This window comes from Thalassospira sp. MBR-102, assembly GCF_040549275.1.
In the GTDB taxonomy this organism is placed as follows: domain Bacteria; phylum Pseudomonadota; class Alphaproteobacteria; order Rhodospirillales; family Thalassospiraceae; genus Thalassospira; species Thalassospira xiamenensis.
The window spans coordinates 288358-346028 of the sequence record NZ_JBEPTC010000002.1; the positions used below are offsets into that span (position 1 = coordinate 288358).

Consider the following 57671-nt stretch of genomic DNA (forward strand, 5'->3'; position numbering starts at 1 on the left):
CCATGGCAAGCTCTTCCTTGACGATGCCAACCTGCTGCTCGGATGCGGTTTTCTGTTCCTGCGTGCCGATGATTTCGCGGCGCAGTTCCTTGATCCGTTCGTCATAAAGTTCAAGTTCGCCACGAAACGCGTTTATCCGGCTTTGAAACAGGGTTTCCTGCGATTCAACAATCCCGACATATTTCGGATCATAAAGCGGCGCGGGAAACTGGATTCTGTCCTTGCCGCCACGTTCGGCAATCAGGCGGGCCTGTGTCGCCAGCGCATTGAGGTATCGGTTGTTCAGCAGGTCATAACTGGCCCGCGCACGCGTATCGTCAAGCCGGATCAGGACGTCGCCACCCTGCACACGCGCACCATTGCGCACCAGAATGTCACGAATGATCCCGCCTTCAAGATGCTGAACACTCTGCCTGCCCGAAAACGGTGCGACCACGCCGCTTGCCGTTGCGGCGGAATTGATGCGCGCCGTTGCCGCCCACAAGAACACCGATCCGACACCCAGGATCAGGATCAGAAGGCCGATCCGCACCAGCGGTCTGACATCGGTTTCAAGTTCACGCGCGGTTGGAAGCTCCACCCCTGCCATCAGACACCACCCTGTCTGCGACCAGCCGATCCTTCAACCACCCGAAGCTTTGGCGGGTCACTGCGTTTCGGGCGCGGGGCGGCGGCAGACTGCTGTGTTCCACTTCGCGCCCTGCGGGCTTCTTCCCGCGCGGCGGCCTTTTTCGCCAGAACCTGTGCACGCGCTTCTTTGCGGCTGGCCTCAAGGGCGGCCTCGCGGGCGGTCTTACGCGCGCTCAGTCTTTGTTTTTCCTGCTTTTCACGGGCAATGCGCATCCGTTCGGCACGGTCGTCCGCTGTTGTTTCGGCCTTTTTGCGGGTGGCCGGGCGCATGGTCATCATGGTGCCACCCGGGGTCGGTTGCGGCACCATTTCGGTGCGCTCGATCCCGGCCTTTGCACTGGCTTGTGTTGCACGCCCTGCCTGTGCGCGGGTTGGGGTCGGCATAATACCGGCGGGCAAAGGCGGCTGTTCCGGTGTTTGATTTTGCGCCGAATTCTTTTCAATGATCGGGCGCGGTGCATCCGGGTTGGGCACGGCAATTCGTTTGGGCGTGATCCGCATTTGTCCATCACGCGCCGGTTCGGCAGCAGGCGATGCCACGGGTGCAGGTGGTGGCGCGATCATCTGATCGGCCTTGGCCCGCACCGGCACGACCTGAATCTGACCGTTGGCAAGGGCAAGGATCGCATCGGCACGCACCAGAATTTCGCGTTCGTGACTGACGATAAAGGTCGTGATCCCGGCACGGCGCACGATATCAATCAGCCCGCTGATATGCCCGACACCATGGTCATCAAGGGCGGTTGTCGGTTCATCCAGCAACAACATGCGCGGCCGCCCGAACAAAGCAGCGGCAAGGGCGATAAGCTGTCGCTGCCCGCCCGAAAGGTTGCGCCCGCCCCGTTCAACCCGGGTTTCATAGCCATCAGGAAGATCAAGGATGAATTTATGCGCCCCGGCCAGTTCGGCCGCCTGAATGATGTCGCGCATTTCGGCATTGCCAAGACGGGCAATATTTTCGGCAATCGTGCCGGGAAACAGGAACGGGTTCTGCGACAGATAGCCGACCTGCGGTCCAAGTTCGCCGCGATCAATCCGCGATGCTTCGATTTCATCAAGCTTGACCGATCCCGATCCGGGCACCCAGATGCCCATGATCAGCTTCAAAAGGGCTGTTTTACCAACCCCGTTAAACCCGGCGATGGAAATCACCTGCCCCGGCCCGGTCTTGAACGAAAATCCCTTGAACAGAACATTTCGGCTGCCCGGCGGGGCAAAAACCAGACGATCCACGGAAACTGACATACCGCGCCCGCGTGGCAGCGGCGCAGGTGTCGATTGACGTTTATCCAGAAGGATCTTGTTCAGCCGTTCGAACGAATTGCGCGCCGAATTCCAGCTGCGCCATGCCGAAACCGCGCCATCAAAGGGTGCCAGCCCGCGCATCCCCATGATCATGGAGGCCACCATGATCCCGATCGTGATGCTTTCAGTCAGCACCAGATAGGCCCCAACCCCGATAAAACAGACCTGCATGGCCAGACGGATGAAATGCGAAAGCGTTGTCGATGTCCCGACCCGTCGGCTGGCCTGGCCTTCCCAATACAACGCATCGGACTGATCAGCCTGCCAGCGCTGGCGTGCGGACGGGGTCATGCCCATGGCTTCCATCGCCTCGGCATTGCGGATATAGGTTTCTTCCTGCGCGATGCCGCGGTTCTGGCTTTCTTCGGACCGGTCGACCGAAATCTTTGCCGCCGCCTCGTTGGCAATCGCGATCAGGATCAGGATCGTCGCCCCGGCACAGGCCACAAGCCCAAGCCGCGTGTCAAAGATGAACACCACACCGATATAGACCGGGGCCCACATGAAATCGATCAGGGTAAAGGGGCCCGATCCGGTCAGGAACCCGCGCAGACCATAAAGATCGCGCAACGGTCGCTGGCGCATATTGTTGCCGCGCGCGGCCTGTTGCACGACATGGGCAAACAGATCCCCGCCAAGCCGAAGATCAAGTGCGGTGCCAACCCGGATCAAAAGGCGCGAACGCAATTGTTCCATCGACGCAATGAACAGCAGCACCAACGCGATGCCAAGCGTCAGGAGCAAGAGCGTATCGACACTGCGGCTGGAAAGGACACGGTCAAACACCTGCATCGAATAGATCGGGATGACCATGTTCAGCATATTGATGACCATGCTGAATCCGCCGACAAGGGCAATCGACCGCCAGAACACCCGTTCCAGCGGGGTGCGATCCCCTTCCCGTGTCGCGCCCGCCTTGCGGACCGACTGGATTTTGTCCAGCAGGGTCATTGTGTTCCTTCCCAAACCCCGTTCGCAGCAAATCTTGTATCACATCAAATATGGCGCACGCGCCAAGCGACCCGCGACAAACCTGTTACGAGCCACCTATCCGATTGCATAAGCACTATTCTAGGGCAACATATAAGGATGTGTTAACAAATTAAGGAACTTCAACGATTTGCGGGCAATAATACGCTGGTTCCGGCATTGCGTAATGCTGCATTTTGCCGCGAATCCGAAAAAACATGCCCGCAGGCAGACATGCCGGAATTGCCGACAACCTGTTGGAAATCTTCCTTTTTCTGATTTGAATTGCGCCAACTCAAATCAGGCGGCGTGCGTTTGGCTTACCCTTGGAGCACGTCGCAAGGCGCAGGCAAAGGTACGTTGCCCTTGCCCTTAACATCTAAAAACATACCTTTTAAGTCAGGGAAAAAGAATCGGGACACCCCATGGAAAACGAACCCTCAAGCCTGCCTGTCTTCCTGCAACGCTTTCTTGCCATCAGTCCGGGCGGCAATTCGCACACCTTCCCGTTAATGGCCTGCATGGCCGGGGTTCTGGCGACCTGCGCATGGATGCTCGGTGGATTATCCATGGCAATTTCGGCCGCGATTGCCGTTGCGCTGATGCTTGTGCTTGCCCCGATGATATCCCCCGAAGTCCTGATGAAATTGTTGCGCGCCCGCCCGCTGGATGCCGCTTCCTTCCCTGCCATTCACGAAATGGCGGCGATGCTGGCGCGCCGTGCCGGGCTTGATTACCTGCCAAAGCTTTTCCTGCTGCCGGGCAAGGGGGTGAATGCAATCACCACCGGCACCGCCGAAGAAACGACCATCGCGATATCAAATGATGCCCTTCATACGCTTTCCCCGCGCCAGATGCGCGCCCTGCTGGCCCATGAAATCGCCCATGCATGGCACGGCGATACGCGCATCCTTCTGATGACCGACGTGCTGTATCGGGCCACATGGACCATTGCCCTGTTCGGATTGATGCTTTTCATTTTTGGCAACTTTGATCCGCCAAACTGGATGGTCATTGTCTTTGGCGTGGTCCCGACCGTAAGCTTCCTGTTGCAGCGCGCCGTGATCCGGGATCGTGAATTCATTGCCGATCACGGCGCAAGCGACCTGTTGAACGGCCCCGAAGACATGATCGAGGCCCTTTTGCATATCGATCAGATCAATCGCCGCCGTTTGCGCCTGATCCCTTATCGCAGCACGCAACCACCCTTATTGCTTGATACCCACCCACCGGTCAGCGCCCGCATCCGGGCATTGCGCGACCTTAAACCCGGCACGTGGCAGAAATTCTTTGAAAACCGGCGACCTCCCGGCACAAAATAGCCCAACCTGACAATAACCACGTGCTTCTTTCATGCCCCTATCGCCCACGCCAGATCAGGAACTTGGTCCCTGCCCGATTTGCGGGCGGATGATGATCGCGGGCGACAGTGTCGACCGCCATCACTGGACGCCGAAATCAAAGGGCGGCACGGATACCCAATGGCTGCACCGCGTCTGTCATCGCATGATCCATCGATTGTTTGACGAAACCACCTTGGCGCGCGATTTCGATGTACCGGAAAAAATCATCGCCCATCCCGATATGCAGACATTCATCCGATGGATACGCAAAAAGCCCGTTGATTATATCGACTGGCCGGAAAATGCCGGACGATACGGACGCAATCGCCGCCGCAGCCGTTAAAATCACGAAAACACGCAACAGGCCGATTGCATTTTGCAGCCGACATAAAGGTTTACCTTGCGCGACCGGGCCGATATACGGCCCCAGTTTTGCGGCGACAAACCGTGTTGCAATTGGCACTATGAAGACCAATCACCCCCAAGAACGGACAAAGGAAACCAGATGCCAAGCCTCGACATGCTGAGCGAACTGATCCCGGCCTTTGTCACGTTATTTGTGATCATTGATCCAATCGGGCTGGTGCCGGTCTTCATCGTCCTCACACAGGGGACCGATACCAGACACCGCCGCCGCATGGCGATCCGGGCCTGCATCGCAAGCTTCCTGATCCTTGCCGCCTTTGCCGTTATCGGCGAAAGCGTGCTTGGCATCTTTGGCATTCACATGCCGGCCTTCCGGATTGCCGGCGGAACGCTTCTGTTCCTGATCGCGCTTGAAATGCTGTTTGAACGCCGCAGCCAGAAACGCAACCAGCGCGCCGAACAGGTTCATCAGGAACTTGAAGACGAACACGAACTTGATCAGCAGATCACCGATGCTAAACCGGCGCAACCCGACGAAGAACCGGACGATATTTCAATCTTCCCGATGTCGATCCCGTTCCTTGCCGGTCCCGGCTCCATCGCGACCGTGATGCTCTTGATGGGCAAATATGAAAACAGCGTGGTAATGCAGGTCAGCGTCGTCGCGGTTGTCGGCCTTGTCATGCTCTGCGCGCTGACCATGTTCCTGCTGGCCAATCTGGTTGCCAAACGCCTGAGCCCGACGGTCGCCACGGTTATCTCCCGCCTGCTCGGCATGATCCTGGCCGCCCTTGCGGTCCAGTTCATCATCGACGGCATCAAGCAGGCGTTTTTCTGATCGACACCTTCGACGTTACCTAGCCTTTCAGACCCGCATGAGCCAAAGCAGCAATAAGGTCCGTTCGGGTGACAATGCCGATGATCCGGTTATCTTCGACCACCGGAACCGCATCACAGGCCCCATCCGCCATCAGGGGCAACAAGGCGGCAATCGGGGTATTCGCCGTTGCCCGCGGTTCTGTCACCGACATGATTTCGATGGCCCGGATCGGTACATTGCGACGGCGATCAATCAGGCGCGCCATGGCGGCAAGCAATCCGCGATCCAGACGAAGGGCGTCTTCGGTTGCGCGCCGGATCAGATGGATCTGGAAAATCACCCCGATAAAACGTCCATCATCCTCAATGACCGGCAATGACGTAAATCCGTGCCGCCGAAACAGATCGGCGACCTCGTTAAGCGGGGTTTTGGCATTCACCGTCACCAGATCGCGCGACATGATCTGACCGGCCGTAATTGGCCCGGCGCGATGGGCCGCGACCTGAAATTCGGCCGCCCCGATCAGGCGCGCAAGGTCCTCGACGCCGAGGTTCAGCGACTGGCGATATTGCTGCAAAATGGAATTCAGCTCCCCCTCGTCCAGACCAAGCCGCTCAATCGGGGAACGGTCCGCTGTCTGAAAGGGGCTCTTGTCATCGAAATGGCGCAGCGGATATTTCCGCCCGGTTGCCCGGGCATAAAGTACTGCCGTCAGAACAAGAATGGCCGTGATTGCCGCAACCGGTGTCACGGCGAACTGAAAGCCAAGCTCGGTTGCGATATCCGGGTTCATCGCAACAACCATCGCAACCGCCCCGCCCGGCGGATGAACCGCACGCGCCAGAATCATGACCGTAATCGCAAGCCCGACCGCCACCGCCACCCGCAAAACCGGATCGGGGATCACATAACAAACGGCAACCCCGGCAAGGGCGGCAACAGAGTTGCCGACAATCGCCGACCACGGCTGCGCCAGCGGGCTGTTTGGCACGGCAAACAGCAGCACGGACGACGCCCCGAACGGCGCAATCAGATAAAGCCCCGCCCCCTGCAGATCAAAGAACGACAGAACAAAACCGGCAATCCCCAGCCCGATCAGCGCCCCGAACCCGGCACGGATGGCTTCCTTATGCGTGCTGGCCGGTATCGCCGGATAAAGCGCGCGAAAATTGCGAAGTTTCATAGGATTGGTTCATTTCCGGCCCATTATTGAACATTTAATTATTGTTCAATTTTTATAAATGCGATTTTTTCTAGTATTTGTAATTCGCATCCCCGTCAATAACGGCAACCGATAAACACCAAACAAAAAAGGAGGGCACGCGGCCCTCCTTTCGAACTTTTCGCGCCAAGTCCCTTGATCGCAATGCCCCGCACAAGGCCGGATCGCGCCCGCACTGGCTGGCAATATTTTACTGTGCGGCAAAAACATATCCGCCATAGGCAACAAGCATCACAATCCCGATCCCCCGCCCGATGGTTTGACGGCGCAACAACACAGTCAGGACCAGCGATACCGCGATCATGATCGGCAGATCAAAGGTCAGGAAACGACTGGCAACCGGGATCGGGGTAATGATGGCGGTCAGGCCAAGAATACCCAGAATGTTGAAAATGTTCGACCCGACGATATTGCCGATGGCAATTTCCGACTGCTTGCGAAACGCCGCGATCAACGAGGTGGCGAGTTCCGGCAAGGATGTGCCAACGGCCACGACCGTAAGCCCGATAAAGGCCTCTGACACGCCAAAGGTCCGGGCAATCGTCACAGCCCCATCGACCATGAAGCGCGCGCCAAACATCAACGCCACCAGCCCGCCAATCACCCAGATCAGCGACAGCCACAAGCCACGCGCCGGAACCGGCAGATCACTATCATCAGCAACCGGCGCATTGCGCGACTGGCGATAGGCAAACACAAGATAGGCAACAAGCGATACAAACAGGATACCCCCGGCAACGCGCCCCATCATCCCGAAGGCAAAGATCGGCACAAGGATAATCGCGGCCGCCATCATCACCGCCGTGTCGCGTTTCAGCGTATCGCCAGAAACCCGGATCGGCCAGACAAGGGCCGACACACCCACGATCAGCAAAATATTGGCAATGTTCGATCCCACGACATTACCCAGCGCAATATCGGAAGCTCCGCGCAGGGCGGCATCAACCGAAACCAGCAATTCCGGGGTCGATGTGCCAAATCCAACGACGGTCAAACCAATCAGAAGCGGCGGCATCGCCAGACGTTGCGCAATCCCGACACTTCCGCGCACCAGCGCCTCGCCGCCGAAAAACAGACCGACAAGGCCAGCCAGCAACAACAAATATTCCAAAATAGAAGCTCCCCATCACGCTGCGGATCGATATTGTCACAGCATCCAACGCGCAGATGTGTGTGCGTCCCCGGCCTCGCGCAAGTGACCCCGATTACATTTCCGCCCGCAAAGCAAAATGGCCGGGAAATTCCCGGCCATTGATGCAGATTTCCAGATGGATATCAATCCCAGCGCTTGGTCGCGCGGATGATCGCATCGGTATCGATCTGGTAATATTTATAAAGATCAATGCTGTCGCCGCACTGGCCAAACGCATTGACGCCAAGCGGGGCGACGGCGTGACCGCGGACCGAACCAAGCCACGCCAATGCCGCCGGATGACCATCGATCACGGTAACAAGCCGCGCATCCGATGCCAGCGGCTTCAGAAGGTTTTCGATATGGGCCATGCGGCCTTCGGTTTTGCCTTCAAGGCGCGCCCGTTCCAGATCCTGCCATTCGTTATAAAGACGGTCGGTCGATGTCACGGCAAGCAAGCCAATCCCCGGATGATCGGCTTCAAGCTTTTCCCATGCGGCAATCGCTTCGGGGGCCATCGCCCCGCAATAGGCAATCGCCATTTTGCAATTTTCACCCGGTTCGCGCAGCCAGTAACCCCCCGATACGATTTCGGATTTTGTCGCATCGGAAAGGTCACGTTCCGGCTGTGCCAGCGGTTTGGTCGACAGGCGCAGATAAACCGATCCACCGTCGGGATTTTGCAGATGATCAAAAGACCAGCCCATGATGGTCGCAAGTTCGTCGCCAAAGCTTGGCTCGAAACTGGTCAGGCCCGGTTGGCCCATGCCGATCATCGGGGTTGAAATCGATTGATGCGCGCCCCCTTCGGGCGCCAGCGTAATACCGCTTGGCGTGGCAACAACCATAAACCGCGCATCCTGATAACAGGCATAATTCAACGCATCGAGGCCGCGCGCAATGAACGGATCATAAAGCGTTCCAATCGGGAACAGGCGTTGGCCAAACAGGCTGTGCGACAGGCCAAGGGCGGCCAGGTTCAAAAACAGGTTGTTTTCGGCGATGCCAAGTTCGACATGCTGGCCTTCGGGCGATCTGATCCATTTCTGGGCCGAGGGCACCTTGCGTTCGCGGAATTCATCGGCAAGATTTTCACGCGCAAACAGCCCGCGCTGGTTCACAAACCCGCCAAGGTTGGTCGATACCGTCACATCGGGCGATGTGGTGACGATCCGGTCCGCCAGATCGCTATCTTTCAGTTTCGCAAGTTCATTCAGGATTTTGCCAAAGACTTCCTGCGTGCTCGATGTCTCAACCCGGGCATAGGGCATTTCAGGGATATCGATGACGGTTGCCAGCTTCTTGCGCGATTTGCCGTCATTAAACGGGGCGGCATCGATATAGGCACGGACCTTGTCCTCGGCCACGTCAAGACCGGCGGCGTAATCCCATTCCTGCCCGTCCCCGATATTGTTCTGTTTTTTGAACGCATCCATCTGGGCCACATTCATAAGCCCCGCATGGTTGTCCTTGTGCCCCTGAAGCGGGGTGGCATAACCCTTGACCGTATAGGAGATAAAGATCGTCGGCTTGTCATTGGGAACGGAATCAAACGCATTCAAAACCGCTTCCATGCAATGCCCGCCCAGATTGGTCATCAGGTCATGCAGGGCATCGTCATCATAATCGCCAAGCAGGCTTGCCAGCGCATTGTCGCCCGGCATATCGCCAAGGATCTGTTTGCGCCATGCCGCACCCCCCTGGAAGGTCAGGGCGGAATAGACATCATTCGGTGCCTCGTTCAGCCATTTTTTCAATGACTTGCCACCCGGCTTGGCAAAGGCATCATGCAGTTTGCGGCCATATTTGATGGTGATCACGTTCCAGCCAACCGCGCGGAAAAACCGGCCGATCACCCGGAACAGATGCGCATCGATCATGCCGTCAAGGCTTTGACGGTTGTAATCGATCACCCACCAGACATTGCGAATATCATGCTTCCAGGTATCAAGAAGCGCCTCATAGATATTGCCTTCATCAAGCTCCGCATCGCCAACAAGGGCGACCATGCGACCGGGCTGTTCCCCACGCGGCAGCATATCCTTGTAACGCAGGTAATCCTGCGTAAGCGCCGCAAAGTTGGTGACCGCCGCCCCAAGTCCGACCGACCCGGTCGAAAAATCAACAACATCGCCATCTTTGGTCCGCGATGGATAGGATTGCGCCCCGCCAAAGGCGCGGAAGTTTTCAAGCTTTTCTTTCGACTGGCGACCAAACAGGTAATTGATCGCATGGAAAACCGGCGATGCATGCGGCTTCACCGCAACCCGGTCCTGCGGGCGCAGGACGTTGAAATAAAGCGCTGTCATCAATGTGGTCATCGATGCACAGCTTGCCTGATGGCCGCCGACCTTGATGCCATCGCGTTTCGGGCGGATATGGTTGGCGTTATGGATGGTCCAGCTTGATAGCCAGCGCACCTTTTTTTCAATCTGGCCCAGCATCTCAAGATCCTTGGCCGCCACGCGCCCGGTCGAGGTTGCTTCGATCATTTCGCCAATTTCAGGTGTGCTGTTTTGTGCTGACATCTTTATCTCGCCTCTCGCTGGCGTTTCGGCCCGGTTGCACCGGCATTGCCGCACGCCTTATTTCGGTATGGATTTGCGTATTTTTGCTGCTGCGCGACGCCAATCAAGCGAAAGCAACAAAAATCGCAGGATTGACGAAACTTTCAAAAAACCCTCGTTCAGCCCACGCAAGTTTTTTGAAATTCGTCGAATGTGGCACACAGGCCCGGAATTGATTTTTGGCTGTCTTCAATCCCGATTCGGGATGCCTTAGAGCCTTTTCCGTTTAGATTGAACCGTTTTGCCGGAGGCATTCTTCTGTCCTGCAAGGAAAGGATCGCAGAGCGTAGCGGGGCTACGGTCAAGATCCTTGACGCTGCGGGGCAGAAGAATGTCCCGGCCCGAAGGGTTCGGGTTTGGCAACGTTTCGCTACGTTACACCGCTTGAACGATGCCCCGCATCGCCCTTGCGCGCTGTGCCTTGCAAAACCGTTCGCCAAACGCGAACAAAATCGCTTCAATCTAAACGGAAAAGGCTCTAACGCTGCCAAGGCGGTTGCCGCATGGCGCGGAACGGCACCCACGCCATGCGCAACCTTATACGGACCGCAAATCGTTCGGGGGGTGCGGTCCGCCTCCCTTGTTCGGGAAATGCCTGAAAATGCCGGGCTATTATTCGGCGGCAATCGCCATCTGATCCCCATCAAGCGCCTGCTCAAGATCGGCAAGAATATCGTCGATGCTTTCAAGACCGGCGGACAGACGGATCAGGCCATCGGTGATCTGATACTCCGCGCGTTCTTCGGGCGTGTAGGTCGAATGGGTCATCGATGCCGGATGCTGGATCAGGGTTTCGGCATCGCCAAGGCTGACCGCGCGCGTGATCATGTTAAGACCATTCATCAGCTTGCGGCCTTCCTCAATCCCGCCTTTAAGCTCGAACGCGATCATGCCGCCAAAGCGGGCCATCTGCTTTTTCGCCAGTTCATATTGCGCAAAGCTTTCAAGACCGGGATAGAAAACCTTTTCGACCTTGGGGTGGTTTTCAAGGAAGGTCGCGATTTTTTCGGCATTGTCGCAATGGCGTTCCATACGAAGTTCAAGCGTCTTAAGGCCCCGCATCACCAGATTGGCGTCCTGCGGCGACAGAACCGCACCGGTCATGTCTTTCAGGCCGACAAGGCGGACCTGTTCAAGGTCCTCCGCACGGCCAATCACCGCACCGGCCATCAGGTCCCCATGACCGCCCAGATATTTGGTCGCCGAATGCACGACGATATCAGCCCCCAATTCAATCGGGCGCTGCAGATACGGCGTGCAATAGGTGTTATCCACCACGACCTTCGCCCCATGTTTATGGGCGATGTCGGAAATGGCTTCGATATCGACCAGGCGCATGTTCGGGTTGGCCGGGGTTTCGAAATAAACGATTTTGGTTTTGTCCGAAATCGCCTTTTCAAGTTCCGTCGGATCGGTCAGATCAACATGGGTATGCTTGATCCCGAATTTTTCCAGCCCGTGGCGGAAATAGGCAAACGTGCAGCCATAAAGGGTGCGATCGACAATGATCTCATCCCCCGGCGCAATGAATGTCCAGAAGACAGACGTAATCGCCCCCATGCCCGATGCGGTTGCAAGGGCCGCTTCGCCGCCCTCAAGCACCGCCAGACGGCTTTCAAGAAGGGCCAGCGTAGGGTTGCCGATCCGCGAATAGATAAAGCCCTGCTCTTCACCGGCAAACATGCGCCCGCCCTGCTCGGCGGTTTCAAATGCGAAGGTGGAGCTCATGTAAACCGGCGGGTTCAGCGCGCCATTATGGCTTTGCGGATCATAACCATGATGGATGGCGCGGGTGGCAAAACCGGATTTGGTGTGACGCGGATCAGACATGGAAGGCTCCCGTTATTTGAAGTGTTCTGCCTCCATAACCGCAAGGCCCATGCCAGAATTGAAAACCTTGTCATTTCAGATACTTAGTAAAATCGCGCTTCACCCGACTGTAAACTTATGTTTACAAAAACCTTCACCAACCACGACATTTCGCCAAAACTACTGGAAAACAGTCCCTTACGACTGTATAGTTTTCGTTACAGTGTAAACATTTCGGTACAGTCATGCGTTTTGAAATCACCGGGGAAAACAGGGTCGGCATCACGCGGGACGTCGTCAATGTGCTGGCGGATTTCAAACTGGATATCCGCGCCTTTGAGGTCACGACCCACCATATCTTTGCCGATATCCCGGCAATCCGGCCGGAACGTTTTCCACTGCTCGCCCATCGCCTGATGCAGCTACCCGGCATTGAGGACGTCAAACCGATTGACCGCCTGCCGACCGAACGAAGGCGTGCGCAGCTTCACGCAACCCTTGCCGCCCTTGGCGATCCGGTGATCGCGGTGGATGCCAACGGCCTGATCGCACAGGCAAACCCCGCCGCCCAAAACATTGCAGGCTCCCCCGATGCGCCGCTGCGCGACCGGCCCTTGGCCGATTTCCTGACCGACCCGGATATTAACGATCTGCGCCAAAGCCATTTCCGCCTGCCCGAACGCGAGGTCACACTGGGCGGTCAAACCTATCTGCTACAGGTCGAACCCATCGGCCATGTCGATGACGGCACCGATGCCGCCGATGATGAACCGTGGGGCGGGGTCATGGTGTTTCACCGCGCCGCACGCCTTGGCCGCGTCATGACCGCCCTTCAGGATCGCAGCCACACCGGCTTTGACGACATCATCGGCCAAAGCAAGGTACTGGCACGGGTCAAGGCACAGGCAAAACGACTGGCATCGGTCGACGCCCCGCTTCTGATCCTCGGTGAAACCGGCACGGGGAAGGAGCTTTTTGCCCGCGCCTGCCATCGCGCCAGCAACCGCGCCGATCAGCCATTTCTGGCGCTAAACTGTGCCGCCATGCCCGAAGGCCTGGCCGAAAGCGAACTGTTTGGCTACGCCGCCGGGGCCTTTACCAGTGCGCGGCGCGGCGGCAAGCCGGGGCTTCTGGAACTGGCCGATGGCGGCACGTTGTTTCTGGATGAAATCGGCGAACTGACACCGTATCTGCAGGCCAAGCTTCTGCGCGTGTTGCAGGATGGCCGGTTCCGGCGCGTCGGTGGCACGGATGAAATTGCGGTTGATGTCCGCATCATCAGCGCGACCAACCGCGACCTTGACGCCATGTCGCATGACGGCACATTCCGCGAAGACCTTTATTTCCGCCTCAACGTCCTTGGCATCACCCTGCCACCTTTGCGCGACCGTCGCGAAGACATTGCCGAACTGGCCCTTTATTTCGTCACCCGCACCGCCCAGCAAACCGAACGCCCCACACCCCATATCGCAAGGGATGCCCTGTCCTGGCTTGCCAGCCACGATTGGCCCGGCAATGTACGCGAACTGGAAAACACCCTCTTTCGCGCGGTCGCCCTGCTGGATGGCGACATCCTGACCGCACGCGACCTGACCACCACCGCAAGCAGCCCGCCCGCCACGGCCACGGATGAAACCGCAACATCCCGCGATCCCGCACCCACCGCCCCCGCAACCGACCCGATCAATGCGGCCATCGCGCAAGACACACTTGCCGAGGGGATCGACATGCTCGAACGTGAAATGCTGATGCGCCTTTACCCGGATTATCCAAGCTCGCGGAAGCTTGCCGAACGGCTTGGAATCTCGCACACTGCGATTGCCCGCAAGCTTCGCAAATATGGCATTTCCGGTTGATCTTGCCACCCATGTTGCATTGCGGCATGATCCAACTAACTTAGGAGGAGGAACAACTCCTCACCCACAGGGAGAAACATCATGCTGACAGGCAAATGCGCACTTGTTACCGGCTCCACCAGCGGCATCGGTCTTGCGATGGCCAAGGCCCTTGCAGGGGCCGGGGCGGATGTCATGCTGAACGGCTTTGGCGACAAGGACGAAATCGAAGCCACCCGCAAATCGCTTGAAACCGAATTTGGTGTGACCGCGCATTACAATGGCGCGGACCTCTCCAAACCCGATCAGATCGAAGCCATGATGAAAGATGCCGCCGCAAAATTCGGCGGTGGTGCTGATATCCTGATCAACAATGCAGGCATCCAATACACCGCCCTGATCGAGGATTTCCCGCCGGAAAAATGGGACGCGATCATTGCGATCAACCTGACCTCGGCCTTCCACACGACGCGCTTTGCCCTGCCGAACATGAAAAAGAAAAACTGGGGCCGGATCATCAATACCGCCTCCGCCCACGGGCTTGTCGCCTCACCGCAAAAGGCCGCCTATGTCGCGGCCAAGCACGGCATCATGGGCCTGACCAAGGTAACGGCCCTTGAAACCGCCGAAATCGGCATCACCGCCAATTCAATCTGCCCCGGCTGGGTCCGCACCGAACTGGTCGAACGCCAGATCGAAGCCAAGGCCAAGGAAGGCGGCATTTCCGTCGAACAGGCCGCAACCAATCTGGTATCGGACAAACACCCGTCCAAACAGTTCGTCACCCCGGAACAGATCGGCCAGACCGCCCTGTTCCTGTGTTCGGACGCCGCATCACAGATGACCGGCACGCATATGTCGGTCGACGGTGGTTGGACCGCACAGTAAAGCTTTCATGCAGCTATTTGACACCGAGCGGTATCATTTCTTCGATTTCAGGATAAATGGAACCGTTCGGTAACAAAAATCACCCCAAATACCGCCCCAAATGCTCCACCAGCATCCGGATTTTCGGGCTGAGGTGCCGATTGGTCGGGTAAAGCGCCCAGATACCTTCATCGGTCGGCTGGAATTTGGACAGGACCGGGATCAGATCACCGCTGGCAATCCACGGATCGACGTAATAGTCGGGCAACTGGACAATGCCGATGCCCTTTAGCGCGGCATCCAAAAGCGCCTGCCCGCTATTGGCGTGGATCGAGCCGTGAATGCGGATGGTGCGTTCCCGGCCGTCTTCTTCAAACCGCCAGTAATCCAGCGTCCCGACAAGGCAGTTATGGCGCGCTAGTTCCGAAAGCGAATACGGCTCGCCGCGTTTGGACAGATAGGCTGGCGATGCACAGACATGAAGGCGGCGGGTTGAAAGCTGCTGGCTCATCAGACTGCCGGTCGTGCCATCCAGCCGCCCAAGCCGGATCGCCATGTCATAGCCTTCCAGCACCAGATCAAGTTTCTGGTTGGTAAAACGGCACAGGACTTCAAGTTCCGGATATCGCGCCACGAAATCATTGACCAGCGGCGCAATCACGGTTTCGCCGTAGGTTGTCGGCGCGGTCAGTTTAAGCTTGCCACGCGGCACCTGTGTCAGGGTGCCAATCGCGCGTTCCGCATCCTGCAAGCCATCCAGCAATTGCCGGCAATGCTGGTAGTAAACCAATCCGGCTTCGGTCGCGCTGACCTTGCGCGTGGTGCGGTAAAAAAGCTGCACGCCAAGCTTTTCTTCCAACGCGGTGATCTGGCGGCTGACCTGGGCCACGGAAATGCCAAGCTGCCTGGCGGCCGCCGTAAAGCTTTTGCGTTCCGTCACCGCGACAAATTCGCTGATCCCGTCCCACGCATTCATTGTTACACCACCGTAAAAGTCATTTACCGAAATACCGGATTATCAGATCAGGGGAAATAAATACACTGTTGGCAGTAAATCATTCAAGCCGGAGGAGCGACATGAGCGCCCAAACCATTACCTGCAAAGCCGCCATTGCCTGGGAAGCGGGCAAGCCGCTATCGATTGAAGACGTTCAGGTCGCCCCGCCCAAGGCCGGCGAGGTCCGTGTGCGCATCGTTGCCACCGGCGTTTGCCACACCGATGCCTTTACCCTGTCGGGCGAAGACCCCGAAGGCATTTTCCCCGCCATCCTTGGCCATGAAGGCGGCGGGATTGTTGAATCAATCGGCGAAGGTGTCACCAGCGTTGCGGTCGGCGATCACGTGATCCCGCTTTACACCCCGGAATGCGGCGAATGCAAATTCTGCAAATCGGGCAAAACCAACCTGTGCCAGAAAATCCGCGCCACCCAGGGCAAGGGACTTATGCCTGATGGCACCACGCGCTTCTCGCAGAATGGCAAGCCGATTTACCATTATATGGGCTGCTCGACCTTCTCGGAATATACGGTTCTGCCGGAAATCTCGATTGCCAAGGTCAACAAATCCGCCCCGCTTGAAGAAGTCTGCCTACTGGGTTGCGGTGTCACGACCGGCATGGGGGCCGCGACCAACGCCGCCAAGGTCAAACCGGGCGACAGTGTTGCGATTTTCGGTCTGGGCGGCATTGGTCTTTCGGCCATCATCGGCTGCAAAATGGCCGGTGCCAGCCGCATCATCGCCATTGATATCAACGAAAAGAAATTCGAACTCGCCAAACAGCTTGGCGCGACCGATTGCATCAACCCGCAAAAATTCGACAAACCGATCCAGGAAGTCATCGTCGATATGACCGATGGCGGCGTTGAATACAGCTTTGAATGTATCGGCAATGTCAATGTGATGCGGTCCGCCCTTGAATGCTGCCACAAAGGTTGGGGGGAGTCGGTGATTATCGGTGTTGCCGGTGCCGGTCAGGAAATCTCCACCCGCCCGTTCCAGCTTGTCACCGGGCGCGTCTGGCGCGGCACCGCCTTTGGCGGGGTCAAGGGCCGGTCGGAACTGCCCGATTATGTTGAACGCTACCTTAAGGGCGAATTCAAACTGTCCGATTTCATCACCCACACCATGAAGCTTGAAGACATCAACGAAGCTTTCGACCTGATGCATGAAGGCGAAAGCATCCGTTCGGTCATTCATTACTAAGACCATCTGGCTTCATACGAAAACCCCGCCATGCCGGTAAAATTCCGGCAAGGTGGGCGAACGGGAGAATAAAATGGGCATCGAAAATTCATCCAGTAACAAGGTATTCGGCGGCTGGCACAAACAATATACCCATCGGTCCGATGTGCTGGGCTGCGATATGCGGTTTGCCATCTTCCTGCCGCGTCAGGCGGGCAAGGGCAACCGTGTGCCGGTGATGTACTGGCTATCGGGACTGACCTGCACGGATGAAAACTTCATGCAGAAGGCTGGCGCGTTTCGCATCGCAAGCGAACTTGGCATTGCCATCGTCGCCCCCGACACCAGCCCGCGCGGCGACCATGTGCCCGACGATGAAGAAGAAGCCTATGACTTCGGCAAGGGGGCCGGTTTTTACGTCAACGCGACGCAGGAACCCTGGGCGCGCAATTACCGCATGTATGATTACGTGACCGTGGAGCTTCCGGCCCTTGTCCGCGATCATTTCCCGATTTCCGATGATGCGGTGATTTCCGGCCATTCGATGGGCGGGCACGGCGCGCTGATGATCGCGCTTAAAAATCCGGGCATGTTCAAATCGGTAACGGCCTTTTCCCCGATTTCAAACCCGATCAATTGCCCGTGGGGCCAGAAGGCGCTTGGCAATTATCTGGGTGATGACAAATCCGTCTGGAAACAGTGGGACAGCTCGGAACTGATGAAGGCCGCCACCGCCAGGGATATGCAAACCCCTGCCCTTGTCGATCAGGGCGATGCCGATGGCTTCCTGACCGAGCAGCTTAAACCCGATACGCTTTTTGCCGCTGCAAGCCACGCCGGTTATCCGCTGAACCTGCGCATGCAGGAAGGCTACGACCACAGCTATTACTTCATCGCGAGCTTTATCGAAGACCATCTGCGTTTCCACGCATGGCATCTTGGTATCGCCTGAAATCAAGTCATCGAAGAACCCGCACCCAAGCGGTTTTCACCCGGCACGCGCCTCGTCCCTGTAGGCGTGCCGGGTCTTTTTTGATCAATCTGGATCGAAGCTGCGCGCATCAATCGCATCGGCCACATCGTCCGCCGTTTTAAGCGTGCGGATGATCAGCGGCACGACAAGCGCCAGCACCGATTTATCAAGCCCGCGCGCCCGTTGCGCATCGCGGATTTCATGACCGATTTGCGCAATCACCGGGATAAATCGCAACACCATAGAAAAGGCCAGACTGACCTTTTCCGGATTAACCCCAAACCGCGCCAGCGGCCTCATCGCCCGTTCCAGCGCGGCCAGCATGTCGGACGTTTTGGTCGTCAGGGTCACAAGCCCGGCAAAACTGACAATCGCGGCTAGCCGGAAAATCACCACAAGCCCCGCCTGCCAGTCATGGAGCCAAAGCTGCACGGCAAAGAACAGAACCAGCAACCACAATATCGGCCTGATCTGCGCCCAAAGGATGCCGGGACCAAAACCCGAAACCGGATACAGGACAAAAACCGTCACCAGCACCACCGCCAGAACCGGCCAGTCAGGGATCAGAAAAACACCGGTCCCCAGCAGGATAAGGGCAAGCACCTTTAACCCGGCTGCCGCCCGGTGCAGGGCGGAATTACCATCGATGTAAAGTCCGGCAATCACGCCATCATCTCCCGATAGCGGGGAATGGCGATGGACGGCACATCGTCACAGGCGATCCGGCCATTTTCAAACACCAGCACCCGGTCATAACCGGCAATCAGATCAAGGTCATGGGAAACCGTAATCACGGTCTGATCCAGTTCGGCAATCGCGCGTTCGACCCGGTTGCGATTGCGCAGGTCAAGCAAGGTGGTCGGCTCGTCAAAGATGATGTAACGCGGCGCCATCACCAGCACCCCGGAAATCGCCAGAAGCTGTTTCTGCCCCCCGCTTAACAAATGGCTGGGATGGTTGCGAAATTCCGACAGGCCATATCGCGCAAGGACTTCGTCGATACGACGGTCAATCTCGTCCTTTGGCAGTTTAAGCGCCTTCAGGCCAAAGGCGATGTCTTCCTCGACCACCGGATAGACGATCTGATTATCCGGGTTCTGAAAAACAAAGCCGACATGGCGGCGCACTTTGCGCCCGTCCTTGGCAGCATCGAAGTCATCGACGCGCACAATCCCCGACGATGCCACCTGAAGCCCGTTCAGCAGCCGGACAAAGGTGCTTTTGCCCGATCCGTTGGCCCCGACAATCCCGATCCGCTTTTCGGAAAGTGACAGTGAAATATCGTCAAGCACGCGACGCTGATCAAATTCCACGGTGACATTTTCAAGCGTGATCATCAGCACCCGGCGCAAAATTTCAGACAAGGAATAACGGCAAAAGGCGCGATCTGATGACCGCGCCTCATCAAAACCTAGCGTGCCTTGGAAATCAAGGGATAGGCACGGCGCACCGCAAGGCAGGCCGCGGTTGCAATCGCAACCTTGATCACATCGCCAATCAGGAACGGCGCGGCCCCGACGGTCGCCTTCCAGTAACTGACATCAACAACGATGCTGACCCAAAGATTGCCAATCGCATACAGGACAACAATCCCGCCAACCGCAATCGACAATGCCGCGTTGAAGATATTCAGCCTGTCCCAGAATTTTTCAATCAGCAGGCCGATCACAAAGGCCGAAATCACCCAGCCGACGATAAAGCCGCCCGTCGCCCCCAGAAGAACGCCAAAACCACCGCGCCCCCCCGACAGAAGCGGCAGGCCAAGCGCCACCAGCACAACAAACAGCAGGATCGAAAGCCCGCCACGACGCGCCCCCAAAATCGCCCCGGCCAGCATCGGCCCCAACGATTGCGCGGTCACCGGCACCCCGGTAATCGGCAGGGTGATGGGCGGAAACAACCCAAGCACGGCGGTCACCGCCGCAAACAACGCGATATAAACGATATCTTTGGTGTTCATGATTTGACGATCCTTCCTTCCCGTTCTCCCCGGCGAAGGGATAGCCGCAAAACCGCAGACCGCCAAGCAAAATGACGCTTGGCTTTGACCCAAATGGACTGCCTAACGGGAAACTTCGAACAAACTTAGCTACTTAGATCCGCTCCACAACACTGTCGTTCGCGTGAGGAAAATCAACCAAATAGCGAGACATGGTGAAGACGGAAAAATCCATGATAATATATCTTTGATTCCACCCAACTTATCTAGATTTTGACTAGGGAGTGAGCAGGTTTGGACACTGTTCAGATCGGGAATGCACTGGAAAAGGCTATCTTTGATTTTTTGATTGAGCAGCAAAACAGAGGTCAACTACTGCTCGACACTCAATCACCAAAGCTATGCACAGTCTGCTGGAAGCCAAAATACTACTGTAAAGAGCGCGAAAACGAAGTTGAATTTGATGTTTCTATTGAAGTCCGACGCAAGCCGGGACTTGATCCGCAAGAAATTATAGTACTGGAGTGCAAGAACTATAGCGGCAACGTTCCAGAGACAGCAATCACAGACTTCTCAGACAAGCTCACTCGCATCGGAAGACACAATACGAAAGGATTCATAGTTGTCTCCTCTGCTTTACAACGTGGAACAGAGAAATTAGCGAGAAGTAGAAAAATTGGTATCGTCAAATTCGATGAGAATGGTTTGCAGTTCATTGCGGAAAGGCGGTTGCGGGATAACCTCAACAGCAAATTTGCGAAAAGTTCTTTGTTCGAAAAAAATAAACAAACGAAGAAACTCAAATTCGCTGCCACCTTCATGGGGAGATATTTCGACAACCCAACCGAATTCCTGAGCACCTTAGTTGGGATACCTTTCGAAAACCAAGCAGAAGAAGCCGACACTTGCGCTCAAATCACTTACTTGAGCAAAGACGAAATCGAAGCGTTTGCGAACAAGCTACTTAAATCCATAAGCTACTTCGATGGTCCGGTCGATCTTGACATGGCCTGCCAACACTTAGGATTAACTCAGATCAATGAAAGCGGGAGCGTACCAAACGCAGATGGTTACGAAATTCTAGGTAAGGCTGACTTCGCCAACAATGTCATTTCGATATATGATAGTGGGAACCCTCGACGGCAGAGGTTTACACTGGCCCACGAAATAGGCCATTTCCAGTTGCAGCACGGCGCATTCCTACGCTCAGAAACCACGATAAAACAAGACCTTATGATTTCCGATCCGGATAGCATGGGAAGCTCGATTGACAGAATGGAGTATCAAGCCAACCTCTTTGCGTCACACCTCCTGCTACCAAAGACAACATTACTATTAAAAATCAAACACTTAAAGAAAGAGTTTGATTTCCGCTACAAGGGTGATTGCAACATCTTCGTAGATGATCAACCCGGTAATCAAGCTGACTTCTTTAAAATAATTTCCGGTGTTTCAGAATTCTTTGACGTGTCAACTACAGCTGTTCAGATCCGGCTCAAAGGCTTAGGGCTGATCATTGATGAAAGGGGTAAACACTCAAACTTTGTTTCTGCCTTCACCCGCAACTGGTTAAGGTAAATCATTATCTTCATCTTCTTCGGCAAAGGATTTAAGCCGCATCAGGGCAGAATCCCAGCGCCCTGCAACATGGTCAAGCCACGCCCGCGCAAGGGCCAACCGATCCGGGCAAAAAGCATATCGGCTTTCACGCCCGATCCGGTGACTTTCGACCAGCCCCGCCATCTCAAGCACGCGCAAATGTTTCGTCACCGCCTGCCGGGTCATGTCAGCATCATTGGAAAGCGATGCGATTGACCGTGCCTGACCGTCCGACAGCCGATCAAAAATCGCCAGTCGGGTCGGATCGCCCAAAGCGGCAAAGATTTCGGCAAAACCCGGATCACCAACAGATCCCGGCATGTGATTTTCAGTTTTCGACATATTTCCTGATATTTTCCAACTGGAACGCCCAGCCATTTGTGTTGGCCTGCAAGGCAGCCGAAAGACGATGTGCAGGCAGTTTGTCAAAGCCGGTTTCACGCACGGTCACCCGCGTCACACCCGCTTTTTCTTCAAGCCAGAATTCGACAAGCGTTTCCGGCTCCTTGCTGTAATCCACATCCGGCTCAATCGCATAGGGATGCCACGTATAGGCAAAATAGGCTGGTTCCTCCATCGCCTTGATGGTCGATTGCCATTTCACATGCGTGAAACCTTCAATCGTGATCTGGCCATTTGAGACCTGCCCGACGACAAAGGCATCTTTGATATTCACACCAAACCATGTTCCGAATTGCCTGTGATCCGTCAAGGCCCTCCAGACACGCTGGCGCGGAGCGTTGATCTCGATTTTCTTTTCAATGCTATTGGTCATTCAAGCAACCTCCTGGTTGCATTTAATCTGACATACAACATCCCAATACGCAACCAATAAGTTGCGCATTTGATTTACCATCCTCACCCACAGACGGCCTTCGGTCCCGCAGTGCACTCCGATCACTCCCGGCCATGTCAACATTTCCGACAACCGAAGAAGCCCGGACAAATCTCGGGCGTCTGCCATCCTCGCCAACTGACGGTTCTCGGGCTCACCGCCCGCTCCCATCCCTCCGGCCATCGCGACATTTCCGGCAAACGATGAAGCCCGGACACATTTCAGGCGTCTGCCATCCTCGCCAACTGACAATCTCCGGGCCCACCACCCGCTCCGGTCACTTTCGGCCACGGTGACATTTCCGGCAAACGATGGAGCCCAGACACACCTCGGGCGTCTACCATCCTCACCGACGGACGGCCTTCGGGCTCACCCCTCGCTCCGGTCACTTTCGGCAATCGTGGTTTTACCGCAACCGATGGAGCCCGGACACACTTCGGGCGTATGGCCCCCAATGGTCCACCATCGACGGGTCACAGATCACCGCTGCCCGCTGCTGCCATCGCTGCCGCTCCCGGCAAATCTAACGCTCCCTCTCCAACAAGACGCACCTCTCCCGTCATGACAAATGACCGGGTTAGCCCCTTAGTCCTCTGCCTTAGCCCTTAGGCAGAATGCCGCCGTAACGGCTTCGCCATCCGCCGGTCAATACCCTGCGGATCGCCCCGCCACCCTGCCTCAATCTTTGCCGCTGCATCCTGATTACCTCTTTCATCCGGCCCCAAACGCAAAAACCCGCGAGGCTCAAGGCCTCGCGGGTTTCGGTCTGGGCGGTTTTGTCCCGTTGACTTTTCTCTTATGCCATAATTAAAAGAACAAATCAAGAACTTTTTTGAAAAAAGTTTTATATGCAGTCTGCCCGCAGACTATCGCCCTTGCTTAACCTTCCGGCCAAATGTTCAGGCCCGGCCATTTTCAGGCCGGGCCCGTGTGCTCCCGTCATCCGGTATTATTGCGTCCTGATCCCCATCAGGACGCGGCGGATTGACGGAGCCCCCCTGTCTCGATGATGAAATTCTTGACGTCTTCAAGGCCATCCATCGCCTTGAGATTGGTAAACAGGAACGGACGGGTGCCACGCATTTTTCTGGCGTCGCGGTCCATCACCCCCAGATCTGCACCGACAAGCGGTGCCAGATCGGTTTTGTTGATCACCAGCAGATCGGACCGCGTGATGCCAGGCCCCCCTTTACGCGGGATTTTGTCGCCCGCCGAAACGTCGATGACATAGATGGTGATATCGGCCAGTTCCGGCGAAAAGGTCGCCGAAAGGTTATCACCACCCGATTCAATAAAGATCGCCTCAAGCCCCGGATGCTTGGCGGTCATGTCCTCGACCGCGGCAAGGTTGATCGATGCGTCTTCGCGAATGGCGGTATGCGGGCAGCCCCCCGTTTCAACACCGGCAATGCGGTCTGCTGCCAATGCACCCGACCGGGTCATGAATTCGGCATCCTCGCGGGTGTAAATATCATTGGTGATCGCGGCGATATTGAACTCGTCGCGCATGGCCTTGCACAGCCGTTCCAGAAGGGCGGTTTTGCCCGAACCAACAGGGCCACCGATACCAATGCGAAGGGGGGAGCTCATGATCTGAAAAGCCTCGTATATTGGGTTTCGTGTTTCATCGACGTCCAGTCAACCATCGGGGCAGCCGCCCCCAGATTGACCGGATCGGTATTCATCGCGGTTTCGGTCGCCACCGCCACCGCCTGATCAAGGGACGCAAGCGTCCGCACACCATCGGTCTGCCCCAACGGCACCAGACGCACGGCACTCGACACCAGATTGGCCGCCATCGCGTGCAAAAACGCGCTCAGCGCATCACGCAACGGCACATCCGCCTCGGCCGCGGCAATACCCACCGCAACCGGATAGGATGGCAAACGGTCATCATCGCGCATTCGCTTGGCCCAGAGGGTCAGGATACCATCGCCCCAGACCTTTTGGGCGGTCGAGACAAAGGCACGCCCCTGCGCCGTTGCCTCCAGCGCCATTTCAGCCGTCCCGCGCCAGCAATCGGCATCCACCCCGATATCAAACAGCGCGTCCAGATCCCCCGCACGCGCCGCGCGCCATGCGGCACAGAACAGCACCGCATCAATCCGCCCGGCACCGAATTCCAGAACCCCCTCAATCCAGGTTGTCAGGCTTTCGGCACTGATGACCCGGCGATCCTCGACCGCGTATTCGACACCATGGGAATAGGTATAGGCACCGACCGGGAATGACGGGCTAAGCCATGTCATCAACCGCATCAGGCCACCCGGCGTCAGGTTGGCGGGGGAACGGGGATCAAGTTCAGTGGTCATGCGGCTCCCCGATTGCGTGGGCGTGCGCATGAGAATGGGAATGCCCGTGAGAATGCGCATGGCTATGATCATGGCCGTGATCATGCGGGTCTTCGAAATGATCATTGCCGTGGCTGTGCCCGTGGCCGCCACCGCCTAGCCCGTGATAGGCCCCATTCAGCGGATCAAACGGGGCGACTTCGGCGAAAACAACGCCGCCCAGCCCCTGCACCATGTCGCGCATGACATGATCATCAATGATGCGAAGCCGCCCGTCTTTCAGGACCTGAAGCGGGGTATGACGGTTGCCGATATGCCATGCCATTTTGGCCGTCGCAATCGGGCCGGAACAGGTAATCGTCAGGACATCTTCGGCAGCCGCACGCACCACGATCACCCCGCCATCGACCAGACGCAACTTATCCCCATCCCCCAACCGCACGGCATGCGGAAGATCAAGCAGGAACGCCTCCCCGGCATCATCCATCAGCCGGATACGCCGCCGGTGCCGGTCGGCAAAGGCAAGTGTTACCGTCCCGCGCACTTCGGATGTGTCGGACTGACTGACCGGAATATGTTCAATGGCGCGACGCATGATCCGGGCTCCTAGAACAGGAAGTAACGCTGTGCCATCGGCACGCGGTCAACCGGCTGACAGGTCAGAAGTTCGCCATCGGCACGGACCTGATAGGTTTCCGGATCGACTTCCATTTTCGGCAGGGCATCGTTCAGTTTCATGTCCTTTTTGCCGATATTGCGCGTGTTCGAAACCGCCAGAAGCTGCTTTGCCAGACCAAACTCGGCGGCAATCCCGGCATCAATCCCGGCCTGGGATACGAACGAGAAGCTCGATTTCGACAATGCCGAACCATAGGCGCCAAACATCGGGCGATAATGAACCGGCTGCGGTGTCGGGATCGAGGCATTCGGATCCCCCATCGCCGCCCCGATGATCATGCCGGCCTTGATGATCATATCGGGTTTGACGCCAAAGAACATCGGTTTCCAGACCACGATATCGGCGATCTTGCCGACCTCGATTGATCCGACATGGGATGCAATCCCCTGCGCAATCGCCGGGTTGATCGTGTATTTCGCGACATAACGCTTGGCACGGAAATTATCATTCCCCGGCCAGTCTTCCGACAGGCTGCCGCGCTGCTTTTTCATCTTGTCCGCCGTCTGCCAGGTGCGCGAAATGACTTCGCCCACGCGGCCCATGGCCTGACTGTCCGATGAAATGATCGAAAACGCGCCAAGGTCATGCAGGATATCCTCGGCCGCAATGGTTTCGCGGCGGATGCGGCTTTCGGCAAAGGCGACGTCTTCGGGGATTTTCGGATCAAGGTGATGGCACACCATCAGCATATCAAGATGCTCGTCGATGGTATTCACCGTAAAGGGACGCGTCGGGTTGGTCGAACTTGGCAGAACGTTGGCCTCGCCGCACAGCTTGATGATATCGGGCGCATGGCCGCCACCGGCCCCTTCGGTATGGAAGGTATGAATAGTGCGACCCTTGAAGGACGCGCGGGTATGTTCGACAAAGCCACTTTCGTTCAGTGTGTCGGTGTGGATCATCACCTGCACGTCAAGGTCATCGGCCACCGACAGGCAGGTATCAATCGACGCCGGGGTCGTGCCCCAGTCCTCATGCAGTTTAAGCCCGCAAACACCGGCTTTGACCTGTTCGATCAAGGATCCCGGAAGGGTCGCGTTGCCCTTGCCAAAGAAACCGATATTCATCGGCAATCCGTCAGCCGCCTGCAACATGCGGGCAATGTGCCACGGGCCGGGCGTACAGGTGGTGGCGTTCGTGCCCGCCGCCGGGCCGGTCCCGCCGCCCAGCATCGTGGTTACGCCGGAATAAAGCGCATCTTCGACCTGTTGCGGACAAATCCAGTGGATATGGGCGTCAATCCCGCCTGCGGTGATGATATTGCCTTCACCGGCAATCACCTCGGTCCCCGGACCGATGATGATATCGACACCGGGCTGCACATCGGGGTTCCCGGCCTTGCCGATCCCGGCAATGCGGCCATCGCGAATGCCGATATCGGCCTTGATGATGCCGGTATAATCAAGGATCAGCGCGTTGGTGATCACGGTATCGACCGATCCCTCGGCACGCGATGCCTGCGACTGGCCCATGCCGTCGCGGATGACCTTGCCACCGCCGAATTTGACTTCTTCGCCAAGGATCGTGAAATCCTGTTCGACCTCGATCAGAAGCTCAGTATCGGCCAATCGGACCTTGTCGCCAACGGTCGGGCCAAACATGGCGGCATAGGATGCGCGATCAATTTCATAAGCCATTTTTACGCTCCCAGCTTGCCGTTGATTTTGGCATTAAAGCCATAGACCACACCCGACCCGGCATATTTCACCAGATTGACCTCCCGCGTCTGGCCCGGCTCGAACCGCACGGCGGTGCCAGCCGGGATATCAAGACGGAAACCACGTGCCGCTTCGCGATCAAAATCAAGGCCCGGATTGGTTTCATAAAAATGATAATGCGATCCGACCTGCACCGGGCGATCCCCGGTATTGGCGACGGTCAGTGTTTTGGTTTCGCGATCCTGATTAAGGATCAGGCTGCCTTCTTTGGTAATGATTTCACCTGGAATCATGGCCTGTTTCCTTTGCCTAGCGGATCGGTTCGTGAACGGTCACAAGCTTCGTCCCGTCGGGAAATGTCGCTTCGACCTGAATTTCGTGGATCATTTCGGCAATGCCATCCATCACCTGATCGCGCGTGATCACGGTCGCCCCGTCGCGCATCAGATCGGCAACCGACTTGCCATCGCGCGCCCCTTCGACCACAAAATCCGTGATCAGGGCGATGGCTTCGGGATGGTTCAGTTTCACACCGCGTTCAAGGCGGCGTCGCGCCACCATGGCGGCCATTGAAACCAGCAATTTGTCCTTTTCGCGTGGCGTCAGATTCATGCCGTTCTCCTAAATTTCCCAAAGACGCGGCAGGCGCGCCGGAAGTCCCCGTGTTTGATGGCGGAACTGTTTCCACCACGCGCCGTAAACCCGGCGCAATTTCATCGGATCGCGCGCCATGAAACGCGTGATCAGAATCCCCTTCATCGCGGTTGCCGCGCACAGCACATCCGTTTCCGTCAAACCCTCGGATGCGCGCACAAGACAATCGCGGGCAATATCAAGCTTATCTTCGGCACCCTGCCCGACCAGAATGGCGGTCGCCGCCGCCCGCGCACCATCAAACGATGCGGGATGATCCAACATGCGCAAAACATCACCTTCCAGATGCAGCGCATCGCGCCAGACCGGCCGCCCGTCAATCGACACATCCCATGCATCACGTGCCAGCCCGGTCGTGAAAACCTCACCGCGGGCAAGGCGGCCAAACACCATGATTTCCCCGGCCATCACCTGCCCGGAACCGACAACGGAAACCGTCGTCTTGCGGCGCAGACGCGCCTGATCAAACAGGATGGTTTCATGGGGCAACCATTCCAGCCAGCCGCTATCTTCAGCCACCAGATCAACCGACATCACGCAATCAGGTCCGGCGGAACGGTAAATCTTTTCGGCGGCCTGGGCGGTAAATAGCGCAGATGCCCCTGCCTTGACCCGGCCTTCAAATGCCAGATGATCGCCCCCCACCATGCCACCCGACGTCGTCACCAGAACGGCAGTCACCAGATCCCCGGCAACCGGCCGCGGGAACAGGATTTTCATCGGGTCGCGGTAATAAAGATGATCAAGGGTCGCAAACCCCGCACCCGGCGCGCCCGGCTTGAACGCAACCTCGGCCCGGCCATCGGTGACGATCGGGTTGGAAGCATCTGACATTTGCGGTTCCGCCTTCAAATCGCTGCGAACCGGGTTTTCGAATTTGCGAAGCTGCACAAAGCCACCTGAATATTTCAGTCGCACAACCGGTTAACCCATGGTCAGACCGGTTGGCCCATCGGCAAGCACAGCAAGATACGGGCCAAACCGCGCCGCCCGCAATCGCGCCACTTGCAGGGCCGTGTCCAATTTCCCCATGCGCAAAATTTTGGCAAATGCTGATCAAACAGTCAGATGGGACCGGACCTTTTCGCGGTCCAAAGTATCCTTTGCCCCCGCCAGCACCACCTCGCCACGTTCGAGCACGACAATCTCGTCGGCCAGTTCATGGGCGAAATCGAAATACTGTTCGACCAGAAGGATCGCCATATCGCCTCGATCCGCCAGCTGTTTGATCACGCGCTGGATATCCTTGATGATCGATGGCTGAATGCCTTCCGTCGGTTCGTCCAGCACAAGAAGCCGCGGGCGTGTCACCAATGCCCGCCCAATGGCAAGCTGCTGCTGCTGCCCGCCCGAAAGATCGCCGCCACGACGGCCCAGCATGTCGCGCAGGACCGGGAACAGTTCAAAAATCTCGTCGGGGATATGACGAAGGGCGCGCGGAAGGGCGGCAAACCCGGTTTCAAGGTTTTCCTTCACGGTCAGAAGCGGAAAAATCTCGCGCCCCTGGGGCACAATCGCGATCCCCGAGGCGGATCGTTTCCAGGCCGGATCACGCGATATGTTTTTGCCTTCCCAGGTGATGTTGCCATCGGCAATCGGATGCTGTCCGACAACGGCGCGCATCAGCGATGTTTTACCGACACCGTTACGACCCAAAACCGCCGTGACCTTGCCGGTTTCGGCACTAAGCGACACCTTGCGAAGCGCATGCGACGCCCCATAGAACAGATCGATATTGGCAACTTCCAGCATGATCAGCGCCCCAAATATACTTCAATGACCCGCGGGTCTTTCTGAACATGGTCAAGGCGGCCTTCGGCCAGAACCGATCCTTCGTGCAGGACCGTCACCTTGCAATCAAGGTCGCGGACAAATTCCATGTCATGTTCGACAACCACAACCGACCGGTCCGTTGCAATGGATCGCAGCAATTTCGCGGTCTGTTCGGTTTCGGAATCCGTCATCCCAGCAACCGGTTCATCCACCAGAAGCAATTCCGGCTCCTGCATTAGCAACATGCCAATCTCAAGCCACTGTTTTTGCCCGTGCGACAGGTTGGCTGCCGTCTCGCCCCGCTTGTCGGTCAGCATGATGGTTTCAAGCGTCTGTTCGATGCGGCGTTTTTCGTCATTGCCCAAGCGATGGAAAAGCGCCTGAAACACCCCCCGCCCGCCCGAACAGGCCAGCAGCAGATTGTCAAACACCGTATGGCTTTCAAAAACGGTCGGCTTCTGGAACTTGCGCCCTATGCCAAGGTTCGCGATCTCGGCCTCATCAAGCTTGGTCAGATCGACTTCGCTTCGAAACATCACATCACCCGTATCAGGCCGGGTTTTACCGGTGATGATATCCATCATCGTCGTCTTGCCCGCCCCGTTCGGGCCGATGATCGCGCGAAGTTCGCCCGGTTCGACATAAAAGGACAGACTGTTAAGCGCACGGAACCCGTCGAAGGTAACGGAAACACCATCGACATAAAGGATGGTATTGGCTTGGGCGGCCTTACGTTCGGCCTGCTCGATCCTGATTTCGGCTGCCTCGCTCATGCCTTGCCTCCTTCGTTTGCGCGCCCGTTCAGGAAACGCTTGCGCAAGGTGCTAAACACCGATTGCCGGTCGGGCGATCCAAATGCCGGCACCGCACCGATCACACCCTTTGGCAGGAACAGGGTCACGGCGATGAACAGCCCGCCAAGGAAGAACAGCCAGAAATCAGGCATCACGCCGGTAAAGAAGGTCTTGGCATAGTTCACGATGAACGCCCCCAGCACCGCACCATACAGCGTGCCGCGCCCGCCAACCGCCACCCAGATAACGATTTCAATCGACAGGGCCGGGGCAAATTCACCCGGATTGATGATGCCGACCTGCGGCACATAAAGCGATCCGGCAATACCGGCCATCACGGCCGACACGGTAAAGACGAACAGTTTGTAATATTCGACCCGGTAACCGGTAAACCGCACGCGCGCCTCGGCATCGCGGATCGCGATCAAAACCTTGCCCAGACGCGAATTGGTAATGCAGCGCGCAACGACGTAACAGATGCCAAGCATCACACAGGATACAATGAACAGGGTCGCCCGCGTTCCATCGGCCTGCAACGAGAAACCAAGCAGATCCTTAAAATCGGTCAGGCCGTTATTGCCGCCAAATCCCATATCATTGCGGAAGAATGCCAGCAACAGCGCATAGGTCATCGCCTGTGTGATGATCGAAAGATACACCCCCGTCACCCGCGACCGGAAGGCAAGGAAACCAAACACAAAGGCCAGAAGCCCTGGCACGAACATTGCCATCACAATGGCGAACCAGAACATGTCAAAGCCGTACCAGTACCACGGCAGTTCGGTCCAGTTCAGGAACACCATGAAATCCGGCAGTTCCGGGTTGCCATAAACCCCGCGATCCCCGATCTGGCGCATCAGATACATGCCCATGGCATAGCCGCCAAGCGCAAAGAACGCCCCGTGACCAAGGCTTAGAATCCCGCAGAACCCCCAGATCAGATCAACCGAAAGCGCCAGCAACGCATAGCAAAGGTACTTGCCAAGCAGGCTCATCATCCATGTCGGAACATGAAAGGCCGATCCTTCGGGCACGATCAGGTTGCCGACCGGTATCAGGATCGATGCGACAATCAGGATCGCAAGCAGGATCATGCCGCCACGATCACGCAACAGCCAGCCGATCACCGGCGTCATTTGGTATTTCTGGCGATAGTCGGTCATATATCAGGCCTCCACCGCGCGACCCTTAAGGGCAAACAGGCCCTTTGGTCGTTTCTGGATAAACAGGATCAGCGCAATCAGAACAAAGATTTTCGCCAGCACCGCACCGGCCACCGGTTCAAGGAACTTGTTCACAATGCCAAGGCTGAACGCACCAAGGACCGTGCCCCAAAGGTTGCCGACCCCGCCAAACACCACGACCATGAAACTGTCGATGATGTAGGTCTGGCCAAGGTTCGGACTGACGTTTGAAATCTGGCTAAGCGCGACACCGGCTATCCCGGCAATCCCCGAACCAAGCCCGAATGTCAGGGCATCGACATAACCGGTGCGGATGCCGACCGATCCCGCCATGCGGCGGTTCTGGGTCACGGCACGCATTTGCAGGCCAAAGGCGGTATAGCGCAGCACAATCGCGATCCCGCCGACCACAATCAGACTGAACAGAATGATCCAAAGCCGATTGTAGGTCAGGACCAGACCGTTTGACAGCTCAAGCGCGCCACTCATGAAATCGGGTGCGGTAACCTGCTGGTTGGTTGCGCCAAAGATGCTTCTGATTGCCTGCTGCAAAACAAGGCTCACCCCCCATGTCGCCAGAAGCGTTTCAAGCGGACGCCCATACAGGAAGCGGATCACGCAGCGTTCGATCACAATGCCAACCAATCCCGCGACAACAAATGCCGCAGGCACCGCAATCGCCAACGACCAGGGCGAACCCGACGGAATGACAGATGAAAAAATCTGCTGCACAACAAAGGTGGTATAGGCACCGATCATGATCATTTCGCCGTGCGCCATATTGATCACGCCCATCACACCAAAGGTGATGGCAAGACCAACCGCGGCAAGCAACAGGACAGAGCCAAGGCTGATGCCGCGATAGACATCACCTAACGTCTGCCACATCGAAAGCCGCCCCTCGACATCGGCAAGCGCATCTTTGGCGGCGGCAACGACTTCGGGCTGGTAACTTTCGGCTTCGGCACCAGCAACGAATTGCGACAATACCGCACGGATTTGCGGTGTGGTTTCGCTGGCCAGCACTTCGATGGCGGTCAGGCGTTCCTCGGTGGTTTCACCAGCCGCCAGCGCCATGGTTGCCCGCGCAAGTTCCATCCGCGCCAAAAGTGTCGCATCTTCTTCACGTTCGATCGCGCGGATCAGCAATGGTAACATCGACGGATCGCGGGCATCCATTACCTGCTCGACGGCAGCGGTACGGATACCGATATCCTGACTAAACAGGTTAAGGGCCGCCAACGCATCGCGCAGCGCACCGCGCAGACGGTTGTTGATCTTGATCTTGTCGAGCTCCTTGGAACCGCTTTCACCCACAACCTCGCCGCTGACGACATCGATATGGTTCCAGACCTTGCCCTTTTTCTCGCCAATCACGACGTGTTCGTCGCTGGCACGCACAAACAGGTTGCCTTCAAGCATTGCGTTCAGGATCGGCGCGACGCGGGGGTCGCCATCGGCGGCCATGGCCTCGATTGCTTCCAGCTTTTTGGTCGAACTTTTATCGTTCAGCTGTTCCGTTACATTGCGCAGTTCTTCGTCGCTAAATGCCTGTGCTGGCTGCGGTGATGCCAGCACCAAAACCGCAAAAATTGCGGCAACGGCAAACAGGACAGGCAGGGAATTATTCGCGCAAGAACGGAAACGGCACAGGACAGCGGTCATGACAGTGCGCATGGTCACCAAGCCTTTGAAAATCGGATGTCAGAAAATCGCAAAAAGAATGGTTGCCCGATGATCAGGACAACGAAAAACAGGCTGGCTGCATCAACAGCCAGCCTGTCCAATCCCGATCAGTACATCGGTTTTTCACAGTTGCCGCAGACCCACGGATAGGTCCAGTCGGCGGTCAGCTTTGCGCTTTCGGGCAGGAAGTCCGACCATGCATCGCCAACGACGGTGCCTTCGGTTTCCCAAACGATGTCAAACTGGCCATCATCCTGCACTTCGCCGATCAGAACCGGCTTGGACAGGTGGTGGTTGGTGTTCATGACAGCCGTACCACCGGTCAGGTTCGCAACTTCCTGGCCATACATGGCCTGGCGGACGGCATCAACATCGGTGGTGCCAGCCTGCTCAACAGCCTGTTTCCACATGTTGAAACCGATATAGGTTGCTTCCATCGGATCGTTGGTTACGCGTTTTTCGTCACCGATAAAGGCATGCCATTTTTCGATGAAGGCCGTGTTGGCATCGGCTTCAACCGACTGGAAATAGTTCCAGGCCGCCAGATGACCGACCAGCGGCGCGGTATCGATACCGGCCAGTTCTTCTTCCCCGACCGAGAAGGCAACAACCGGAATGTCCTCGGCTTTGATGCCCTGGTTGGCGAGTTCCTTGTAGAACGGCACGTTGGCATCACCGTTAATGGTCGAAACCACGGCGGTTTTCTTGCCAGTGGATGCGAATGCCTTCACATCGGCAACAATCGACTGCCAGTCGGAATGACCGAACGGGGTGTAGTTCTCCATGATGTCTTCATCGGAGATACCCTTGCCATTCAGGTAGGAACGCAGGATTTTGTTGGTCGTGCGCGGATAGACATAGTCCGTCCCCAGAAGAACGATACGCTCGGCACCGCCGCCATCTTCGCTCATCAGGTAGTCAACAGCCGGGATTGCCTGCTGGTTCGGCGCGGCACCGGTATAGAACACGTTGCGAGAGCTTTCCTCGCCCTCATACTGAACCGGATAGAACAGCATGCTGTTCAGTTCCTCAAAGACCGGCAGAACCGACTTGCGCGAGACCGAGGTCCAGCAGCCGAACACGACATCGACCTTGTCTTTTTCAATCAATTCACGTGCTTTTTCGGCAAAAAGCGGCCAATCCGACGCCGGATCGACAACTACTGCCTCAACCTGTTTCCCCAACAGGCCGCCATTTTTATTCAGATCATCCACCAGCATCAGGACCGTGTCCTTCAGCGTGGTTTCCGAAATCGCCATCGTCCCAGAGAGAGAGTGCAGAACGCCGACTTTAATCGTGTCAGCGGCCTGGGCATTTGACATGGTCATTGCAGACCAAGCCAAGGCCCCAGCGCCCATAAGCGCCTGAAGCTTCTTATTCATTCTATTGCCTCCACTGCGAGTTTATTGCACCGCAGTGTTGCTTGCTAAAATCGTGCCAGATTCCGAATAATATGCTGCACCGCCAGAAATCGCGGCGACTCAACGCAATATCCAACTATTTAACAGGCAGAAAATGGAAAATATTTGCGCCACACGCGATTTCAATGATCACTTTTCGATCATTAATTAAAATTTGATTATTTTTTAATCACGTTGACCTTGGGCTTCTTCCCCCTTATCTGAGGGGCGGAAGTTTCGCCTTTCTGCGGTTATTGCACCACAATGCCCATAGGCCGAAGCATCCCGCCCCGCCGGTTCGCCGGCGGGGTTGTTTATATATGACAATGCGGAACAATCATTGCGCCGCGATGGCAGGCAGATCCGTTGAAATGTCACCGATCACCGATCTGATCTGATTGCGCAACCAGACCAGCCCGACATCCTTGTCCGCCCAGATCGGCCAGTTCATGGTCACCGGCGGGAAGTTCAGCGGAATAGGCATTTCACAGAACACCAGCCCGAATAACGGCGCATATTGCACCGCAATCCTGCGCGGCACAGTCGCAACAATCGGCGCATTCCGGGCAGCGGCAAGCAACGGCATGAAATCTGGTGCGGCCAGAACAACATCAAGATCGATGCCAATCGCACGTAATGCATCCCCAACGCAGCCTTCGACATTTCCGGTCTGAGACAGAACGGCATGACGCGCACCCAGATATGTCTCGCGCGATAATGGCGGCGTCAGCTTGCAGATATCGGGGTTAAAGCAACAGGCCACGCTGGACTCAAACAGCACTTCGCCGATCTGACGGGACTCCTTGCATCCGATTGCCAGATCGATTTCCCCGGCATTCAGCATCAAATCGACCGTTTCAACCGTAATCGAACGACTTACCAGACGCACACCAGGTGCGGTTGATTGCAAATGGTGCACCAATGCTGGCAACAGGACCATTTCCATTTCACCGGTGATACCGATGCGAAATATGCGGTCTGCCGTGTCCGGATCAAAACTGTCCGTCGCCTGAAGCGCACTTTGCGCCTGCGTCAATGCCGCCCGAACCGGCCCGGCAAGGGCGCGCGCCTTTGCGGTTGGCTGCATTTTCTGTCCGACACGGACAAAAAGATCATCCTGCAGCAATATCCGAAGCGTTGACAAATTGTGGCTCATTGCGGACTGACCAATCCGCAATTTTTCGGCAGATTTCGTGACGCTCAGCTCTTGCATCATTGCGTCAAACGCAATCATGAGGTTGAGGTCAAATGACCTTAAATTGAAATGATCAATAGTATCCATGATCCGCATCGATTTGATTACTGACTGATTGGAATATAGCCTTTCTCTATCGCGTTACAAGCTGCCGGTTAAATCCCGGCATTTGATTGAGGGAGAATATTCTGATGCTGTCACGCAGAGACATGCTTAAAGGTTCGCTTGCTGCCGCTGCCATCGGGGCGACGGCCAGCACCGTTTTTATTCCATTGCGCGCCGCGGCCAAGGCACCATTGGTTGGCACACAGGCGCCGGGCTATTACCGCCTGATGGTGGGCAACGTCGAAGTTACCGCACTTTCGGATGGCACCGGGCAGTTTCCACTTGCCGATCTGTATCTCAATACCAGCCCCGAACACGCACGCACGGCCCTTGCCAATGCATTTCAGGGAACTCCGACATCGACATCGGTTAATGCCTATCTTCTGAATTTTGGTGACCGTCTTGTTTTGCTTGATGCTGGGACCAGCGACCTGTTGGGACCGGAACTTGGTAAATTGCCGGACAATATCATCGCATCGGGCTATCACCCCGATCAGATCGACGATGTGGTGATCACCCACATTCATACAGATCATACCGGCGGACTGACGTTTAACGGCAAGAAAGTCTTCCCCAACGCCACAGTGCATGTACCGAAACTCGATGCCGAATACTGGCTGAGTACAGAAAATCGGAACAAGGCACCGGAAAGTGCAAAGCAATATTTTGATCAGGCCGTCCTATCGACAAAGCTTTATAGCGAAAGCGGCACACTTTCGACTTACGAGGCCAATGCATCACCCGTTCCGGGCCTGATCAATTCAACACATCGTCCGGGTCATACACCGGGCCACAGTGCACTTTGGTTTGAAAGCAAAGGCGAGAAGTTTGTTTATTGGGGCGACATCACCCATGGTGATGTCATTCAGTTTGACGAACCGGGCGTCTCGATTGCCTTTGATGTTGATCCAGATCAGGCGATCATCACCCGTGAAGCCGCCTTTGCCGAAGCCGTATCAGAAAAATATCTGGTTGCCGGGTGCCATATCGCCTTCCCGGGCATTGGTCATGTCATCGAAGACAGCACGATGTATGACTGGGTGCCCATGAACTATCGCGCTGACGTCTGATCCGACTTCCCCCGACCCGCGCTTAAGACGCCAGGCGAAAAAAGGGCGACCTGCATCACGCAGGCCGCCCTTGATTTCCGTCATCAACAGAACCGGCTATTCCGGCATCCCGGCACGGATCCACTGCCCCAGTTGCCCCCGTTCCTCGTCCGTCATTTCGGTCATATTGCCAAGCGGCATGGCACGCCCGATGACGGCCTGCGCTAGAACGCGCTGCGCATTGGCTTTGACCTGTGCGATGTCGTCAAACATCACCCCCATCGGGGCTTCGTCAAAACCTTCATCGGTCGGGCTGGCAGAATGACAGGCCGTGCAGCGGGTCTGAACAATCGCCAGCGCATGATCGGCAGTGATGATTTCCTGATCGGCCAGCTTGGCGGCATCGGGATCATAGGACGCAAACATCGCTAGGATCGCCATGCCCACCGCAGCCGATGGCAGTTGCCATGCAATCGCCTTGCCGCTGCCCCCGGCATTACGCGTGTTAAAGAAATGACGCACCAACCCACCAATGATCAGGATCAGACCGACAATCAGCCACGACTGATCATGGGAAAACAGCATCGAATAATGGTTGCTGATCATCATCAACAAAACCGGCAGGGTCAGATAGTTGTTATGCGTGGACCGTTGCTTGGCCTGCAATCCCAGGGCCGGATCGGGTTTCTCGCCCGCCATCAGGCTGGCGACGACCTTTTTCTGGTTAGGGATAATGATGCGAAACACGTTGGCAGCCATGATCGTGCCCAGCATCGCACCAACATGGATGAACGCCCCACGACCACTAAACACATGGGTAAAGCCATAGGCCGCAACCATCGCCAGAATGAACACGCCAATCGCGAGTTTTCCGGTGCTTTGGCCAATCGGACTTTTGCACATCAGATCGTAAATCACCCAACCGGCAAACAGGCTGGCAAGCCCGATCAGGATGGCATCCCATTTGCCAAGCGGCATGACATTCGGATCAATCAGATAGCTTTCGGCACTCCAGTAATACATTGTCACCAGAAGCGCAAAACCGGTCAGCCAGGTGAAATAGGCCTCATACTTGAACCAGTGCAGTTCGGGCGGCATGGATTTCGGCGCAACCATCCATTTATTAACATGGTAAAACCCGCCGCCATGGACCATCCAGGCTTCGCCATAAACGCCTTCATCTATGCCCGGACGCTTACGCAGGCTCAGATCCAGCCAGACGAAGTAAAAGGATGAACCGATCCACGCGATACCGGTAATCAAATGCGCCCAGCGCAGGATCAGATTGATCCAGTCCTGAAACAGAATATCCACCCGTTGAAACCTCCGTCTTGCCGGGCGTCGTTCATACCGCCCCGCTGTCCCCTTGCCGGTTATACGCATCATGCGACCGCACTGATCCGGAATTATTCCAATCAGAGTCCTAACATAGCGTATCCGGGTGCTCTATTATTAAGGGCAGGTGCATAATCGAAATGACTTTCAAGTTATTTTTTAAAATGGCACAGTAGCCGTCAGGATTTGGAAACACACAAATTCAGAAAATAAAAAAGCTGTATCAGGAGCCCGCAACCCATGTCCGACTTTGAGGACATCCAGATTTTTGTCCGCGTAGCCGAACTTGGAAACCTGTCTGCCGCCGGGCGCGAGCTGCGCCATTCGGCGGCGGTCGTTTCAAACCGGATTGCGCGCCTTGAAGAACGGCTCGGCGTGCGGCTTTTGAACCGCACCACACGCCGGGTGAACCTTACCACTGAGGGCGATGTTTATTACCGGCACTGCCTGCGCATTCTGGCCGAAATGCAGGAAGCCGAAAATGCCATCGCCAATCAGAAAAACACCACGCGCGGTCCGGTAACGCTGACCTGCCCGATTGCATTTGGCAACAAATATGTCGCCCCTATCATCCCGAAGTTTGTTGAGAAAAACCCGGACGTTCAGATCAGACTACACCTTTCCGACCGGTTGCTTGACCTGCTTCAGGACAAGGTCGATCTCGCCATTCGCATTGCCGAGTTAAAGGAAAGCTCGCTGATCGTGCGCAAGCTTGCAGCCAATAAACGTATGCTGGTGGCAAGCCCGGCCTATCTGAAACGACATGGCATTCCCAAGGCGCCGGGCGATTTGTTGCATCACAACTGCCTGTTGTTGCGTTTTCCGGGATCACGGCAATATCAATGGACCCTGCATGGTGCCAAAACGGAAGGCCCGGTAACCCTGTCGGTTTCCGGATCCATGGATTCAGACAATGGTGAAGTGCTGACCCGCTGGTGCCTTGATGGGCATGGCATCGCGCTTAAATCCCACTGGGAAGTCGGCGACCATATCCGCAACGGCCAGCTTCAGGTGGTTCTGCCCGATTATACGCCTCCAGCCCATGCGGTTTACGCGCTTTATCCAGAAAACCGTTACCTGCCAACACGTGTGCGGGCCTTTGTCGATTTTCTGGTAAGCGAGTTTGGCGGGACACCGCCATGGGATAAGAGCTGATACAAATCCGTATATCCACAAAACGCTCCGATAGATGCAAGGCGTTTTGAGGCTTTTGTTTGTATTACTTTTTGATTTCGGACAGATACCCACCCAGAACAGCCGCGACATTGAAACCGATGACGTCATGGGCATAACCACCTTCCATGACAAAGACGGTTTTCAATCCCAATCGCCCGATCATCTGGCCAATCCGTTTAAAATCATCGGTTTGCAGCTTGAAATCGCACAGCGTTTCGGCCTCATGAGCATCAACGCCGAGCGCGATTACCAAAGCTTGCGGCTGCCAGATGATAATTTTTTGAATAGCTCTTGCAAAACCTTGTGACCACGGCCCGAAATCCGATCCGCCGGGAAGCACGATATTCAGGTTCGCCCCCTGCCCGTCCAGACGACCGGTTTCGTTTTCATAACCCATAAAGAACGGGAATTGATGCTTGGGATCTGCGTGGATCGACACGGTCAGAGCATCACCACGGTCATAGAAAATATCCTGCGTTCCGTTACCGTGATGGTAATCGATATCAAGAATCGCGACCTTTTTCGCACCTTTGGTAATCATCTGCTGGGCGGCAATGGCAGAGTTATTAAGGAAGCAATATCCGCCATAACGATTGGCATGTGCATGATGCCCCGGCGGGCGGGTCAGGGCAAAGGATGCCTCGCCATCGTTCCAGACGGCATCGGCCGCCGACACAACGGTTTGTGCGCCCCAATAGGCCGCCTTCCATGTCCCCTTGGTGATCGGGGTATCCGATGAAATGGCATATTGCCCAAGACGCGCGCTGATATGAGCGGGATGACCACCGGAAAAACCGGCTGTCGGCCAGACATAGGGAAAAGCATCATGATCATTGCCTGCGGCATTCCAGTCCGCCCAAGCGTTTTCAAGAAAGGACAGATAATCCGCATCATGAATGGCGGCAATCGGAGCCATGCCATGATCGGTCGGGTCAACCAGCTGCGCCTGTACGGAATGGGCCACCGCATCGCGGATGATTGCCATCCGGCGGGAATTTTCAAAGCATGGAATCAAACGCCCATGCTGCATTTCACCATTCCCGTCATGGGCATCGTGGCGGGAATTAAAAAACACACGCATGACTGACTTCCTTTCCGGCAAAGGCGATAAGGGGCATCTATCCCCTTATCGTAGCAGAAAGTTCTTAACAGGTAGCTATTTGCGCGCGGTGCTGTACAGCAGTTCGGCGATGGTATCGAGGAACCCGCCCAGCTGCTTGCGCAGATTTTCAGACTCCCGCGCCAGTTTGCCCGCCATATCGCGGGTGGTATCGGCGGCCTCGCCAGTCTGACCGGCCATTTCGGAAACCACGGTGATATTGTCGGTCACTTCCTGTGCGCCGCTGGATGCCTGTTCGACATTGCGGGTGATGTTTGATGACAATGCCGTCTGGGTTTCAACATTATTCGAAATCAGATCCGAACGGATGGCCAGATCATCAATGACAGATGCAATCTCGCGGATCGAATTGACCGATGCCTCAATTGCATTCTGAATATCCTGAACTTTTTCCTCGATCGATTCCGTTGCCTTGCTGGTCTGGTTGGCAAGGCCCTTGACCTCGTTTGCAACCACGGCAAAGCCCTTGCCCGCCTCGCCTGCACGGGCCGCCTCGATGGTCGCATTCAGAGCCAGAAGGTTGGTCTGTGCCGCGATGTCGCGGATAAAGCTGACAACTTCGACAATCTCGCCTGCTGCTGCTTCGAGCTGGCCGATACGCCCATCCGTTTCCTGTGCCAGGCCATTCGCACGATTGGCAATTTCTACCGATTCACGAGCCTGATCGGCAACAGTGCGGATCGACTGATTGAGTTCTTCGGATGCCTCGGACACGCCAGCAACATTGGCCGCCGTTTGACGGGCCGCGGCGGCAACGTTTGTCGAACGCGAACTGGTTTCATGTGCAATACGATTGGCGTCACCCGATGCGCTTGAAAGCGCACCCGCGGCCTCGGCAATCTGATCAACGGCTTCGAATGAACCGCTTTTGAATTCTTCAACGATGGTATTGAAACCGGTCAGTTTTTGTTCAATCGACGCGGTCGCCGCATTGATTTTCTGTGCCGACGTCAGATAGGCCCCGACAAGCCCGGTTTCGACAATCCGACGATAATACCGGTTTTCAGAAACAGCCCCCATCGATGCAGCACTTTCGCGCAAGAAAGCGTCATTTCGGTCAATCAACCTGTTGATCGCGATGAAAAGTTCGCGCATGTCGGGATGACTGTCGACGCTGGTTATGCGCGCTTCGTAATCACCTTCGGCTGCGGCCAGAACAACGTCCAGTGCCTTTTTGATCCCCGATTTGCTAGAACCACCAAATAGCGACATTTTGAAACCTCGAATTAGCAAACAGCCTAAAGGCTTTGAATGAATTTGTCGTATGCCAGACCGGCATCTGAAAGCTTTTGCGCCAGAGCTTTTTCCGCGGCGATCATGCCGTCCTTACGGTTGGCGGTGCTTTCTTCGATCTGGCGGAGTTCCGCATAAAGCGGGATGATCGTGTCTTTAAGAACCTTTGGATCAGCCACCCGACGGTTCGAGTGGTAGCCGATGATTTTGCCATTCGCGTCAAGACTGGGCGTGATATGGGCGTACACCCAGTAATGATCGCCATTCTTTGACATGTTGACGACATAAGCGAAAATCTCGTGACCGGCGGCTATTTCATCCCACAGCAATTTGAAAACACAGCGCGGCATATCGGGATGACGAATAAGCGAATGAGGCTGCCCGAGAACTTCCTTTTCATGGTAGTCAGATAGACGCAGGAAAACCTCGTTCGCATATGTAATCCGGCCTTTAAGGTCAGTTTTGCTGACGATCAGTTCTTCCGGCTCGAAATGACGTTCCTTGCCCGTTGGCTTGGCCCTGACTGGCGTTTGGCTCACGTTTCTTTCCCCGATTTTCTGTCCGATTACCTGCTATTTTAGATCACAGCAGTTTGAATGCCCGGATACCATGTAACGATATATCCGCGAATGATAAATGTAAAATATCCATGTGATACATAGACTAAGCGCGATGATAAAAATTAGATAAATATAATTGGCCCCCACAATCCCAACATACAATAGTAGGATCGACCAACGATCATGTCTTGTCAGGCGGTCATCCTTTTGATCTTCTGATAAGGGGGTGTTTGCAGGGAAGCAACATGACAAAAGATCTTCGGGACTTTCCATTTCGCGTGGTGATCCATGAAAAGCGCTCTGCCCAGGGCGTGCTTGACTGGCTGGACAAGAATATCCGCAGCGACAGATGGACCATGGGCATTCGCAATATCGAACTGCCGCGCGCGACCCAATCCGCCCCCATCGTCGATCTGGTGATCTATTTTTCCCGGCGGGAGGATATGGAGCTTTTTCGCGAACGCTGGGCGGGTAAAACGCGCGAGCACAAGGTCAAACTGAAATTCTGGCGCGCTGCACTTTATGCCTTGCTACACCCGAAGATGGAAATGATCGCCTACGAAAAAGTCGATGACAGCCCGAAACGCATCCGTCCGGGTGATACGGAAACAAGCATCAAGAAGCCCTGAAACGAAACAACCCCGCACATCAGATGCGGGGTTGTTCAGTACGTCGCCGTTACAGGACGTGCAAATCGTGATTATTTCGGCAGTTCGGCATCAATGCCTTTGATGTACCAGTCCATGCCCAGAAGCATTTCGTCGGTTGCATCTTCGCCTTCCTTGATGCGCAATTCGCCAGCCTGATCATAGATCGGGCCTGCGAACGGATGAATTTCACCTGATGCGATCTTGGCTTCGGTTTCTTCGGCCAGTGCTTTTACGTCGTCCGGCATGTTGGTGTAAGGTGCCATGTCCACCATACCGGAATCAATACCGCCCCATGTGTCGATTGATTCCCAAGTACCATCCATGACAGCCTTGGCGCGTGCGACATAATATTCATCCCAATGGTCAACAATCGCGGTCAACTGTGCCTTCGGGGCGAATTTGATCATGTCGGATGCCTGACCAAAACCGACGATACCGCGGTTCTCGGCAACCTGAAGCGGAGCCGGGCTATCGGTGTGCTGGACCATGATGTCAGCACCCTGATCAATCAGGGCCTTGGCTGCGTCGCCTTCTTTGCCCGGATCGTACCAAGTGTTTGCCCAGACGATTTTGACTTTCACATCCGGGTTAACCGACCATGCACCCAGCATGAAGGCGTTGATGCCACGAACAACTTCCGGGATCGGGAACGAACCGACATAGCCGACAATGTTCGACTTGGTCATTTTACCAGCGATCACACCAGCAACGTAACGGCCTTCATAGAAACGTGCGGCATAGGTCGAAACGTTTGCATCACGTTTGTAACCGGTTGCATGTTCGAATTTCACATTCGGGAACTGCTTGGCGACCTTGACAGTCGGGTTCATGAAACCGAACGAGGTGGTGAAAATCAGGTTATGGCCGGTCTGGGCCAGCTGACGGATCACACGTTCAGCATCGGCACCTTCCGGAACGCTTTCGACGTAACTGGTGGTGGCATTGTCACCAAGGGCCGCTTCGATTGCCTGACGACCGATGTCGTGACGATAGGACCAGCCATGGTCACCAATCGGGCCGACATAAACAAAGCCGGCTTTGACGTCTTCAGCCTGGGCTGCACCCATGCCGAGTGCAAGTGCACCGGTTGCCACAACGGCGGCAAGCGTGCGCTTCACGAGGTTTGCATTCATTATCTGGTCTCCCTGTTAATCAGCTAATCAGGATTTAAACCCAATTGTTTACGCAATCAATGACGTGTTCTTGTCCAGACCAAGACTCAGCCAAACCGGCCTGATGATATCCAGAGATGATATTCAGACCGGCTTGATTGAGTTTTGGTCCGATACGCACTTCCTCCCACCGGGTCGGAGAATCTTTTGGCGTCCCCCGATCCCGTTTCACCGCCCCTATTGTGCGGGCCGGAACGCCTGCCCGATACAGGCAGGTGCATTCAATCTGATCTTGGCGCGATCACTGGAAATGATCACCAGAACAATCACGGTCGCAAGGTAAGGCAACATCGACATGAATTGTGACGGGACATGAACACCCGCACTTTGCGCATGGAGCTGCAATACCGAAATAAGCCCGAACATATAGGCCCCCGCCAACAATCGCCCCGGACGCCATGTTGCAAACACCACAAGTGCCAATGCGATCCAGCCACGGCCCGCGGTCATGTTTTCGGCCCACATCGGCGTATATGACAGTGACAGATACGCCCCGGCAAGCCCCGCCATTGCCCCACCAAACATGGTCGCCATATAGCGGATTTTGATCACCGAATAGCCGATGGCATGCGCGGAATGATGAGAATCACCAACCGCCTTGAGTATCAATCCGCCACGGGTCCGTGACAGGAAAAATCCGACCGCAATCACCATCACAATCGACAGATAAACCAGAAAATCCTGACCAAACAGAATTTCACCAACCAGCGGAATATCGGTCAGAACCGGGATATGAAGCCCCGGAAGCGGTTCAATCGCAAAACCGACAAAGCCGGAGCCAACAAGCGCTGAAAAACCGACCCCGAATATGGTCAGAGCCAAACCCGTTGCCACCTGATTGGCCATAAGGGTCAATGTCAGGAAGGCGAAGATCAGCGACATCAACATCCCGGCAATGATCGCCGCCAGAATACCCAGAATAGCCGATCCGCTTGACGCGGTAACCGCAAAGCCGGAAATCGCACCAACCAGCATCATGCCTTCTACGCCAAGGTTCAGCACACCGGATTTTTCGGTGATCAGTTCGCCGGTCGACGCCAGCAAAAGCGGGGTCGATGCCGTAATCACAGTCAGCATCAGTGGAATGAGCCAATCCATTATGCGGCCTCCCCTTTGGCAGCAGGGGTTCCGAAACGAACCCGGTACTTGGTCAAAACATCACATGCCAGCAGGAAGAACAGCAAAATCCCCTGGAACAGGCCGGTTACTGCATTTGGCAGCCCCAACGTAATCTGGGCCAATTCCCCCCCTAGGTAGGTCAGCGCCATGATCAGCCCACCAAACAGAATACCCAGCGGATGCAACCGCCCAAGGAAGGCAACGATAATCGCGGTAAAGCCATAACCGGGCGATATGGCGGGTTGCAACTGACCGATAGGTCCGGCAACCTCAAACAGACCGGCAAGACCGGAAAGACCGCCGCCCAGCAACAGGGTAAACCAGACCATGCGTTTCTGCCGGAACCCAACATGACGCGCGGCCTGCGGGGCCTTGCCCACCACGCGCAACTGGAACCCGATCACGGATTTCGACAGCAAAATCCACCCGGCAATCACCACCAGTACCGCAAAGGCCGTTCCAAGGTGGACCCGCGTCCCGTCATAAATGATCGGCAACAGGCCTGCATCCGGGAACGGGCGGGATTCAGGGAAGTTGAATCCTTCGGGGTTGCGCCACGGCCCATGCACAAGGAAGCTCAGAAACAGTGTTGCGACATAGGTCAGCATCAGGCTGGTCAGGATTTCGTTGGCATTGAATCTGGTGCGCAAAAGCGCCGGTATCGCCCCCCAGAAGGCCCCGCCAATCGCCCCAAGAACAAACATTGCGGGCAAAAGGAACATGCTTTCACTGTCATGAAAATACAGCGCAAGACCACCGCCGAATATGGCGCCCATGGTCAATTGACCCTCGGCACCGATGTTCCAGACATTGGCGCGGAACCCCATCGACAGCCCGATGGCAATGATCACAAGCGGAGTTGCCTTAACAAACAGTTCCGAAAGTCCGTAGCTGTTGTTGATCGGCAGGATGAAGAAAGTATAGAGCGCATCGAACGGGTTCTTGCCCATAAAGGAAAAGATGATCCCGCCGACAAACAGCGTCGTGAGAATTGCCAGAACCGGCGACAGATAAACCATCGCCTGACTATGCTGGCGACGGGGTTCAAGCCTGACCAACGTGATCTCCTTCGATAAGCTCTTTCGTCTTCAGGGTTACGTCGCCGTCCAGATCGTGAAGTCCCCCCATCAACAAACCGATTTCCTCGACACTGACGTCGGCCATCGGCCGCGGGGCGGACATCTTGCCTTCGGCCATCACCACCACCTGATCACAGATGGCGAAAATCTCGTCCAGATCCTGCGAAATCACCAGAACCGCCGTGCCCTTCGCCGCCAGATCAAGCAATGCCTGATGGATGGCACTTGCCGCACCGGCATCCACACCCCAGGTCGGTTGGGAAATCACCAGTACGCCCGGATCCTGAAGGATTTCACGCCCGACGATGAATTTCTGGAGGTTTCCCCCCGAAAGGCTTCCGGCCTCGGCCGAGGCACCGGTGGTGCGTACATCAAATGTCTTGATGATCTTGTCGGCAAAGGTACGGGTCGGCACTTCGCGGATCAGACCACGTGCAGACAACGCCATACGACGAAACGCTGTTAAAAACCCGTTTTCCGACAGGCTCATATCAGGAACGGCACCATGCCCGTTACGTTCTTCGGGCACAAACGCAGCGCCAAGCCGACGGCGGCGGCGCGGACCAAAATGCGCAACCGGATTGCCATCAATTTTGATGCAGTCCGGCGTGCCGATGATTTCGGTTTCGCCGGCCAGTGCCTGAAACAGCTCGTTCTGGCCATTGCCGGCAACACCGGCAACCCCCATGATTTCCCCGCCCCGCACCTTAAGACCAATCCCCTTAAGGTCGGTGCCGAATTGTTCGTCGCTGATCAGTGAGAGATCGGAAATATCAAGACGCACATCGCCGAATTTGCGTGTCCCGCTGCGATCAGGTGCGGTCAGTTTCTGGCCGATCATCATTTCGGCCATGGATTTCGCCGTTTCCGCGCGCGGATCACACCCGCCAACGACCTTGCCGCCGCGCAAGACGGTCGCCTTCTGACACAGTGCTTTGACTTCGTGCAGCTTGTGGCTGATATACAGGATCGCGCAACCTTCATCTGCAAGACGGCGCAATGTTTCAAACAGCTTTTCGACTTCCTGCGGGGTCAAGACCGATGTCGGCTCGTCCAGAATAAGCAGTTTTGGATTTTGCAGAAGGCATCTGACGATTTCGATCCGCTGACGTTCACCAACCGAAAGTGTATAGACATGCCGATCTGGATCAAGCGGCAGACCATAGGTCTTTTCGACCTCGATCACCTGCTGACGCAGGGCGGCCATATCGCGCACGTCGTTCATCGCCAATGCGATGTTTTCCAGAACCGTCATGGTTTCAAACAGCGAAAAATGCTGGAATACCAGCCCAATGCCCATTTCGCGTGCGTCATGCGGGCTATGGATCGTGACCGGCTTTCCTTCCCACAGCAATGCGCCATGATCGGCCTGCAACACGCCATAGATGATTTTCACAAGCGTACTTTTACCCGCGCCATTTTCCCCCAGAAGGGCATGGATTTCGCCAGGTTCGATACGGAAACTGATATCGTCATTTGCCAGACAGCCCGGAAAGGCCTTGGTCACACCGCGCACTTCAAGCTGTGCCGGTTTCACCGCGCCTGTCATCACCAAGCCTGTATCTGAGCCGGTATTCCCGGTCCTTGACGTCACTGCTGCCACCCCTATTTTGCGATCCGATCACGCGCACCGTTGGTATTACCCGTTCACGGTTTGCTAATCAAACGGTCTCAATACGCGATTTTATCTTCTTTGGCATCCCAGGCCGCAAAGACATCACGCGCTTCCCCTAAATCCAGATGTTCGCAAGGCAGGCTCCGATCCGGGATCGGTTTTGCCACTTCATCATACAGGAATTGATCGTCAAAGCCGATTGCCGCGGCATCTTCGCGGGAATTGGCATAATAGATTCGGTCAAGACGGGCCCAATAGATCGCGGCAAGGCACATCGGGCAGGGTTCGCAACTGGTGTAAATCTCGCATCCGGCAAGATTGAAGGTACCAAGCTTTTCGCAGGCCGCGCGGATGGCACTGACCTCGGCATGGGCGGTCGGATCGTTGCTGGATGTGACATTGTTCCATCCTTCGGCAACGACTTCACCGTTCCTGACAATGATTGCCCCGAACGGACCGCCACAGCCTTCTTCCATTTTTGCCCGCGATAAATTCACGGCATGGAGCATGTGTTCATGCTTGGCACCACACACAGCCAAATCTCCCTATATGAACTCCTGATCCGGTGAACGGATCCTCCTGATCAGGCCACTATTGGCGCGGCCCTTTATCATTTATATGCCTTGCAAAGAAGGCCTTTATCATCCGGCAAGGCCGTCTTGTGCGACCCTGTTCACCAGATTTTGCGCCATTCGTGCTTCACGCACGGACAGCAATTGCACCGCGACCGATGCCGCGATGATTGCCGGTTGTTTGCAGGCAATGCCTTGAATTCCAATCGGGCATGTCAAACGACCGATTTCCGCATCACCCAACCCACGATATTTTAATCGCCGGACAAAACGCGCGCGTTTGGTTTGGCTTCCGATCATGCCGACAAAACCAAGATCATCCTGCATCAACGCCGCCCGGCAGATGTCAAAATCCTGTGCGTGACTGTGCGTCAGGATGAGTGCGAAGGCACCAGACGGCATGTCGCCCACCTCGTCCTGTGGCCTATCGCTTTGATGCAGATGCAGTTTTGCTGTTTCTGGCAGGGTCAGGTATTCATCACGCGAATCGATCAGATGAAGATCGAACGGCAAGGGTGCCAGTGCCTGAACAATCGCCTGCCCGACATGCCCGGCACCAAACAGCCAAAGCGGTGTTGCCCCGTCGTCAAGCCGCAAGCAAAGTTTCCGTTCCTCGCCCGCCCCCGACAAACCGCCGCGCACACCTGTAAAAAGATGATCCAGTGCTTCGGCATCCGCAGCGCTGGCAGTTTCAAGATGTCGGCTTTCGCCCATCGGCAACAATACCCAGTCACCATGACCAGTACCGGCGCGGTTTTGTGTGCTGCTTATTGCGGTGGCCAGCTGATGCTTTTGTATCGGGTTCAGCCGGTGAAATGCAATATCGACAGCGCCCCCGCAACATTGCCCAAGCCCCGGCCCCAAGGGGAACGGGACCAGTTCCGCGATGATATCGCCCTGCGAGGCAAGAGTTTGACGGGCACGCAATGTGACCTGATGTTCCAGATTGCCGCCGCCAATCGTTCCGGCAATGGCATTTTCGCTGACCAGCATAAACGCCCCTGCCTCCCGCGGGGTAGACCCGCGAATGGCCGCCACACTGATTAGCATCACCGGATCAGGGGACTGCAAAACAGCAATATGGGCGTCATGGGACAGGCGCATGATGCTATTCCCCCGCCGCCGGAACCGCATCATGACTTTGGGCGATCATGCCCTTTGCCACATTTGCGACCGCATTCAGGACGGCTTCGGGGGTTGCTGGCGCATCGAGCATCGGGATCACCTTGTAATTCCCGACCGATGCAATCGCATCAGCAATTGCGCGATGCACTGAAATCGCCAGCATCAGGGGCGGCTCACCAACCGCCTTGGATCTGTGGATGTTTTTTTCAACATTTCTTCCGGATGACCACAACTCAAGCCGGAAATCATCCGGACGATCCGAACATGCGGGAATTTTATAGGTGGACGGCGCATGTGTGCGCAAACGACCGGCATCATCCCACCACAATTCCTCAGATGTCAGCCATCCCATCCCTTGAATAAAGCCGCCTTCGATCTGCCCCCGGTCAATCGCCGGGTTCAACGACCGGCCGACATCGTGGCTGATATCAACGCGGGTCACCTTGTATTCACCGGTCAGGGTATCGATCATCACCTCGGAACAGGCCATGCCATAGGCGAAGTAATAGAACGGCCGACCCGATGCGGTTTCGCGGTCATAATGTATTTTCGGTGTCGCATAATAGCCCGTTGCCGAAAGCGAAACACGCGCCAGATAGGCCTGTTTGATCAGATCGGCAAATTCCAGTTCGGTCACATCACCAACAATCACCCGGCCCGGAACAAACCGGACGGCAGCCTCGGCCACACCGTATTTCTCAGCCGCAAATGCAATCAGGCGGGATTTGATTGTGATGGCGGCATCGCGCGCTGCCATGCCGTTCATATCCGCCCCGCTTGATGCCGCGGTTGCCGATGTGTTGGGAACCTTGCCGGTATTGGTTGCCGTGATTTTGATCCGGTCCAGATCAATCTGGAATTCTTCGGCAACAACCTGGGCAACCTTGATAAACAGGCCCTGCCCCATTTCCGTCCCGCCATGGTTCAGATGCACTGATCCGTCCTGATAAATATGGATCAATGCGCCTGCCTGATTAAGGAAGGTCGTGGTAAAGGAAATGCCAAACTTGACCGGCGTGATTGAAATACCGCGCTTGATCACCGGGCTTTCGGCGTTAAACGCATCTATTTCTTTGCGGCGCTTGCGATAATCGCAAGATGCCAGAATGTCGTCCGTCAGTTCCGCAAGGACATTATCCTCGACCGTCATGTGATACGGTGTCGTGTTGCGGTCGGTTGTCCCGTAATAGTTGGCGATCCGTACATCAAGCGGATCGCGGCCAATCGTCATAGCGATTTCATCGATGATCCGTTCAATCGCCACCATCCCCTGCGGCCCGCCAAAACCGCGAAACGCGGTATTGGATACCAGATTGGTTTTGCAGCGATAGGACCGGATTTCAACATCGCCAAGGAAATAGGCATTGTCGGTATGGAACATCGCACGATCACAGATCGCGGCCGACAGATCGGCCGAGAAACCGCAATTGACGGCATATTGAATATCCAGCCCGCAAATCCGGCCATCATCGTCAAAGCCGACATCATATTCGACAATAAAGTCATGGCGTTTGCCGGTCATGACCATGTCATCATCCCGATCCAGACGCATTTTTGCCGGACGCCCGGTTTTGACCGCGACAATCGCCGCCAGTGCCGCCCATTGCGATGCCTGCGTTTCCTTGCCACCAAAACCGCCCCCCATACGGCGAACTTCGACCGTTACGGCATTGGCCGGACGACCAAGGACATTGGCGATATTGTGCTGAACCTCGGACGGATGCTGGGTCGAACAATGCAACAGCACATCACCGTCTTCCTGCGGGATGGCAAAGGTGATCTGTCCTTCAAGATAGAAATGATCCTGCCCGCCGATTTCCATCACCCCGGACCGGCGATGCTTGGCACGTGCCAGTGCCGATTTGGCATCGCCCTGCGCCATGACATGGGGTGGTGCAACAAATTGCTGTTTTTCCAGTGCTTCCCTAACGCTCAGGATCGCGGGCAGTTCTTCATATTCGATCTCGGCCAGCTTGACGGCATTGCGTGCCTGTTCGCGGGTTTCGGCGGCAACACAGAAAACCGGCTGACCGTAAAACTGCACAATCCCGTCGGGCAGAACCGGATCATCATGGGTATGGGCGGGTGACACGTCATTGACACCGGGCACATCATCCGCCGTCAGAACACAAACCACACCGGGGGCGCATCGCACCTTTGACAGATCCATCTTCGTAATCCTGCCATGTGCGATGGTTGCCGCACCGGGTGCCAGATGAAGAGTGCCGAACGGCTCAAGAATATCGTCAACATAAACCGCTTCGCCCGCGACATGTTTCGGGCCACTGTCATGCTTGCTGGCGGACCGGACCCCACCTGAAAGCCCCGGTGTCGGTGCCAGAAGTTCGTCCGGGTCTTTGGTATCGATGATTTTGGGTGCGTTGTCAGACATGGGCGGCCTCTCTGCCAACCAGACGGGTGGCAATTTCAGGTGCCGTTGTTTCGATAAACAGTTTGGTCAGAAGGTTCTGCGCGACCAGCATGCGGTATTCCTTTGATGCCCGCATATCCGACATCGGTGCAAAATCCCTGGTCAAAGCCAGTTGCGCCGCACTCAGGCTGGCCTCGTTCCAGTCCTTGCCGATCAGGGCCGCCTCGCACTTTTTGGCCCGCATCGGTGTTCCAGCCATGCCACCAAATGCCGCCCGGAACTCGACCACCTTGCCGCCATCAATCCGAATGGCAAAGGCCGCAAGAACCGCCGTAATGTCCTGATCAAACCGCTTGGAGATCTTGTAAGCCTTGAACTGCACCCCGGCGGCTGGTTTCGGAACGATGATGCTTTCAACGAACTCGCCCTTGGCCCGGTCCTGCTTGCCATAGGTGATAAAGAAATCTTCAAGGGCGACTTCGCGCCGGATATCACCCATGCGCAGAACAATCCGCGCGCCCAATGCAATCAAGGCAGGCGGTGTATCGCCAATCGGCGATCCATTGGCGATATTACCACCAACCGTCCCCGCATTGCGGATTTGCCGTGACCCGATCCGGCGAACCAGTTCCCCGACATCACCGGCAATCATGCCAAGCGCAGCATGAGCATCGCTATAAGTCACACCGGCACCGATGGTCAGAGCACCGCCCTTTTCGCGGACCGATTTAAGATCGGCGACATCCCCGATATAAATGATCGGATCAATCCGCTTGAGCATCTTGGTCACCCAAAGCCCGACATCCGTTCCGCCCGCCAGCACCGTCGCATCGGGATGGGCCACCAAAAGTGCGGCCAGTTCATCGCTGCTGCGCGGCGCGAAGTAACGACCCACCGGCATTTCGAATGCCAGCATGCCTGCACCTTCGATCATCGCGGTCAATCGGGTCGCAATATCGGAACGGCGTTTTTGTTCGACCGGATCGGTTGCGCTTATGCCACCGGCCTCGCGGGCGGCTTCGATGATCGGTCCGTAACCGGTGCAACGGCAAAGGTTCCCGGCAAGGGCGTCATTGATGGCACCCCGGTCATCCTCGCCCCCATCCAGCCAAAGCTGATAGAGGCTCATGACAAAACCAGGCGTACAGAAACCGCATTGCGACCCATGGGTTTCTACCATGGCCTGCTGCACCGGATGAAGGCTGCCGTCATCGGATTTAAGATGTTCCACAGTCAGAAGCTGCTTGCCATCAAGGGTCGGCATAAACTGGATACAGGCATTGACCGTCCGGTAACGCATGCTGCCCATTCCATCCGGTTCGCCCAGAATAACCGTGCAGGCACCACAATCGCCCTCGGCACAGCCTTCTTTCGTCCCGGTCTTGCGCTCGTTTAAGCGCAGCCAGCTCAAAACCGTCATTTGCGGATCGATATCGCGCAGGCGACGTTCCTCGTTTCCGAACAAGAACCGGATATCATCGCGTGTATCAAGGGCCGGTTTGGTCATGATGGCCTCAGCTGCCACGATAGGTGGAATAGCCAAACGGCGAAAGCAGCAGCGGCACATGATAATGTGCCTGCGCATCTGAAATACCGAACCGGATTACGACCTGATCAAGGAATTTCGGCCCCGGCAGATCAAGACCGATGGCGTCGAAATACGCCCCGGCATGAAAGACAAGCTGATACTCGCCCGGCTTGAACGAGGCACCATCAAGCATTGGCACATCGGTTCGCCCGTCGGCATTGGTTACGGCTTCGGCGACCAGATCATCATGGCCGTCACCAAAACGGTGCAGCTCGATCCGGATGCCGCCCGCCGGGCAACCTTTTGCCGTATCTAGAACATGGGTAGTCAGTCGTCCCATGCCGGGCCTCCTCTTTTCTCTCTCATGCGGTGGTCGGTCGCTTCTTCCCTGGTCGGCTTTTCTGATTGATCGTTTTATGCCGAACGAATTTATAGCGTTTCAAAAAGGTCGCATTAGGACACGGATCGTGGAAAGAGGCGATAAAGTGAAACTATATCAATAATTCTTTGAAAAACGATTGCCATAGCTTCGTGCAGAATACTATCAAAGTCGGATCAAAAGCTTTTAAAAGCCAATAAAAAACCGGCCAAAGCGATTTCCCGTCCAGGAACATTATCAAAGTCAGATTGATAGTGCGGCATGATCATCCATCAATCAGCGCGCAGGAGTTCTTCCTTGCTGCGCTTCGACCTATGGTTAATGCTACACCAAACAGCCCGCATGACAAAGCCGGGCGTTGCGATATCAGGAGAGGCCAAAGATGACCGAACAGAATTATGCACGCGACCTGATTGGCTATGGCCCCAATCCGCCAAAGGCCAACTGGCCGGGCAAGGCCCGTGTTGCGGTGCAGTTCGTGCTGAATTACGAGGAAGGCGGTGAAAACTGCGTTCTGCACGGGGATCGCGCGTCAGAATCCTTCCTGTCGGAAATCATCGGTGCCGACATGCGCGAAGGCGTTCGCCATATGAGCATGGAGTCGATTTACGAATATGGTTCGCGCGTTGGTGTCTGGCGGATCCTGAACCTGTTTCGCGAACGGCAAATTCCGATCACCATCTTTGCCGTTGCCATGGCACTGGCCCGCCACCCGAAGGTTGGCGAAGTCGCGATGCGCGATGGTCATGAAATCTGTTCGCATGGTTATCGCTGGATCGATTACCAATATTTCCCCGAAGAACTTGAACGCGAACACCTGCACAAAGCCATCGACATCATCAAGGATGTGACGGGCGAACGCCCGCTTGGCTGGTATACAGGCCGCACAAGCCCTAACACCCGGCGGCTTGTCGCCGAAGAAGGCGGCTTCCTGTATGACGCGGATGACTACAGCGACGAACTGCCTTTCTGGTCGACACAGACAGAAACCCCGCATCTGATCGTGCCCTATACGCTTGATGTCAACGACATGCGCTTTACCGCCATGCAGGGCTTCAATTCCGGCGAACAATATTTTCAATATCTGAAAGACAGTTTTGATACGCTTTACGAAGAAGGTGCTGAAACCCCGCGGATGCTATCGGTCGGTTTGCATTGCCGTCTTGTCGGCCGTCCGGGTCGGTTTGCAGCCCTGAAACGCTTTGTCGATTATGTGCGCGGTCATGATGATGTCTGGTTTGCACGTCGCATCGATATTGCGCGTCACTGGCGCGAACATCATCCGTTCACCGAAAACCAATAACCATGAAGAAAAACAAGAACTGAAATGGCCGATATGACCAAACCTGCAAAATCATTGTTCGAAACCCGACCACCCAGCACATTGGCGCAAAGCGCCTTTGTCTCGCTGTATGGCGGGGTTTACGAACATTCGCCCTGGATCGCTGAACAGTTATATGATCGCGGCATCACGCCCGCCCTTGATACCCCTGATGCACTCGCCGATGCCATGGCGGCCGTGGTAAATGGCGCGGTTGATGGTGACAAACTGACACTGCTTCGCGCCCACCCTGATCTTGCTGGCAAGCTTGCATTGGCGGAACTCACGCATTCCTCGCAGAATGAGCAAACCGGTGCCGGGCTTGATCAATGCACGCACGATGAACTTGCCCGTTTTACGCAATTGAATGACGACTATAAAAAGAAGTTCGGTTTCCCGTTCATCTTTGCGGTCAAAGGGTTCCATCGGACCGACATCCTGAACGCATTCGAACGCCGCGTTAAGAACGATGTCGAAACCGAATTTAACGAGGCCATCAATCAGGTACACCGTATCGCCAAGCTGCGCCTCGAAGCCCTTTGATCACCAATGACCGGCCCGAACAAAATAACCGATAATCAGGATTTAGAAGCCATGAGCCACCACACAAACCATGATGCCCCGGAATTTACCCGGCGTTTTGTCAATCTGGCCGACGAACGTCTGGGCGCAGAGGCAATCTTTGCGACCGACGATTTCTTTGCCGACAAGCAACGCATGTTGCAAACCGCCGATGCCATTTTTTATCCGGATAAATATGATGACAATGGCAAGTGGATGGATGGCTGGGAAAGCCGCCGGAAACGTGTGGAAGGTCATGATTACTGTGTGGTACGGCTGGCAACATCGGGCCGGATTTACGGTGTCGATATCGATACCAGCCACTTCACCGGCAACTTCCCGCCCGCCGCATCGCTAGAGGCATGCTATTGCCCGGATGGTGATCCCGCCGAAGATACAACCTGGATCGAAATTGTTGCCCCGATCGGGTTGCGTGCCGGTGTCGGCGCAGAAGCCCACCATTATGCTGACGTCACGGCAGAGGGCGTTTTCACCCATGTCCGCCTGCATATCTATCCCGATGGAGGCATTGCCCGTCTGCGCGTTTATGGCCGCCCGGATCGGGACTGGTCAAAAATGGCAAGCAGTGCCGATCAGATTGATCTGGCAGCCATGATCAATGGCGGCGTGGTCCTGACATGGTCGGATGCCCATTATGGCAACCCGAATGCCATTCTGGCCCCGGGCAGAGGCATCAATATGGGTGATGGCTGGGAAACCAGACGGCGCCGCGAACCCGGCAACGAGTGGCTTATCGTTGAGCTCGGCCATCCTGGCGAGATCGAGAAAATCATCGTCGACACCTGCCACTTCAAGGGCAACTATCCCGACCGGGTTTCCATTCAGGCCGCCTATGTGGATGGTGAAAAGGATAAGTCGCTGCGCGCACGTTCGATGTTCTGGCAAACCATTTTGCCTGAACAGAAAATGCAGGCCGACCATATCCACGAATTTGATGCGTCGGTCATCGCCAAGCTCGGCCCGGTATCGCATTTGCGCGTCAATTCCATTCCCGATGGCGGGATCAGCCGCCTGCGCATTCTTGGCAAACCGGCAAAGCGATAAGACTATGAAACTGAAAGTCGAACCGCTAAACCCCGCGGCTTTTGCCCCGTTTGGCGAGGTGATATCCACCGCCACCGCGCGGGACGAATATAAAATCAATCTGGGTACAACAACGCGGTTTCACGACATATCGCGCGTTGATGTCGGGGACGAAGGTGGCATACCAATCATCAGCATTTTTCGCGGCACACCGCGCCCGATGCCGATTGAAATCAAAATGATGGAACGCCATCCACTGGGCTCCCAGGCGTTCGTGCCTCTAAGCGGTCAGAAGTTCCTGATTGTTGTGGCAGAGGGTTCAGATACCCCTGCCCTCGAAGACCTACGCGCCTTTATCTCGGACGGGACACAAGGTGTGACTTATGCCAAGAATGTCTGGCACCACCCGCTTCTGGCGCTTGAACCAGAAAGTGATTTTCTGATCGTGGATCGCAGCGGCCCGGGCAACAACCTGAACGAAATTGATCTGCCGATGGTTGATGATACGCCTGTAACGCTTGACTGGCCCCAGACTTGAGAAAACGATCACAAGACATTGCACCCTGATCAATTGCGATCAGGGTCGTTTTGCCAGTCCCTGATTGCCAAGATACCGGTGCAGTTCGCTGGAATCACCGACAACATCCTCGGCCCCGGCCTGCATTAACATTTCGGCATCTTGCGGATTTCGATGGCCTCCACCAAGAAATCCGACGGATCGCATCCCGGCCGCCCCGGCGGCAATAATCCCGGCGGGGCTGTCTTCGATCACAAGACAGTTTTCCGGTTTGGAACCGCATTCCCGCGCCGCATGCAGGAAGATATCCGGGGCCGGTTTGCCATTTGCCACT

General features: G+C 55.9%; 54 protein-coding genes (2 of these 54 only partly in view). 15 read left to right on the forward strand and 39 right to left on the reverse strand.

All coding sequences use genetic code 11. The features are described 5' to 3' along the window. Both ABIE64_RS04670 and ABIE64_RS04675 read right to left on the reverse strand, forming a co-directional pair. A protein-coding gene (locus ABIE64_RS04670) for an HlyD family type I secretion periplasmic adaptor subunit (protein ID WP_354376762.1) crosses the window boundary here: on the reverse strand, positions 1 to 589 show its 5' end (the start). The gene continues 716 nt to the left of window position 1, outside the view; the window shows 589 of its 1305 coding nt (coding positions 1-589); it begins with the start codon at positions 587 to 589; its stop codon lies beyond the left edge, outside the window. After that, a complete protein-coding gene (locus tag ABIE64_RS04675) occupies positions 589 to 2886 on the reverse strand; it encodes a type I secretion system permease/ATPase (protein ID WP_354376763.1) in 2298 nt (765 codons plus the stop codon). The genes ABIE64_RS04670 and ABIE64_RS04675 overlap by 1 nt, the downstream gene beginning before the upstream one ends. Positions 2887 to 3329: 443 nt before the next feature. Here ABIE64_RS04675 and ABIE64_RS04680 point away from each other — a divergent pair, with 443 nt between their 5' ends. From ABIE64_RS04680 to ABIE64_RS04690, 3 genes are all read left to right on the forward strand, one after another. Continuing rightward, the gene (locus ABIE64_RS04680) at positions 3330 to 4226 is read left to right on the forward strand and encodes a M48 family metalloprotease (RefSeq protein WP_063092719.1); all 897 of its coding nucleotides are present in this window, start codon (positions 3330 to 3332) and stop codon (positions 4224 to 4226) included. Between the two features lie 31 nt (positions 4227 to 4257). Further along, complete coding sequence (locus ABIE64_RS04685; RefSeq protein WP_341364987.1) at positions 4258 to 4590, forward strand: HNH endonuclease signature motif containing protein; 333 nt, start codon at positions 4258 to 4260, stop codon at positions 4588 to 4590. A 162-nt stretch (positions 4591 to 4752) separates the two neighbouring features. Continuing rightward, positions 4753 to 5451, forward strand: a complete 699-nt coding sequence (locus ABIE64_RS04690; protein ID WP_354376764.1) for a MarC family protein — start codon at positions 4753 to 4755, stop codon at positions 5449 to 5451. A gap of 19 nt (positions 5452 to 5470) precedes the next feature. Here ABIE64_RS04690 and ABIE64_RS04695 read toward each other — a convergent pair whose 3' ends face one another. From ABIE64_RS04695 to ABIE64_RS04710, 4 genes are all read right to left on the reverse strand, one after another. Further along, entirely contained in the window at positions 5471 to 6616 is a 1146-nt protein-coding gene (locus ABIE64_RS04695) for an HPP family protein (protein WP_354376765.1), read from the reverse strand. A gap of 229 nt (positions 6617 to 6845) precedes the next feature. Continuing rightward, on the reverse strand, positions 6846 to 7766 hold the full coding sequence (locus ABIE64_RS04700; RefSeq protein ID WP_354376766.1) for a calcium/sodium antiporter: 921 nt from the start codon (positions 7764 to 7766) through the stop codon (positions 6846 to 6848). A 164-nt stretch (positions 7767 to 7930) separates the two neighbouring features. Then, on the reverse strand, positions 7931 to 10315 hold the full coding sequence (locus tag ABIE64_RS04705; RefSeq protein ID WP_354376767.1) for a thiamine pyrophosphate-binding protein: 2385 nt from the start codon (positions 10313 to 10315) through the stop codon (positions 7931 to 7933). A gap of 651 nt (positions 10316 to 10966) precedes the next feature. Next, positions 10967 to 12184, reverse strand: a complete 1218-nt coding sequence (locus ABIE64_RS04710) for a methionine gamma-lyase (protein WP_354376768.1) — start codon at positions 12182 to 12184, stop codon at positions 10967 to 10969. 224 nt (positions 12185 to 12408) lie between these two features. Between ABIE64_RS04710 and ABIE64_RS04715 the strand changes: the two genes are divergently transcribed. Further along, the gene (locus ABIE64_RS04715) at positions 12409 to 14019 is read left to right on the forward strand and encodes a sigma-54-dependent transcriptional regulator (protein ID WP_354376769.1); all 1611 of its coding nucleotides are present in this window, start codon (positions 12409 to 12411) and stop codon (positions 14017 to 14019) included. An 81-nt stretch (positions 14020 to 14100) separates the two neighbouring features. Then, positions 14101 to 14886 carry a 3-hydroxybutyrate dehydrogenase gene (locus ABIE64_RS04720; protein ID WP_354376770.1) on the forward strand — a complete coding sequence of 262 codons (786 nt, stop codon included), beginning with the start codon at positions 14101 to 14103 and terminating at the stop codon, positions 14884 to 14886. A 79-nt stretch (positions 14887 to 14965) separates the two neighbouring features. Here the strand turns inward: ABIE64_RS04720 and ABIE64_RS04725 are convergent, their stop codons facing one another. Then, entirely contained in the window at positions 14966 to 15841 is an 876-nt protein-coding gene (locus ABIE64_RS04725; RefSeq protein ID WP_354376771.1) for a LysR substrate-binding domain-containing protein, read from the reverse strand. A gap of 116 nt (positions 15842 to 15957) precedes the next feature. Here ABIE64_RS04725 and ABIE64_RS04730 point away from each other — a divergent pair, with 116 nt between their 5' ends. Further along, entirely contained in the window at positions 15958 to 17067 is a 1110-nt protein-coding gene (locus ABIE64_RS04730; RefSeq protein WP_181849953.1) for an S-(hydroxymethyl)glutathione dehydrogenase/class III alcohol dehydrogenase, read from the forward strand. Positions 17068 to 17140: 73 nt separating this feature from the next. Then, positions 17141 to 17998, forward strand: a complete 858-nt coding sequence (fghA, locus tag ABIE64_RS04735; RefSeq protein WP_354376772.1) for an S-formylglutathione hydrolase — start codon at positions 17141 to 17143, stop codon at positions 17996 to 17998. Between the two features lie 84 nt (positions 17999 to 18082). Here the strand turns inward: fghA and ABIE64_RS04740 are convergent, their stop codons facing one another. The 3 genes from ABIE64_RS04740 to ABIE64_RS04750 all read right to left on the reverse strand — a co-directional run bounded on the left by ABIE64_RS04740 (position 18083) and on the right by ABIE64_RS04750 (position 19979). Next, the gene (locus tag ABIE64_RS04740) at positions 18083 to 18685 is read right to left on the reverse strand and encodes an energy-coupling factor transporter transmembrane component T family protein (protein ID WP_354376773.1); all 603 of its coding nucleotides are present in this window, start codon (positions 18683 to 18685) and stop codon (positions 18083 to 18085) included. Beyond that, complete coding sequence (locus ABIE64_RS04745; protein ID WP_354376774.1) at positions 18682 to 19356, reverse strand: energy-coupling factor ABC transporter ATP-binding protein; 675 nt, start codon at positions 19354 to 19356, stop codon at positions 18682 to 18684. The genes ABIE64_RS04740 and ABIE64_RS04745 overlap by 4 nt, the downstream gene beginning before the upstream one ends. A 74-nt stretch (positions 19357 to 19430) precedes the next feature. Beyond that, positions 19431 to 19979, reverse strand: a complete 549-nt coding sequence (locus tag ABIE64_RS04750; protein ID WP_354376775.1) for a biotin transporter BioY — start codon at positions 19977 to 19979, stop codon at positions 19431 to 19433. Positions 19980 to 20252: 273 nt separating this feature from the next. Here ABIE64_RS04750 and ABIE64_RS04755 point away from each other — a divergent pair, with 273 nt between their 5' ends. Beyond that, a complete protein-coding gene (locus ABIE64_RS04755) occupies positions 20253 to 21536 on the forward strand; it encodes an ImmA/IrrE family metallo-endopeptidase (protein WP_354376776.1) in 1284 nt (427 codons plus the stop codon). On the opposite strand, the gene ABIE64_RS04760 is transcribed toward ABIE64_RS04755, so the two are convergent. From ABIE64_RS04760 to ABIE64_RS04830, 15 genes are all read right to left on the reverse strand, one after another. Further along, entirely contained in the window at positions 21528 to 21899 is a 372-nt protein-coding gene (locus ABIE64_RS04760) for an ArsR/SmtB family transcription factor (RefSeq protein ID WP_354376777.1), read from the reverse strand. The two genes, ABIE64_RS04755 and ABIE64_RS04760, sit on opposite strands and share 9 nt — an antisense overlap. Next, the gene (locus ABIE64_RS04765; RefSeq protein WP_354376778.1) at positions 21886 to 22332 is read right to left on the reverse strand and encodes an SRPBCC family protein; all 447 of its coding nucleotides are present in this window, start codon (positions 22330 to 22332) and stop codon (positions 21886 to 21888) included. Before ABIE64_RS04765 ends, ABIE64_RS04760 begins: the two co-directional genes overlap by 14 nt. 1029 nt (positions 22333 to 23361) lie before the next feature. Then, entirely contained in the window at positions 23362 to 23982 is a 621-nt protein-coding gene (gene ureG / locus ABIE64_RS04770) for an urease accessory protein UreG (protein WP_354376779.1), read from the reverse strand. Then, positions 23979 to 24704 carry an urease accessory protein UreF gene (locus ABIE64_RS04775; protein ID WP_354376780.1) on the reverse strand — a complete coding sequence of 242 codons (726 nt, stop codon included), beginning with the start codon at positions 24702 to 24704 and terminating at the stop codon, positions 23979 to 23981. The genes ureG and ABIE64_RS04775 overlap by 4 nt, the downstream gene beginning before the upstream one ends. Continuing rightward, positions 24694 to 25278, reverse strand: coding sequence for an urease accessory protein UreE (locus ABIE64_RS04780; RefSeq protein WP_354376781.1), 585 nt, complete (start codon positions 25276 to 25278; stop codon positions 24694 to 24696). Before ABIE64_RS04780 ends, ABIE64_RS04775 begins: the two co-directional genes overlap by 11 nt. Positions 25279 to 25289: 11 nt before the next feature. After that, positions 25290 to 26999: an urease subunit alpha gene (ureC, locus tag ABIE64_RS04785; RefSeq protein ID WP_354376782.1), complete on the reverse strand. Its 1710-nt coding sequence runs from the start codon at positions 26997 to 26999 to the stop codon at positions 25290 to 25292. Between the two features lie 2 nt (positions 27000 to 27001). Further along, entirely contained in the window at positions 27002 to 27313 is a 312-nt protein-coding gene (locus ABIE64_RS04790) for an urease subunit beta (protein ID WP_007088864.1), read from the reverse strand. 16 nt (positions 27314 to 27329) lie between these two features. Continuing rightward, positions 27330 to 27632 carry an urease subunit gamma gene (locus tag ABIE64_RS04795; RefSeq protein ID WP_007088863.1) on the reverse strand — a complete coding sequence of 101 codons (303 nt, stop codon included), beginning with the start codon at positions 27630 to 27632 and terminating at the stop codon, positions 27330 to 27332. A 9-nt stretch (positions 27633 to 27641) separates the two neighbouring features. Next, the gene (locus tag ABIE64_RS04800) at positions 27642 to 28508 is read right to left on the reverse strand and encodes an urease accessory protein UreD (protein WP_354376783.1); all 867 of its coding nucleotides are present in this window, start codon (positions 28506 to 28508) and stop codon (positions 27642 to 27644) included. Between the two features lie 222 nt (positions 28509 to 28730). Further along, positions 28731 to 29426, reverse strand: a complete 696-nt coding sequence (urtE, locus tag ABIE64_RS04805) for an urea ABC transporter ATP-binding subunit UrtE (protein WP_007088861.1) — start codon at positions 29424 to 29426, stop codon at positions 28731 to 28733. Positions 29427 to 29428: 2 nt separating this feature from the next. After that, positions 29429 to 30220, reverse strand: coding sequence for an urea ABC transporter ATP-binding protein UrtD (gene urtD / locus ABIE64_RS04810; protein ID WP_354376784.1), 792 nt, complete (start codon positions 30218 to 30220; stop codon positions 29429 to 29431). Further along, a complete protein-coding gene (gene urtC, locus ABIE64_RS04815; RefSeq protein ID WP_354376785.1) occupies positions 30217 to 31404 on the reverse strand; it encodes an urea ABC transporter permease subunit UrtC in 1188 nt (395 codons plus the stop codon). Before urtC ends, urtD begins: the two co-directional genes overlap by 4 nt. Before the next feature lie 3 nt (positions 31405 to 31407). Beyond that, positions 31408 to 33102: an urea ABC transporter permease subunit UrtB gene (gene urtB / locus ABIE64_RS04820; protein ID WP_354376786.1), complete on the reverse strand. Its 1695-nt coding sequence runs from the start codon at positions 33100 to 33102 to the stop codon at positions 31408 to 31410. A gap of 116 nt (positions 33103 to 33218) precedes the next feature. Next, positions 33219 to 34493 (reverse strand): urea ABC transporter substrate-binding protein, encoded by a 1275-nt coding sequence (gene urtA, locus ABIE64_RS04825; protein ID WP_063092701.1) that lies wholly within the window; start codon positions 34491 to 34493, stop codon positions 33219 to 33221. A 355-nt stretch (positions 34494 to 34848) separates the two neighbouring features. Next, positions 34849 to 35793, reverse strand: a complete 945-nt coding sequence (locus tag ABIE64_RS04830) for a LysR family transcriptional regulator (protein WP_063092576.1) — start codon at positions 35791 to 35793, stop codon at positions 34849 to 34851. Between the two features lie 104 nt (positions 35794 to 35897). Here ABIE64_RS04830 and ABIE64_RS04835 point away from each other — a divergent pair, with 104 nt between their 5' ends. Next, on the forward strand, positions 35898 to 36881 hold the full coding sequence (locus tag ABIE64_RS04835; RefSeq protein ID WP_354376787.1) for an MBL fold metallo-hydrolase: 984 nt from the start codon (positions 35898 to 35900) through the stop codon (positions 36879 to 36881). Positions 36882 to 36977: 96 nt separating this feature from the next. Here ABIE64_RS04835 and ABIE64_RS04840 read toward each other — a convergent pair whose 3' ends face one another. Beyond that, positions 36978 to 38246, reverse strand: a complete 1269-nt coding sequence (locus ABIE64_RS04840) for a urate hydroxylase PuuD (RefSeq protein ID WP_354376788.1) — start codon at positions 38244 to 38246, stop codon at positions 36978 to 36980. Positions 38247 to 38435: 189 nt separating this feature from the next. Between ABIE64_RS04840 and ABIE64_RS04845 the strand changes: the two genes are divergently transcribed. Beyond that, complete coding sequence (locus ABIE64_RS04845; RefSeq protein WP_354376789.1) at positions 38436 to 39350, forward strand: LysR family transcriptional regulator; 915 nt, start codon at positions 38436 to 38438, stop codon at positions 39348 to 39350. Between the two features lie 64 nt (positions 39351 to 39414). On the opposite strand, the gene ABIE64_RS04850 is transcribed toward ABIE64_RS04845, so the two are convergent. From ABIE64_RS04850 to ABIE64_RS04860, 3 genes are all read right to left on the reverse strand, one after another. Continuing rightward, a complete protein-coding gene (locus ABIE64_RS04850; protein ID WP_354376790.1) occupies positions 39415 to 40452 on the reverse strand; it encodes a histone deacetylase family protein in 1038 nt (345 codons plus the stop codon). Between the two features lie 75 nt (positions 40453 to 40527). After that, a complete protein-coding gene (locus ABIE64_RS04855) occupies positions 40528 to 41703 on the reverse strand; it encodes a methyl-accepting chemotaxis protein (protein ID WP_007088851.1) in 1176 nt (391 codons plus the stop codon). Between the two features lie 26 nt (positions 41704 to 41729). Next, the gene (locus ABIE64_RS04860; RefSeq protein ID WP_007088850.1) at positions 41730 to 42263 is read right to left on the reverse strand and encodes a PAS domain-containing protein; all 534 of its coding nucleotides are present in this window, start codon (positions 42261 to 42263) and stop codon (positions 41730 to 41732) included. A gap of 266 nt (positions 42264 to 42529) precedes the next feature. Here ABIE64_RS04860 and ABIE64_RS04865 point away from each other — a divergent pair, with 266 nt between their 5' ends. Continuing rightward, a complete protein-coding gene (locus tag ABIE64_RS04865) occupies positions 42530 to 42913 on the forward strand; it encodes a hypothetical protein (RefSeq protein ID WP_110252403.1) in 384 nt (127 codons plus the stop codon). A gap of 71 nt (positions 42914 to 42984) precedes the next feature. On the opposite strand, the gene ABIE64_RS04870 is transcribed toward ABIE64_RS04865, so the two are convergent. From ABIE64_RS04870 to uraH, 9 genes are all read right to left on the reverse strand, one after another. Beyond that, a complete protein-coding gene (locus tag ABIE64_RS04870) occupies positions 42985 to 44067 on the reverse strand; it encodes a BMP family ABC transporter substrate-binding protein (protein WP_174441863.1) in 1083 nt (360 codons plus the stop codon). A 216-nt stretch (positions 44068 to 44283) separates the two neighbouring features. Continuing rightward, positions 44284 to 45204 (reverse strand): ABC transporter permease, encoded by a 921-nt coding sequence (locus tag ABIE64_RS04875; protein WP_354376791.1) that lies wholly within the window; start codon positions 45202 to 45204, stop codon positions 44284 to 44286. After that, the gene (locus ABIE64_RS04880; protein ID WP_354376792.1) at positions 45204 to 46283 is read right to left on the reverse strand and encodes an ABC transporter permease; all 1080 of its coding nucleotides are present in this window, start codon (positions 46281 to 46283) and stop codon (positions 45204 to 45206) included. The genes ABIE64_RS04875 and ABIE64_RS04880 overlap by 1 nt, the downstream gene beginning before the upstream one ends. Beyond that, positions 46270 to 47853, reverse strand: a complete 1584-nt coding sequence (locus ABIE64_RS04885) for an ABC transporter ATP-binding protein (protein ID WP_354376927.1) — start codon at positions 47851 to 47853, stop codon at positions 46270 to 46272. Before ABIE64_RS04885 ends, ABIE64_RS04880 begins: the two co-directional genes overlap by 14 nt. 122 nt (positions 47854 to 47975) lie before the next feature. Continuing rightward, the gene (locus ABIE64_RS04890) at positions 47976 to 48428 is read right to left on the reverse strand and encodes a nucleoside deaminase (RefSeq protein WP_037987646.1); all 453 of its coding nucleotides are present in this window, start codon (positions 48426 to 48428) and stop codon (positions 47976 to 47978) included. A gap of 132 nt (positions 48429 to 48560) precedes the next feature. Beyond that, positions 48561 to 49595, reverse strand: coding sequence for a xanthine dehydrogenase accessory protein XdhC (gene xdhC, locus ABIE64_RS04895; RefSeq protein WP_354376793.1), 1035 nt, complete (start codon positions 49593 to 49595; stop codon positions 48561 to 48563). Between the two features lie 4 nt (positions 49596 to 49599). Further along, positions 49600 to 52008 (reverse strand): xanthine dehydrogenase molybdopterin binding subunit, encoded by a 2409-nt coding sequence (xdhB, locus tag ABIE64_RS04900; RefSeq protein ID WP_354376794.1) that lies wholly within the window; start codon positions 52006 to 52008, stop codon positions 49600 to 49602. Further along, complete coding sequence (gene xdhA, locus ABIE64_RS04905) at positions 52001 to 53494, reverse strand: xanthine dehydrogenase small subunit (protein ID WP_354376795.1); 1494 nt, start codon at positions 53492 to 53494, stop codon at positions 52001 to 52003. The genes xdhB and xdhA overlap by 8 nt, the downstream gene beginning before the upstream one ends. Positions 53495 to 53501: 7 nt before the next feature. Next, complete coding sequence (uraH, locus tag ABIE64_RS04910) at positions 53502 to 53855, reverse strand: hydroxyisourate hydrolase (RefSeq protein WP_354376796.1); 354 nt, start codon at positions 53853 to 53855, stop codon at positions 53502 to 53504. Positions 53856 to 54276: 421 nt separating this feature from the next. On the opposite strand from uraH, the gene puuE reads away from it, so the two are divergent. From puuE to ABIE64_RS04930, 4 genes are read left to right on the forward strand one after another with little or no spacing between them, the layout of a single operon-like run. Beyond that, positions 54277 to 55197, forward strand: a complete 921-nt coding sequence (gene puuE, locus ABIE64_RS04915) for an allantoinase PuuE (RefSeq protein ID WP_354376797.1) — start codon at positions 54277 to 54279, stop codon at positions 55195 to 55197. A gap of 24 nt (positions 55198 to 55221) precedes the next feature. After that, on the forward strand, positions 55222 to 55758 hold the full coding sequence (gene uraD / locus ABIE64_RS04920; protein WP_354376798.1) for a 2-oxo-4-hydroxy-4-carboxy-5-ureidoimidazoline decarboxylase: 537 nt from the start codon (positions 55222 to 55224) through the stop codon (positions 55756 to 55758). Between the two features lie 51 nt (positions 55759 to 55809). Then, a complete protein-coding gene (alc, locus tag ABIE64_RS04925; RefSeq protein ID WP_354376799.1) occupies positions 55810 to 56841 on the forward strand; it encodes an allantoicase in 1032 nt (343 codons plus the stop codon). Between the two features lie 4 nt (positions 56842 to 56845). After that, the gene (locus ABIE64_RS04930) at positions 56846 to 57358 is read left to right on the forward strand and encodes an ureidoglycolate lyase (RefSeq protein WP_063092552.1); all 513 of its coding nucleotides are present in this window, start codon (positions 56846 to 56848) and stop codon (positions 57356 to 57358) included. A 39-nt stretch (positions 57359 to 57397) separates the two neighbouring features. Here ABIE64_RS04930 and ABIE64_RS04935 read toward each other — a convergent pair whose 3' ends face one another. Further along, positions 57398 to 57671 carry the 3' end of an HAD family hydrolase gene (locus ABIE64_RS04935; protein ID WP_063092551.1) on the reverse strand. Its footprint extends 404 nt past the window's final position, so 274 of the gene's 678 nt are visible here — the last part of the coding sequence; its start codon lies off the right edge, out of view — the gene reads right to left on this strand; it ends in the stop codon at positions 57398 to 57400.

Bases quoted from the DNA above. Each gene is read 5' to 3' on its own strand.
- ABIE64_RS04675 (WP_354376763.1), bottom strand. From the start codon at position 2,886: ATGACCCTGCTGGACAAAATCCAGTCGGTCCGCAAGGCGGGCGCGACA.
- ABIE64_RS04680 (WP_063092719.1), top strand. From the start codon at position 3,330: ATGGAAAACGAACCCTCAAGCCTGCCTGTCTTCCTGCAACGCTTTCTT.
- ABIE64_RS04685 (WP_341364987.1), top strand. From the start codon at position 4,258: ATGCCCCTATCGCCCACGCCAGATCAGGAACTTGGTCCCTGCCCGATT.
- ABIE64_RS04690 (WP_354376764.1), top strand. From the start codon at position 4,753: ATGCCAAGCCTCGACATGCTGAGCGAACTGATCCCGGCCTTTGTCACG.
- ABIE64_RS04695 (WP_354376765.1), bottom strand. From the start codon at position 6,616: ATGAAACTTCGCAATTTTCGCGCGCTTTATCCGGCGATACCGGCCAGC.
- ABIE64_RS04705 (WP_354376767.1), bottom strand. From the start codon at position 10,315: ATGTCAGCACAAAACAGCACACCTGAAATTGGCGAAATGATCGAAGCA.
- ABIE64_RS04710 (WP_354376768.1), bottom strand. From the start codon at position 12,184: ATGTCTGATCCGCGTCACACCAAATCCGGTTTTGCCACCCGCGCCATC.
- ABIE64_RS04715 (WP_354376769.1), top strand. From the start codon at position 12,409: ATGCGTTTTGAAATCACCGGGGAAAACAGGGTCGGCATCACGCGGGAC.
- ABIE64_RS04720 (WP_354376770.1), top strand. From the start codon at position 14,101: ATGCTGACAGGCAAATGCGCACTTGTTACCGGCTCCACCAGCGGCATC.
- ABIE64_RS04725 (WP_354376771.1), bottom strand. From the start codon at position 15,841: ATGAATGCGTGGGACGGGATCAGCGAATTTGTCGCGGTGACGGAACGC.
- fghA (WP_354376772.1), top strand. From the start codon at position 17,141: ATGGGCATCGAAAATTCATCCAGTAACAAGGTATTCGGCGGCTGGCAC.
- ABIE64_RS04745 (WP_354376774.1), bottom strand. From the start codon at position 19,356: ATGATCACGCTTGAAAATGTCACCGTGGAATTTGATCAGCGTCGCGTG.
- ABIE64_RS04750 (WP_354376775.1), bottom strand. From the start codon at position 19,979: ATGAACACCAAAGATATCGTTTATATCGCGTTGTTTGCGGCGGTGACC.
- ABIE64_RS04760 (WP_354376777.1), bottom strand. From the start codon at position 21,899: ATGTCGAAAACTGAAAATCACATGCCGGGATCTGTTGGTGATCCGGGT.
- ABIE64_RS04765 (WP_354376778.1), bottom strand. From the start codon at position 22,332: ATGACCAATAGCATTGAAAAGAAAATCGAGATCAACGCTCCGCGCCAG.
- ureG (WP_354376779.1), bottom strand. From the start codon at position 23,982: ATGAGCTCCCCCCTTCGCATTGGTATCGGTGGCCCTGTTGGTTCGGGC.
- ABIE64_RS04775 (WP_354376780.1), bottom strand. From the start codon at position 24,704: ATGACCACTGAACTTGATCCCCGTTCCCCCGCCAACCTGACGCCGGGT.
- ABIE64_RS04780 (WP_354376781.1), bottom strand. From the start codon at position 25,278: ATGCGTCGCGCCATTGAACATATTCCGGTCAGTCAGTCCGACACATCC.
- ureC (WP_354376782.1), bottom strand. From the start codon at position 26,999: ATGGCTTATGAAATTGATCGCGCATCCTATGCCGCCATGTTTGGCCCG.
- ABIE64_RS04790 (WP_007088864.1), bottom strand. From the start codon at position 27,313: ATGATTCCAGGTGAAATCATTACCAAAGAAGGCAGCCTGATCCTTAAT.
- ABIE64_RS04795 (WP_007088863.1), bottom strand. From the start codon at position 27,632: ATGAATCTGACGCCACGCGAAAAGGACAAATTGCTGGTTTCAATGGCC.
- ABIE64_RS04800 (WP_354376783.1), bottom strand. From the start codon at position 28,508: ATGTCAGATGCTTCCAACCCGATCGTCACCGATGGCCGGGCCGAGGTT.
- urtE (WP_007088861.1), bottom strand. From the start codon at position 29,426: ATGCTGGAAGTTGCCAATATCGATCTGTTCTATGGGGCGTCGCATGCG.
- urtD (WP_354376784.1), bottom strand. From the start codon at position 30,220: ATGAGCGAGGCAGCCGAAATCAGGATCGAGCAGGCCGAACGTAAGGCC.
- urtC (WP_354376785.1), bottom strand. From the start codon at position 31,404: ATGACCGACTATCGCCAGAAATACCAAATGACGCCGGTGATCGGCTGG.
- urtB (WP_354376786.1), bottom strand. From the start codon at position 33,102: ATGCGCACTGTCATGACCGCTGTCCTGTGCCGTTTCCGTTCTTGCGCG.
- urtA (WP_063092701.1), bottom strand. From the start codon at position 34,493: ATGAATAAGAAGCTTCAGGCGCTTATGGGCGCTGGGGCCTTGGCTTGG.
- ABIE64_RS04830 (WP_063092576.1), bottom strand. From the start codon at position 35,793: ATGGATACTATTGATCATTTCAATTTAAGGTCATTTGACCTCAACCTC.
- ABIE64_RS04835 (WP_354376787.1), top strand. From the start codon at position 35,898: ATGCTGTCACGCAGAGACATGCTTAAAGGTTCGCTTGCTGCCGCTGCC.
- ABIE64_RS04840 (WP_354376788.1), bottom strand. From the start codon at position 38,246: ATGATGCGTATAACCGGCAAGGGGACAGCGGGGCGGTATGAACGACGC.
- ABIE64_RS04845 (WP_354376789.1), top strand. From the start codon at position 38,436: ATGTCCGACTTTGAGGACATCCAGATTTTTGTCCGCGTAGCCGAACTT.
- ABIE64_RS04850 (WP_354376790.1), bottom strand. From the start codon at position 40,452: ATGCGTGTGTTTTTTAATTCCCGCCACGATGCCCATGACGGGAATGGT.
- ABIE64_RS04855 (WP_007088851.1), bottom strand. From the start codon at position 41,703: ATGTCGCTATTTGGTGGTTCTAGCAAATCGGGGATCAAAAAGGCACTG.
- ABIE64_RS04865 (WP_110252403.1), top strand. From the start codon at position 42,530: ATGACAAAAGATCTTCGGGACTTTCCATTTCGCGTGGTGATCCATGAA.
- ABIE64_RS04870 (WP_174441863.1), bottom strand. From the start codon at position 44,067: ATGAATGCAAACCTCGTGAAGCGCACGCTTGCCGCCGTTGTGGCAACC.
- ABIE64_RS04875 (WP_354376791.1), bottom strand. From the start codon at position 45,204: ATGGATTGGCTCATTCCACTGATGCTGACTGTGATTACGGCATCGACC.
- ABIE64_RS04885 (WP_354376927.1), bottom strand. From the start codon at position 47,853: ATGACAGGCGCGGTGAAACCGGCACAGCTTGAAGTGCGCGGTGTGACC.
- ABIE64_RS04890 (WP_037987646.1), bottom strand. From the start codon at position 48,428: ATGCTCCATGCCGTGAATTTATCGCGGGCAAAAATGGAAGAAGGCTGT.
- xdhC (WP_354376793.1), bottom strand. From the start codon at position 49,595: ATGCGCCTGTCCCATGACGCCCATATTGCTGTTTTGCAGTCCCCTGAT.
- xdhB (WP_354376794.1), bottom strand. From the start codon at position 52,008: ATGTCTGACAACGCACCCAAAATCATCGATACCAAAGACCCGGACGAA.
- xdhA (WP_354376795.1), bottom strand. From the start codon at position 53,494: ATGACCAAACCGGCCCTTGATACACGCGATGATATCCGGTTCTTGTTC.
- uraH (WP_354376796.1), bottom strand. From the start codon at position 53,855: ATGGGACGACTGACTACCCATGTTCTAGATACGGCAAAAGGTTGCCCG.
- puuE (WP_354376797.1), top strand. From the start codon at position 54,277: ATGACCGAACAGAATTATGCACGCGACCTGATTGGCTATGGCCCCAAT.
- uraD (WP_354376798.1), top strand. From the start codon at position 55,222: ATGGCCGATATGACCAAACCTGCAAAATCATTGTTCGAAACCCGACCA.
- alc (WP_354376799.1), top strand. From the start codon at position 55,810: ATGAGCCACCACACAAACCATGATGCCCCGGAATTTACCCGGCGTTTT.
- ABIE64_RS04930 (WP_063092552.1), top strand. From the start codon at position 56,846: ATGAAACTGAAAGTCGAACCGCTAAACCCCGCGGCTTTTGCCCCGTTT.